We start from the raw sequence: 57,059 nt of genomic DNA on the forward strand, positions 1-57,059 counted from the left end.
AATCGGTGTGGATTTCACCGGAGAGATAAACCTTGAGCATCTGAGCCTCCTCGTTGATCCGACTTAGCCGCGCAGGCTGCCGCCGGTGGCCTTGGTGACCTTTTCGACGATCTTCGCGCTCACCGCCTCGATATCCGCTTCCTTGAGCGTCGCATCGGTGGGTTGCAGGCGCACGGTGATCGCAAGGCTCTTCTTGCCCTCGCCGAGGCTGCCGCCGATGAATTCGTCAAAGACGCGCACATCTTCGATGAGCACCTTGTCCGCCCCGGCCGCCGCGTTGACCAGCGTCAGCGCCTCGACCTCGGCATCCACCACGAAGGCGAAATCGCGTTCCACCGCCTGCAGGTCGCTGACGGTGAGCGCCCCGCGCGTGGCCGAGGCGTTGCGCGGCAGCGGGATCTCTGCGGGCCAGAGGGTAAAGCCCACCACCGGGCCTTTGACGTCGAGCGCCTGAAGCACTTTGGGATGCAGCTCGCCAAAGACGCCAAGCGCCTTTTTCGGGCCGAGGCAAATCCGGCCATGACGGCCCGGGTGCCACCAGCTCTCGCCGCCGCGCAGGATCTGCACCTTGGCGGGCGCACCGATGGCCGAGAGCACCGCCTCGGCATCGGCCTTGGCGTCAAAGAGATCGACCGGCCGGCTCGCGCCATGCACATCCTTGGGACCTGTGCGACCGACGAGGATGCCCGAGACCATCAGATGCTGATCGCCGGGCTCGCCGCCGTGGAACGCATGACCCACCTCAAAGAGCGCCATATCCATCTGACCGCGCGCCTGATTGCGCGCCGCCGCCTGCAACAGCCCGGGCAACAGCGCGGGGCGCAGATGGCTCATATCGGCGCTGATCGGGTTGGCCAGCATCGTGGCATCATCGCCGCCCCCGAAGAGCTCGGCACTGGCGCGGTCGATGAAACTATAGGTGACGCATTCATTATAGCCGAGCGCCGCCGCCGTGCGCCGCGCGATCTGCTCGCGTTTTTGCAGGGGCGACAGGATCTGTTTCGGCACGCCCGATTGGATGCGCGGCAGCGGAATGCCCTTGAGCTTGGTCAGCGAGGCAACACGCGCCACCTCTTCCACCAGATCGGCCTCGCCCTGCACATCGGGGCGCCAGCTCGGCACATGGGCCATGCTGCCTTCCATGCGGAAGCCGAGCGCGGTGAGGGTCTGGCGCTGTTCGCTCTCAGGAATGGCCATACCGACGAGCGATTGCACCCGCTCGGGGTCAAGCTTGTAGGCGCGCGCCACATCCGGCACCTCGCCCGCCACGACCAGCTCGGACGGCTCGCCGCCACAAAGGTCGAGGATCATCTGCGTCGCAAGCTCGATCGCCGGCATGTTGAAGGCCGGATCAATGCCGCGCTCGTTGCGATAGCGCGCATCGGAATTGATCTTGAGCGCGCGGCCCGTCTCGGCGATCTGGACATGGTCCCAGACGGCGGCCTCGAGGAAGACATTGGTCGTCTCCTCGGTGCAGCCGGTGGCCAGCCCGCCCATGATGCCGCCAATGCTCTCGACGCCCTTGTCGTCGGAGATGACGACCTGACCGGCGCTGAACGTGTATTCCTTCTCATCGAGACCGACGAGCGTTTCACCACCCTGCGCACGATGCACGCGCAGATCGCCCGACACCTTGTCAGCGTCGAACACATGCAGCGGGCGGTTGCGGTCGAAGGTGAAGAAATTGGTGATGTCGACCAGCGCCGAAATCGGCCGCAGCCCGATCGCCTTGAGCCGCGCCTGAAGCCACTCCGGGCTCGGCCCGTTCTTGACACCGCGGATCAGCCGCCCGGCAAAGACTTCGCAGCCCTTGGTGCGCGCGTCCTCATCAATGATGACCTTGATCGGGCTCTCGAATGCGCCCTCGATGCTGGCCTCCGGCGCGGGCTTCATCTTGCCCAGACCGCGTGCCGCTAGGTCGAGCGCCACGCCGCGCACACCGCAGGCATCGGGGCGGTTCGGGGTGATGGCAATGTCGATCACCGGGTCGACCTTGGCCGGATCATGCGCCGCAAGCCAATCGATGAACCGTTCGCCCACCTCGCCTGACGGCAGTTCGATGATCCCGTCATGCTCTTCCGAGAGCTCCATTTCGCGCTCGGAACACATCATGCCAAAGCTCTCGACGCCGCGGATCTTGCCGACGCCGATGGTGGTGTCGATGCCGGGGACATAGACGCCGGGCTTGGCCACCACCACGGTGATGCCGGCCCGCGCATTGGGCGCGCCACAGATGATCTGGGTCATGCCCTCGTCGGTCTCGACCTGACAGATGTTGAGTCGGTCCGCATCGGGATGCTTTTCCGCCTCTTTCACCTTGCCGATGGTAAACTCCGACAGCCGGTCCGCCGGGTTGACGATCTCTTCGACCTCGAGCCCCAGATCGGTGAGCGCCTCCGCGATCTCCTCGACCGAAGCGGTGGTTTCCAGATGTTCCTTGAGCCAGGACAGGGTGAATTTCATGTCGCGTCATCCACAGGTGAAATGCAGTCCCGCGCCATGTACCGGATAAGCGGGCCAAGCGAAAGGGCACTTTGCGCCGCGCCCTGCCCTCGTCCGCAACGAAAAACCCCCGCCGGATTGCTCGGGCGGGGGTTTGTCATTTGGCGAGGAACCGCGATCAGGCTTTGGACTTGCCTTTGATCGGGGCCCAGATCCGCTTGTTCGTGAGATAGAGCAGCGCCGACAGCAGAACCAGCAGGATAACCCCGGCCATACCGGCCTGTTTGCGGGCCATCATCTTGGGCTCGGCGGTCCACATCAGGAAGGCCGCGGTATCTTCGGACATGTGATGCAGCGAGTTGTCATGCTCGTCGTCGAAATCCACCATCCCGTCTTCGAGCGGCGGTGCCATGGCGATCCAGCCCCCCGGGAAGGCGCTGTTTTCATAGAGCGTGACGCCCGCTTCTTCCTTGGTCTTGCCGGTATAGCCGGTCAGGATCGCGGTGATGTACTCCGGACCACCCATGCCCTTGAAGAGCTGGTTGATACCGGTGCCCGCGGGGCCGTGAAACCCGGCGCGTGCCTTGGCCATCAGGCTCAGGTCAGGCGCGTTGTCGAGGCTCGAGCCCGGGAAGTGATCCGACGATTTGGCCGTGCGGAAATCATCCAGCTCGGGATCGAAAACTTCAAAGTTCTGGGCGTAGGCGCGCACCTGATCTGCCGAGAAATGCGGACCGCCCTCGTCTGCCAGCGTGCGCAGCGGCACGTAGCGGAGACCGTGACAGGCCGAGCAAACCTCGGTGTAGACCTTGAGACCACGCTGAAGCTGGTTCTGGTCGAATTTGCCGAACGGCCCCTCGAAGGAGAAATCCACGTCGTGAATTTCGCCACCGGCGCCTGCGGCAGATGCCGCACCCGCCGAAAGGGTCAGGGCCGACAGGGCAGCAATGCAGAGAGTCTTGAACATTGTTCCTGATCCTTTCTTATTCTGCCGGGGTGTCGGCAGCTTTGGGGTAATGCGCATTGAAATCCGCCTCGATGGTTTCCGGCTGTGCCTTGGGCTTTTCAATCACCCCAAGCAGCGGCAGGATCACCAGGAAGTAAGCGAACCAATAGGTGGCCCCGATCAGCGAGATGGTCGAATAGGGCGGCTCGGCGGGCATGGCCCCGGCCCACATCAGCACCACAAAGTCGATCGCCAGCAGCGCAAACCACCATTTGAACATCGGACGGTATTTGCCCGACCGCACGCTCGACGTGTCGAGCCACGGTGCCAGCGCCATGACGGCAATCGCACCGAACATCGCGAGCACGCCAAAGAACTTGGCATCGATGATCCCGCCGGTGATCCAGCTTGCGAACATCACGACCCAGACATCGCCGGTGAAGGCACGCAGGATCGCGTAGAACGGCAGGAAGTACCATTCCGGAACAATATGCGCGGGCGTCACGAGGGCGTTCGCCTCGATATAGTTGTCCGGGTGGCCAAGGTAGTTCGGCATGAAGCCGACGATGGCAAAGAAGACAACCAGAATGACCGCCAGAGCAAAGAGGTCCTTGATCACGAAATAGGGCCAGAAGGGCACGGTGTCCTTCTCGGCCTCGGCTTTCGAGGCGCGGCGCACTTCGACCCCGGTGGGGTTGTTGTTGCCGGTGGTGTGGAAGGCCCAGATATGGACCGCCACCAGCGCGGCGATCACGAAGGGCAGCAGGTAATGCAGACTGAAGAAACGGTTCAGCGTGGCATTGTCCACCGCGGGCCCACCGAGAAGCCAGGTCTGGATCGGCTCACCAATGAAGGGGATGGCGCCAAACAGACCGGTGATCACGGTCGCGCCCCAGAAGGACATCTGACCCCAGGGAAGAACATAGCCCATAAAGGCCGTGCCCATCATCAGCAGGTAGATCAGCATGCCGACGATCCAGGTGATTTCACGCGGGGCCTTGTACGACCCGTAGTAAAGACCCCGGAAAATATGGAGATAGACCGCAAAGAAGAACAGCGACGCGCCGTTCATGTGCAGATAACGGATGAAGTGACCGCCGTTCACGTTGCGCATGATGTGCTCGATCGAGGCAAAGGCCAGATCGACATGCGGCGTGTAATGCATCACCAGCACGATGCCGGTAACGATTTGCAGCGCCAGACAGAACGTCAGGACGATGCCCCAGATCCACATCCAGTTGAGGTTCTTGGGCGTCGGGATCATCAGCGTGTCATAGAGAAGACCGACGATGGGAAGACGCGAATGCAGCCATTTCTCGCCGCGGGTCTTCGGTTCGTAGTGATCGTGTGGAATACCAGCCATTCTGCGCGTCCCTTATCCCAATTTGATCGTCGTTGCATCGACGAATTCAGCCGTCGGAACCGGCAGGTTCTCGGGCGCGGGTCCTTTGCGGATCCGGCCGGCCGTATCATAGTGCGAGCCGTGGCAAGGGCAGAACCAACCGCCAAAATCGCCAGCATCGCCCAGCGGAACGCAGCCCAGATGGGTACAAACGCCCATCATCACCAGCCACTCTTCGCTGCCTTCTTCGCCCGGAACGGCCAGCGCCCGGTTGTTGTCCGACGCGGGTGCGGGACCGATATTGGCGTTGCGAGCGTCCTGGTCGGGAAGCTGCGAAAGCTCGACCGCCTTGGCCTCTTCGATTTCTTCCGGGGTGCGGCGGCGAATGAACACCGGCTTGCCCAGCCATTTCACTGTCAGCTGCGTGCCCGGCTCGATGCCAGAGACGTCAACCCGGATCGAGCTGAGCGCCTGCACATCGGCCGAGGGGTTCATCTGATTGACCAGCGGCCAGACAGCAGCCCCCGCGGCAACAGTGCCCGCGCCTGCGGTTGCGTAATAGAGGAAATCCCTCCGGGTTCCTTCGTGATCTTCTGCGTGGGACACGAGGTTTGCTCCATTCTTCCGACCCGCGCGGGCCTCATAGTTCGACGGGTCGCGGAATCCCGCAACCTTTCGGACCCGTGTTTAGCGGCGCTTTCAAGGCCCGTCCAGTAGGCAATGCCGGGGAATTGAAGGGGGCGATCATCTGTCGCGCTTGTGAGCCAGCGCCGCTGCATGTAAGCAAGGGCCAAAGCCACGGACAACCGCAAGGGTATGTGCAGATGAAAACCTCCTTCAAAGCCGCCGGCGTCGCGCTCGTCGCGATGGCCACCCCCGCCGCCGCCGAGATCGAACTGAGCTTCTACCTCGGGGTTCAGAGCGTTCAGGAAAGCACGCTGTCGGGCACGCTCCCCGGTGGAGCCGCTGTCAGCCGCAAGGTCGATTGGGAAGGTAACCCCTTGGAAAACCCGTTTTATTACGGCGGGCGTCTGACCTGGTGGAATGCCAATAACCTCGGCTTCGGCATCGAGGGCACCCATGCCAAGGCCTATGCCTCGAGCGGCGATCTCGCCGCCCTCGGGCTGAGCCGGTTCGAGCTCTCGGACGGGCATAACATCATCACCCTCAACGTGATGAAACGCTTCCCCTCCACCTTCACCAACGAGCGTTTTACCCCCTATGTCGGCGGTGGCGTGGGTGTGGCCATTCCGCATGTCGACGCGCAGGTGATCGGTGCGACGGGTCGGACCTATGATTATGAAACCACCGGCATCGCGCTGCGCGGCATCGCCGGGATGAAATATAGCCTCAACGACAAATGGGCCCTCTTCGGCGAGTATCAGGCGACTTGGTCGGACAATGACATCACCATCAAGGCGGACCCGGCCGTGGTCGGCCAGACCGATGGCAAGTTCGGCACCGAGCTGGTCACCCATGCGATCAACGTCGGCGTCAGCTACAGCTTCTGATTTCAGCCTGATGAAAACAGAAAAGCCCCGGAATTTCCGGGGCTTTTTCGTGTCTTAGGCCAAGATTACTTGGGCGCGGTGGCGACCATGCTGTCACGTTCGCAGAATTTCGAATGCCAGGCCGCGAGGTCGGGGCGGGTGTCGCGCCAGCTGCGGTCGGCATGGCGGAAATCGAGATAGGTGAGCGCGGTGGCCACCGCGATCTGAGCCATGTCGAGCGGGCCGGAGAGATGGCTCATCCAGCGCGCGTCGAGCGCGTTGAGCGAGCGGGTGATCTTGGCCCATTGCGCCTCGATCCAGCCCTCATCGACCTTGTCGGCGGGACGCACGCGATGCTCGTAAACCATCAGCACGGCGGCATCCATCATCGCATCCGCCGTCGCTTCGAGCGTCAGAACCTCCCAAATCCGCGCCTGCGGATAGAGGCCTGCACCGGAAATTTCGTCGAGATATCGGGTGATTACGCGACTGTCATAAAGCGCCGGACCGCTGTCGCGCAAAAGCGCCGGGAGCTTGCCCGCCGGGTTGGCCGAGGCCACTTGCGGATCGGTATTGATCGGGGTGGTGGTGAGTGAAACCACCTCGACCCGGTCGCCCAGACCGGCCTCATGGATGAGAATCCGGCACTTGCGGGCAAAGGGCGAAGCATCGGCGGAAATGAGTTTCATGGCAGGTCTCCCGTAGCGTGTGGCGCAAACGCTAGGCCCCTGCCCCGACCTTGTCCATCGCTGAAATGGCGGGTCGGTGACACGTCGGCAAAACGACAGTATCGCGACAGTGCGGAATTTGGGGTGGCAGCAACGGTTTGAAGATCGGGGCGCAATGGTCGCAATCGGTCATTTAGAAAGAATGGTTTTCAAACGTCGTTTTAAGTACTCAAGCTTGCCCGACAGCGTGCTTGTGGCGGCATGTTGTTTCCAAACGTAGTCCAGCTCTATGGCCTGCAGTTTGCGGTCGACGCGATTGCTCACTTGGTGACCGTGAAGACGGTTTGCAACCAAGGTATCGGATAGGATCCTCGGCGCACCTTGAGCATCCCAAAGTCGCTTGTAAAACTCCACATCCATGAGCCAGATGAGCTTCTCATCAAAACGTTCGGCACAGCGGCTATGAATAGCCATTACCGACGGACTGGATACCGTGTTTTTCCCGAAATGAAGCTTGTCCGTGAGCAACGGGATTATTGCGCGTTCTATCGTCTTCCCATCTCTGACAACGCCTGACCCGCATAGCAACCAATCGCAACCCGTCTCCGCAAAGCCATCATGCACTTGAGTCAGACAGGTTGGATCGCAGAGATAGTCATCCTGGAAGAGGACCTTCAGGATCTCGCCATTCGCGCAATTCAGCGCATGGTTGATATTGGCCGAGGCTTGCCGCGGAGCGTCACGGTTCCAGACATGACACATGTTCAACCTCTCGGACCAGTTACGGCAGAGCTCTTCGATACGGGTATCAGTCGATTGGTCCGAGATAACCACCTCGAAGTCTCGAAAATCCTGCTCCTCAAGCTTTTGTAGCGAAAATTCGAGATAATCGACACCATGGCCCTCCATCTCATAGGCTGGAATACAGACGCTCAGTTTAGGGTTGGGCATTGGACCTCTCCAATTCGGCATGTCATCCGAAAGCAAACATTGAAAATCAGTACCGTAGCTGAAATCACAAAAAATTGAATATGGCATCCCCCTTAACTGACACTAGGCTCGGCGTCACGGGGTAACCTCGCCTCAAACGGGGAGGAAAGGAGCTATGGGTTTCTAGGCCCCCCACAACGCTCATACGGGGCGTTCTGAGCAGGGGACCCTTAGGCAGCGACAGGTGGACGCCCGCCCTACCCTTCCCAGATCGGGCGGCGGGTCATGATACTGGTGAACCGGTCGGAGGCTTTGAAGCGGGTGAGCCAGTCGGAGACTTCGGGCCAAGGCTGCGCGGCGAACCAGTCGGGGTCGACATGGGCGAATTGGCGGAGGAAGGGCAGGATCGCCATGTCGGCGAGGCTTGGGGCTGGGCCCATGAGCCAGCGGCGGCCGGTGAGCTGGTCTTCGAGCGAGAGCGCGAAGCGGGCGGCGGTATCGCGGGCCGCCATCGGATCGCTGTCGGGAAAGCGGGTCTCGTATTTGTAGCGGTCGAGCGCCGGTTTGAACTCGCTCTCGCAGGTCGCGATGAGATCATTCCCCGCCGCGCCCATGTCGAGCCAGTGTTCGGGGTCCGATTGGCGCAGCGCCCAGAGCATGATGTCGAGGCTTTCGTCGATCACGCCCTCGGGCCCGAGATCGAGACAGGGCACCGTGGCCGAGGGCGAGGCCGCGAGAAAGGCGGCGGGTTTGTCGCGCAGGAGGATGTCGCGCATCTCGACCGCGACGCCCGAGACCGCGATGGCGAGCCGCGCCCGCATCGCATAGGGGCAGCGGCGAAAGCTCCACAGCACCGGCAGGCGGTCAGGCGACAAGGCGCTGCCCGGTCTGGCCCGAGATGCGGACATCGACGATCTGGCCCTCGGGCTGATCCGTGGCGAACTCGACCTCGGTGAATTGCTCGGTCCGGCCCATGCGCGGGTTTTCCATGAGCACCCGATGCGCCCGCCCGACCTGTTCGGCCAGATGCGTGGCAACGCGCGCCTCGCCCGCCTGCCGCAGCCGGGCGGCGCGGTCGCGGATCACCCGGCCGTTGACCTGGTTGGGGATGCGCGCGGCGGGCGTGCCTTCGCGGCGCGAATAGGGAAAGACATGCAGCCAGGTGAGGCCGCAATCCTCGACGAGCCGCAACGAGTTTTCGAAATGCGCCTCGGTCTCGGTCGGGAAGCCCGCGATGATATCGGCACCAAAGGTCATTTCGGGGCGCAGGCGGCGGGCCTCTTCGGCGAAACGGATGGCGTCGTCGCGCAGGTGGCGGCGCTTCATCCGCTTGAGAATCATGTCGTCGCCATGCTGCAGCGACAGGTGCAGATGCGGCATCAAGCGGGGTTCGGTGGCGATGGCCTGCATCAGGTTCTCGTCCACCTCGATGGAATCGATCGACGAGATGCGCAGGCGTGGCAGGTCGGGGACGAGCTTCAGGATCCGCATCACCAGATCGCCGAGCCGTGGCGTGGCCGGAAGATCGGCACCCCAGGAGGTCAGATCGACCCCGGTGAGCACCACCTCGTTATAGCCACGATCCACCAGCCGCTTGATCTGATCGACCACGACCCCGGCGGGGACCGAGCGCGAATTGCCCCGGCCATAGGGGATGATACAGAAGGTGCAGCGGTGATCACAGCCGTTTTGCACCTGCACATAGGCGCGGCTTCGGGTGCCAAAGCCGTCGATCAGATGGCCAGCGGTTTCAGTCACCGACATGATGTCATCGACCTGCAGCATCTCCGTCTCGCCGATGAAATCGGCGGCGAGGCCTTTCCAGGTCTCGGGCTGCATCTTCTCGGTGTTGCCGATGACCGCGTCGACCTCTTCCATGGCGGTGAAGGTCTCGGGCTCGGTCTGGGCGGCGCAGCCGGTGACGATGAGCCGGGCGTCGGGGTGTTCGCGGCGCAGACGGCGGATTTCCTGCCGGGCCTTGCGCACCGCCTCTGCGGTCACGGCGCAGGTGTTGACCACCACCGCGCCCGAGAGCCCGGCCTCGGCCGAGAGCTCTTTCATCGCTTCGGTCTCATAGGCGTTGAGCCGACAGCCCAGCGTGGCAAAGATCGGCGCCTCTGCCATCAGAGCGCGCCCAGGAAATCAGGCGTCAGCACCCCGTCGCAGACATGGGCGGTGCGCCCGGTCATCCAAACGCCATCCTCGCGCCAGTCGATCTCGAGCGTGCCGCCATCGAGGGTGATGGTCACGCACCGCCCCGTGAGACCGCGCCGCGCGGCGGCGACGGCGGTGGCGCAGGAGGACGAGCCCGAGGCCAGCGTCGGGCCGACGCCGCGTTCCCAGACCCGCATCCGCAGATGATCAGGCCCGATGAGCGAGGCGACCTGCACATTGGTGCGTTCGGGGAAAAGCGGGTGATGTTCATAGCGCGGGCCAAATTCGGCGAGCGCCACCCGTTCGGCATCCTCGACGAAGAAGGTGCAATGCGGGTTGCCCATGCCGGTGGCGGTGGGGCCGCCTTCGATCGGCAGCTCGAGCGTGTCCATCGCCTCGGCGAGCGGGATCTCGGCCCAGTCGAGCTGCGGCGCGCCCATGTTGACCGACGTGACCCCCTGCCCCATGTCGCGCGCTGCAAGATCGCCACGCGCCGTCGTCAGGTGCAGCGCGTCGCGGCCCAGATCATCCATCAGATGGCGCGCGATACAGCGGGTGGCATTGCCACAGGCCGCCGCCATCGAGCCATCAGCGTTCCAGAAGGTGAGATGCGCGTCGCCCGGCCCCTCGGCGGTGATGAGCGCGAGCTGATCACAGCCGATGCCGCGATGCCGGTCGGCCACCAAACGCGCCAGCGCCGGGGTGATCGCGATATCGCGCGCACGGCCATCGAAAACGACGAAATCGTTTCCCAGCCCATGCATCTTCATAAAGGGCAAACCGGTGTCTGTGGCGTGGCTCATGGGCGGGCATATAAACCCGCCGGAAACATGAATCCAGCGCGGCACGAAAATAAGTTCATTTTTCGGGTTGACCCTACCGCCCGGTCTTTCTAGATACCGCCCCACAGTGGGCCGTTAGCTCAGTTGGTAGAGCAACTGACTTTTAATCAGTGGGTCGCAGGTTCGAATCCTGCACGGCTCACCACTATCTCCAAAAGGGGTCGGCGGATTTTCTGCCGGCCCCTTTGATTTTCTGAGCTTTATAGTCGAAATGAGGCCGTCACGGCCCATAAGAGCGCCCCTGCCTGCACTGCAGCATAGATGCGGCCTTGCGCAGACCTGTGCAGGCCTACTCGGTGTGACGGAATAGTTGGGACGGTAGCGTCAGATCGGGCGGGTGCCCCGGAGCCTAGATCAGCGAGCCGGGGAGCGTGTATTCGCGGCCGTCGATATGGATGGCGGCGGTGACGCGGTGATCGTTCATCGAAGAGCGCAGGCCGAAGGCATAGGCGAGAGCCGCGGTGAGGCTGTCGAATTGCTCGGTGTCATAGTCGTCAGAGGTCTGGACGCGCGCCGAGCCTTGCGGAGAGGTCGTGATTTCGATGATTTTCTTGATCGGTGCCATTGTTCTTGCCTGCGTGGGTGGAAGCCTCAACTGAACCTTATGGTTCATTTGTGGGCAAATCAATTCAACAGAACCAAAAAACATATATAGAAGTTAACAAATCTACCTTAGGTTGTCAAACAGCACCAACACCGGCAAGTGACTTTGTAACCGGTCACAGCGAAGCCCAATAAAACAAGGGCGCAGAGGCTATCCCTCTGCGCCCTCATGATTTTCTCGGGCTCTAAGTGGTGATTCTCTTAGCTGCGCAGGCGCGAGAATGACGGGTCATAGGGCGACGGCGCGATGACTTCGGCGGGCACCAGCGTGCCGCAGATGTCGATCTCGAGCGTGGTGCCCTCGGCGGCCAGATCGGGCTTTAGGAAGGCCATGGCGATGTTCATGCCGAGCCGATGCCCCCAGTCGCCCGAGCTTACCGTGCCGACCACCTTGCCCTCCAGCATGACGGAGGCGCCGCCATGGGCGGGGGCGCGGTCGTGATCGACCCGCAGGCTCGCCAGCTTGACCCTTGGGCCCTCGGCCACGCGTTTTTCGAGCGCCGCTTTGCCGATGAAATCGCCCTTCTCCATGCGCACGAAGCGGTCGAGCCCGGTCTCGAACGGGTCGAATTCGGTCAGCAGATCGGCCTTCCAATGCAGGAAGCCCTTTTCCATCCGCATCGACTCGACCGCGCGCGCCCCAAAGAGCCGCAGACCATGGGCCTCGCCCGCCGCGCGCAGCGCCTGATAGGCGGCATAGAGCGAGGCGTTGGGCACGTGGATTTCATAGGCGAGCTCGCCCGAAAAGCTCACATTCATCACCGTGACCGGGGCGATGCCGACGAAGGCCTCGCGCAGCGACAGCCAAGGCAAGGCCTCGGCCGACCAGTCGCCCCGGGCGCAGGCCGTGAGCACATCGCGCGATTTCGGCCCGGCGAGCAGCAGGATCGTCTGATCATTGGTCAGGCTGCGCAGCTGCACATCCTCGTCGGGGCCAACATGGGCCGAGAGCCAATCCATGTCATGCAGCTCGCTCGCCGCCGCAGAGCCGTACCAGACCCGTTCGGGGCCGCGGTCAGAGGCGGGCAGATTGGCGAGCGTCGCCTCGGCCTTGATCATGCCGTGATGGTTGAGCAGATAGGCCAGCCCGAGCCGCCCGTCGCGTTTCGGCACCGCGCCACAGCACATCCGGTCGAGGAAGGCGTGACGGTCCGCGCCGGTGATCTCGATCCGGTTGAACCCGTTGACCTCGGCGAGGCCGACGCCGGTTTCCACCGTCTTGACCTCGTCGCGGATGATGTCGAAGGCCTCGTCAAAGCCAAAGCCGAGCGTCGGGTGGAACTCTGGCGAGGGCTTGATGTAATCGACCCGTTCCCAGCCGTTGACCACGGTGAACTCGGCGCCTTCGGCGGCGAGGATCGGGGTCAGCGGCGTGGTGCGGGCGTTACGGCCTGCGGGGCGATGTTCGTGCGGGAAGTGGAAGCGGAATTCGTTCTGATAGTCCTCGATGGCCTTGAGCGCGGTCAGTTCCACATTGGTGTGCGGCCCAAAGCGACGCGGGTCGATGACCCAAGTGTCATATTGCGCCTCGCCATGGACGATCTGCTGCGCCAGAAGCCAGCCGTGACCGCCGCCTTCGCCGAGGCCTGCGCGCAGCCCGATGATGCAAAACGCGTTGCGCTTGCCGGGGATCGGGCCGACGAGCGGCGCGCCGTCGATGGTGTAGGTGATCGGACCGTTGACGATACTGCGAATGCCGGTCTCGGCCAGCGCGGGCATCCGTTCGAACGCCCCACCAAGAACATCCATCACCCGGTCGAGATCATCCGGGCAGAGCGCGTTGACGAAATTCGGGTCGATCCCGTCCAGCCCCCAGGTTTTACAGCCCTGCTCATAGAAGCCCACGAGCAGGCCGTTCTTTTCCTGACGGCTGTAGTAATCCGAGATCGGGCAGCGCAGGAGCGGCATGCGGCGGTCGGATTCGACGATGGCGGGGATGTCCTCGGTGAGGAAATACTGATGCTCCATCGAGCTCACCGGGTGGTGAACGCCCATCATCGCGCCGACCTCGTTGACCCGGTAGCCGCAGGCGTTGACCACGATATCGCAGTCGATATTGCCCTTGGTCGTCTCGACGGTCCAGGTATCGTCCTTGTGCTGGGTGAGCGCGGTCACCGGCGTGTTGCGATAGACCTCGGCCCCGGCCTTGCGGGCGTGATAGGCCAGCGCCTGACAGAGCTGGGCCGGGTCGATGTCGCCATCGAGCGGGTCCCAGAGACCGCCGAGCAGGTTGTCGGTGGAAATCAGCGGGTGGCGGCGGGCGCATTCCTCGGCGTCGATCACTTCGAAATGCACATCCATGCCGCGCGCCATGGAGGCGAAATGGCGATAGCCCTCCATCTGCGCCTCGGTATTGGCGAGACGGATGCCACCATCGGCGTGGTGATAGTTGATCGGGTATTCCGGGTCTTCCGAGAGCCGTTTGTAAAGGTTGATCGAATGGGTTTTGAGCCCGACCATGGTCTGGGTCATGCCAAAGTTGGTCACCTGCGCGGCAGAGTGCCATGTGGTGCCGGAGGTGAGCTCGTCCCGCTCGACGAGGACCACATCGGTCCAGCCTTCCTGGGTGAGGTGATAGAGGGTGGAACACCCTGCGATGCCGCCGCCGATAACGACGACCTTGGTTCTGGTTTTCATGATTGCACCTGTCTTCGCGCTGGTCGGCCTCATAGGGGGGCAAAACCGGGCGACGGCATAGGGGGCATGTGGTGTTTTCGAACATCTGGGAATAAGTTATCGACAACGTGAGAGTTATCAAATCGCCGCGCCTCGGGAGAGGTGTGCCACGCTACGCTTTGCTGAGAGTTCAGCGGACCTGAGCGCCAAGACACGCGGGTCCTTTTGTCAGGAGCGGCGGCAGATGACGGATACGAGACCCAAACGCGGCGGGCGGGAAGAACGATTGGCGAAACGGGCGGCCAAGCCGGTGTTCGACCCCTGCCCGCCCGGCCAGCGCGGCGGCGCCTATCGGCCGCTGAGCGAGGCCGAGCTGGCCCGGATTTTCGACACGGCGCTCGATCTGCTGGCGCGGCTCGGCATGGGCGAGGTGCCCGAGAGGCTGAGCCGTGATCTGCTAGCGGCGGGGGCGACGCGTGGCGAGGGCGCGCGCATCTGCCTGCCCCGGACGCTGGTGCAGGAGGCCATCCAAGGGGCGGCCAAGCAATTCACCCTGCATGGCCGTGATCCGGCGCGCAGCATCACCGTGGGCGGCGACCGGGTCTTTTTCGGCACCGGCGGCGCGGCGGTGCAGACGCTCGACATGGACAGCGGGCGCTATCGGCCCTCGACCCTGGTCGATCTGCATGATTTCACCCGGTTGCAGGATGTTCTGGCCAATGTCGCCTGGTTCACCCGCTGCTGTGTGGCGACCGATGTGCCGGATAATTTCGATCTCGATGTGAACACGGTCCATGCGCTGATCAGCCATACGACCAAGCCGGTGGCCACGTCCTTTACCCTTGCCGAGCATGTGGCGCCGATTGTCGACATGCTCGACATCGCGGCGGGCGGGCCGGGGCAGTTTTCCGAGCGCCCCTTTGTGAAGGCGCATATCAGCCCGGTGATCTCGCCCCTGCGCTTTGGCGAGGATGCGGTCGATGTGGTCTATGAATGCATCCGCCACAATATCCCGATGTCCTGCATCACCGCGGCGCAGGCCGGGGCCACCGCGCCCGCCACCATGGCCGGGTTTCTGGCGCAGTCGCTGGCCGAGACGCTGGCGAGCCTGGTGATGGTGCATGCGATTCAGCCGGGCTTTCCCATGGTGTTTTCCAACTGGCCGCTGGTCATCGACCTGCGCACCGGGGCGTTTTCGGGCGGCGGCGGCGAGACGGCGCTGCTCAACGCGGCTTCGGCGCAGCTGTCGAACTGGCTCGGCCTGCCGTCGGGGGTGGCGGCCTCGATGACCGATGCCAAGGCGATCGACGCGCAATATGGTGTGGAAAAGGGCATGACATCGCTGGCGGCGGCGCTGGCGGGGGGCAATCTCATCTATGAAAGCTCTGGCATGACGGCGGCGCTCTTGGGGGTGAGTTTCGAAGGCTTCGTCCTCGATGACGAGATGCATTCGATGAGCTATCGCACGCTGCGCGGCATTGAGGTGAGCGATGAGACGCTCGGCTTTGACGCGATCTGTGGCGCGGTGCTTGGCGAGGGGCATTTCCTTGGCGAGGCACAGACCCATGCGGCGATGGAGCGGGATTATTTCTATCCGCGTCTGGCCGACCGGGTCGAGCCGCGCAGCTGGGCCGAGGCCGGGGCGGCGGATGCCTGGACCCGGGCCAAGACGCGGGCGCGGGAGATCCTCGACAGCCACCATCCCGAGTACCTTAGCGCCGAGCAGCAGGCGGCGATCCGCGCCCGGTTCAACATCCTGATGCCTTAGCTCTCGGTCTCTTCGCTCTCGTCGACCTCTGCCGGATCGGACATCCCGCCCAAGAGGCGGAAACTGTCGGCGAGCCACGGCGCCTTTTCCAGCACCGGCAGGATGGCGTGATCGGCGAGCATCTGACGCAGCTTGGCCTCGATGATGCCGCGCACCGAATTGGCGCAATCAGGCGTCGAGATCAGCGACAGCTCGCGGGCAAAGGCGCGACCCGGGAAGGGCTGCATCTTGAGATGCGAGTGGAATTGACGGGCCCGCGCAAAGAGCAGCGGCGTGGTGATCGTCCAGCCCGCGCCGACCGAGACCATCGCCATAAGGGTTTGATTGTTCCCGCATTCAAAGCGGTTCGGCAGGGTGTATTTCATCCGCTTGAGCTGGGCCTCGATCTGCTGCGCGATGATCTGCCCGGTGGTGAAGCGCAAAAACGGCAGGTCGGTTTCACCGCGCACCAGATCCTCGGGCGCGAGCGTGCTCTGCGCTGGCATCACCATCACGAACGGGTCGCGCAGCACCGGATGACAGCTCAGCCCTTCGGGGCGGTCCTGCGGCGTGGCGACAAGGCCGATGTCGAGCTCGCGCTTGCGCAGCATCTCGACAATCGCGCGGCTGGCGTCGCTGTGATAGGTGAAATCGCATTGCGGCATCCGGCGCGACAGATGCACCGCCAGGCCGGGGATGATGTCGCTGTCGAAATCCTCGATACTGCCGAGCCGCAGATGCCGCGCGGTGGCCGGTTCGCCCGAGGCGGCCTCGGCGGTGGCGGCGCGCAGGGCGATGAGCGCGGGCTCGATATTTCGCAGAAAACTCTGGCCGGTGGCGGTGAGGACCATGGGGCGGCGGGAGTGGTCGAAGAGGGGCACGCCGAGATGGTTTTCGAGCACATGGAGATGGTGCGACATGGTGCTGACCGAGAGGCCCGCCGCGTCCGCCGCCGATTGCAGCGACGGGTGGCGCGCGGAAATCTCGAACATTTCCAGTGACTTGAGGCTCAGATCCTTGCGGGCGGGCATGATGCATTCCGGGTGATAGGGGCACTCCGGGCAGCATGGCACCTGAGGCCCACTGCCCGCAAGCCCCTGTCGCACCACGAAAAATCCCGTATCGGCAACACGTCGGTATTGCGTCGGTAAAGCGACAGTGGCGAAACCGGGGCCTTAGCCCCAGTCCATCACCACCTTGCCCGCCTCGCCCGAGAGCATCGCGGCAAAGCCATCCTCAAAGGCGTCGATGCCGATGCGATGGGTGATCAGCGGCGTCAGGTCGAGGCCCGATTGCACCAGCGCGATCATCTTGTACCAGGTCTCGTACATCTCGCGGCCATAGATGCCTTTGACGTTGAGCATCTTGAAGATGATCTTGTTCCAGTCGACTGCGAACTCGGTCGGCGCGATGCCCAGAAGTGCGATCTTGCCGCCATTGTTCATCTTGTCGATCATGTCGCGCATGGCGGGGGCCGCGCCGGACATCTCGAGCCCGACGTCAAAACCTTCGGTCATGCCGAGCCGCGCCATCACATCCTTGAGGTTTTCCTCCGCCGCGTTGACCACATGCTGCACCCCGAGCTTTTGCGCGAGCGCGATGCGATAGGGCGATATGTCGGTGATCACCACTTTGCGCGCGCCGGCCTTTTGCGCGACGAGCGCCCCCATGATGCCGATCGGACCGGCCCCGGTGACAAGCACATCCTCACCCACCAGATCAAAGCTCAGCGCGGTGTGGACCGCATTGCCGAACGGATCGAAGATCGCCGCGATCTCGTCGGGGATGTCATCGGGGATCGGCACCACATTGCTTTCGGGGATGCAGAGATATTCCGCGAAAGAGCCGGGCCGGTTGACCCCCACGCCGAGCGTGTTGCGGCACAGATGCCCCCGCCCCGCGCGACAGTTGCGGCAGGTGCCACAGACCACATGGCCCTCGCCCGCGACGCGCTGGCCGATCTTGTATTTGATCGCGGCGCGGCCCGTGTCGACGATCTCGCCACAGAACTCATGGCCGACGACCATCGGCACCGGCACGGTCTTGGCCGACCATTCATCCCATTTCCAGATATGCACATCGGTGCCGCAGATGGCGGATTTGCGCACCTTGATGAGCACTTCGTCATCGCCCGGTTCCGGCACCGGGACATGTTCCATCCAGAGGCCCGGCTCGGGGCGGGATTTCACGAGGGCCTTCATCTGATTCTGCATGGCGGTCTCCTTTTGACCCTGCATCTATACGCAGGCCTCCGGGCGCGTCCAATCAACTCGGAGGTGAGGGTGGCGGCAGGCCCCGGTGAGGGCCTGCCCTGAGGGATGGGCGCGGGACTAGCCGCGCATCTTGGCCCCGTCGGGATCGTAGAGCGGTGCGCCCTGCACCTCGGCGCGGTGCATCTCGCCGAGGATCTCGACCTCGAGCGCGGTGCCCGGCGCGGCATGTTCAGCCGCGACATAGGCCATCGCCATCGAGCGGCCGACATGATGGGCATAGCCGCCGGAGGTGATATAGCCCACCGCCGCACCGTCCTTGAGCACCGCCTCATCGAGCGTCACGTCGATCTCGGTGTCGATGGTCAGCGTCACCAGCTTGCGCGCGACGCCCGCCGCCTTGGCGGCCTCGGTCGCAGCCTTGCCGACGAAGTCCTTCTTCCAGTTGATGAACACATCCATACCGCTCTCTACCGCGTTGAAATCGGGACGGAATTCGAGGCCCCAAGCCCCCCAGCCCTTTTCCAGCCGCATCGACATCAGCGCCCGGTTGCCATACCAGCGATAGCCGAGATCGGCGCCCGCCTCTTCGATCGCCTCGGAAAGACGAATGAGATATTGCGGGCGGCAGTAGATTTCATAGCCCAGCTCGCCCGAGAAGCTGATCCGGTTGAGGATCACCGGCACGCCGCCAACATAGGTCTGACGGCAGTCGCGGAATTTGAACGCCTCGGCAGAGACATCGTCACGGGTGATCCGCGCCAGAAGCTCGCGGGCGTTGGGCCCGGCGATGCCGATCCCGTGCCAGTCGCCGGTCTGGTTTTCATGGCGCACGCCCTCGGGCAGGGTGCGGGCGAAGAAGCGCGAATGCGCGTCCTGCATCGTGCCCGAGCCAAACAGCATGAAGTGATCCTCGGCGAGGCAGGCGACGGTGAGATCGCCATAGAGCCGCCCCTTGTCGGTGAGCATCGGGGTGAGCGTGATGCGGCCCGGTTTCGGGATATAGCCCGCCATGGTCCGATCAAGCCAGTCGCGCGCGCCGGGGCCGCGGATCTCGTGCTTGGCAAAGTTCGCGAGCTCGATGCCGCCGACCGCGTGGCGCACCGCGCCCACCTCGCCCGCGACATAATCGTGGCTGCGGTTGCGTTCGAACGTGGGGTCTTCCCAGGCGTCCTCGGGGCCGTCGGCGAACCACAGCACATGTTCGAGACCAAAGGCCTGCCCCATCCGCGCGCCCTTGGCGACGAGACGGTCATAGAGCGCGGTGGTCTGTTGCTTGCGGCCCTTGGGCAGGGTCTCGTTCGGGAAGGTCATCACGAAGCGGCGTTCGTAGTTTTCGGTCGATTTGACCGTGCCCCAATCGGGGCTCGCCCAATTGCCGAAGCGCGCCACGTCCATCGCCCAGACGTCGATGGAGGGTTCGCCATCCATCATCCATTCGGCCATGGTGAGGCCGACGCCGCCGCCCTGACAGAAGCCCGCCATGACGCCCACGGCGCACCAATAGTTGGTCATCCCCGGCACCGGCCCGATCATCGGGTTGCCATCGGGACCAAAGGTGAAGGGGCCGTTGATCGCCTGCCGGATGCCGGTTTCCGCCAGCGCCGGGATCCGTTCGAAGGCAAACTCGAGCCGGTCGGCGATCTGGTCGAGATTGGGCTGCAGCAGCTCATGGCCGAAGTCCCAGGGCGTGCCGCCCACTTTCCACGGCGTGCCGCGCTGTTCATAGGTGCCGAGCAACAGCCCCTTGCGTTCCTGACGGAAATAGATGTTGGCCTCGTAATCGATGCCGCAGGGCAGACGGTCCTTGGCGGCGGCGATTTCGGGGATGTCCTCGGTCAGCAGGTAGTGATGTTCCATCGGCTGCACGGGGATGTTGATCCCCTGCATATGGCCCACTTCGCGCGCCCAGAGCCCGCCGCAGTTGACGATGATTTCGGCGTTGATATTGCCCTTGGGCGTGGTCACGTCCCAGGAGCCGTCGGATTTCTGGGTGGTGGCGGTCACCGGCGTATGGGTGAAATATTGCGCACCATGGACGCGGGCCGATTTGGCGAAGGCATAGGTCGCGCCCGAGGGGTCGAGATCGCCGTCCTGATCGTCCCAGAGCGCCGCGAGGTAATGTTTCGGGTCGATGAGCGGGTGCCGCTCGGCCACTTCCTTGGGCGAGATGAACTCTTGGTGCAGGCCCATGTAGCGCGCCTTGGAGCGTTCCCGCTTGAGGTAATCATACCAGGTCTTGTTGGAGGCGAGGTAGAAGCCGCCGGTCATGTGGAGGCCGACCGATTGGCCGGAGGTTTCCTCGATCTCCTTGTAGAGATCGATCGTATAGCCCTGCAGGCGGCTGATGTTCGGATCGGAGCTGATGGTGTGGATCTGACCGGCGGCGTGCCAGCTCGACCCGCTGGTGAGCTCGTCACGTTCCAAGAGCACCACGTCTTTCCAGCCAAACTTGGCGAGGTGAAAGAGGATCGAGCAGCCGACGACGCCGCCGCCGATGATGACGACCTTGGCGTGCGACGGCAGTTGCTTGCCCGTCGGGGGCGTGTCTTCCTTGAGAATTTCGGGCATGTTTTATCCTTTCGAAAGGGTCCGGCCGGTCAGTACCAGGCGTCGGGGAGGTCGGATTTGCGGCGGGCCACATGATCGGCCAGCGCGTCGCGCAGGGCCGGATCGATGGGCGGGGCTTCATATTGGTTGAGCATCTCGGTCCAGCGGGCATGGGCGCGGGCCCGCATGTCGAGCGAGCCGCCCTCCTCCCAGCTCTCGACATTTTCGCTGTCGCTGAGGCGGGGCTCATAGAAGGCGGTCTGATAGTTGCGCATCGTATGGGCCGAGCCGAGGAAATGGCCGCCCGGCGCGACCTCGGCATAGGCGTCACGGGCGAGCGCGTCCTCGTCATCGACATGGCCGAGGCCCACGAGTTTCTGATAGGCGCCGAGCCGGTCGGCATCCATCACCAGTTTCTCGAACCCGGTGGCGAGCCCGCCCTCGAGCCAGCCGGCGGCATGGAGTGTGAAGTTCGAGCCCGCGAGCACGGTGGAGTGCATGGAATCGGCGCTCTCATAGGCGGATTGCGCGTCCTCGATCTTGGACGCGGTGAGCGAGCCGCCACAGCGTAGGGGCAGGCCGAGACGGCGGGCGAGCTGACCGATGATGTAATTCGACAGCACCGGTTCCGGCATCCCGAAGGTGGGCGCGCCGGATTTGAGCGACATCGACGACAGGAAATTGCCCATCACGAAAGGCGCGCCGGGGCGGACGAGCTGAGCATAGGCGCAGCAGATCATCGCCTCGGCCACGGCTTGGGCCACGCTGGCGGTGGTGCTCACCGGGCCCATCGCGCCGGTGAGGATGAAGGGGGTGACGACGATGGCCTGACCACGGCCGCAATAGACCTGGATCGCCTCGGTCACCACCTTGTCAACCAGGAGCGGCGAGTTGGTGTTCACATTGGCCATGATGCAGGTCTCGCGGTCGAGCCGCTCGGCGCCAAAGACGATCTCAGCCATGTCGACGCTGTCCTGGGCGCGGCTTTTCTCGGTGATCGCGCCGAGATGCGGTTTGTCCGAGAGCGTCATATGGGCAAAGAGCATGTCGAGATGGCGTTTCGACACCGGCACATCGGTGGGCTCGCAGATCACGAAAGAGCCGTGATGGAGGTTGGGATGCATATAGGTGAGCTTCACCAGCTTTTCGAAATCCGCCATATTGCCATAGCGCCGGCCGCCTTCGAGATCGCGCACGAAGGGCGCGCCATAGATCGGCGCAAAGACCTGATTATTGCCGCCGATGACGACCGAGCGTTCGGGGTTGCGGGCGTGCTGGGTAAATTCGCGCGGGGCCTTGGCACAGAGGCTGCGGATCCATTGCGCATCGGCCTTGATCAGATCGCCATGCTCGCCGCCCGGCACCACCCCGGCCCGGCGCCAGACATCGAGCGCTGCGGGATCGTCGCGAAAGGCGATGCCGACATTTTCCAAGAGCCAATCCACCTGACCCTCGAGCCGGGTGAGTTGATCCTCGGAGAGCACGTCAAACACCGGCAGGCTGCGCCGGATATAGGGCGAAGCGGGGGCGACGGGGGCCGTCGTGTCGCTGCGGCGGGCGGTGCGGGCGCGTCTGGCCATGGGGGCCTCCTTTGTCAAAACCTGGCGGTGTCAGAACCTGGCCGCTTTCTAGCCGTCGCCCCCCCTGCTGTGATCCTTGAAAATCCATATGGTTTGGATAGACTGTAGCTATGGCAAGACTGTCTCATCTCCTGCAATCGCCGCGCGCGCTCATCATCTTTGAGGCGGCGGCACGGCTGCGGTCCTTCACCCGGGCGGGGGAGGAATTGCATATGCAGCAACCCTCGGTCAGCGCCGCGATCAAGGGGCTCGAGGCCGGGCTCGGGGTGCAGCTCTTTTTGCGGGGGCATCGTCAGGTCGATCTCACGGCGGCGGGGGCGCGGCTCTATTCCGATGTGACAAAGGCCCTGCATGACATGGAAAATTCCATCAGCGCGGTGCGTCAGATGGGGCAGCAGAGCCATGTCACGATCTCCACCTCCTCGGCCTTTTCCTATTACTGGATGATGCCGAGATTGCATCTTTTGCGCGCCCGCCACCCTGAGATCGACCTGCGGATGCAAAATAGCGACAGAGAGCCGGAGCTGGCCTCGGAGAACCTCAGCCTTGGCATACGTCTGGGCGATGGCAACTACCCCGGTTACGAGACCGCGAAGATCGCCGATGAGATCATCTATCCGGTGGCGAGCCCGCGGGTCATGGCCGCTGCCAAGAACCTGCGGTCGATCCCCACCTTGATGAGCGAGCGGCTCATCCATCTCGAAGAGCCGATCCGCCAGCGGCCCAATTGGTCGGATTGGTTCGCCCATCATGGCATCCGCGACCGGGATGTGAGCGCCGGGCTGCGGCTCAATGATTACGCGCTGGTGCTGCAGGCGGCGGTATCGGGCGAAGGGTTTGCCTTTGGCTGGGAGCATATCGTGCGCAACCTGCTCGACCGGGGGATGCTAGCGGCGCGGCGGGAATGGTCATGGCGCACGGGACAGGGGATTTACCTGCTCTGGTCGTCGCATGCGCCGCTGTCGGATCATGCCATCGCGGTGCGCGACTGGATCATCGACGTGGCGCGGGAGGGCCCCGAGGCGGAGGCGGCGCAGGCATCTGCGCCGGACCTGACACGCTAGCGGATGTGCCGGGTCGGCAGGGTGTCGGTATCGCGGTGGTATAACGACAGTAGGGGTGAGAGGGGCGCGCCCGGCCGCGGGGGGGCATCACTGAGGGTCGTGGGGCGCGGTTTATGGTGGGGCTTCGGCGTGAGGGGTGTGGACAAGAGTGACCTTGCTAAAGCGCCCGACAGGATGAGCCCTTGGGGGGCGGTCGGGCGCTGCCCGGCGCGGCGGGGCCCCGTATGCCGGGCGGAGGGCTAACTCTTTTCTGAGAAGATAAAGCTTAGACAGAGACAGGCAGTCCGAGGGCGGTGCCCGACCGCGGGTGGGCGTCACTGCGGGTCGTGTGGCGCGATTTATCGGTGGGCTTCGGCGTGTGGGCTGTGGACAAGAGCAGTGTTGCTAAAGCGCCCGCCCGGGGGGCGGTCGGGCGCTGCCCGGCGCGGCAGAGCCGCGATTGCCGGGCGGGGGTGGTCAAGGTCTCAAACGTCCTGCCCGGCGCGGCGGGGCCGCGTAGGCTGGGCGGAGGGTTATCTCTTTCTTGAGACAATGGAACTTAGACAGAGACAGGCAGCCCGAGGGCGGTGCCCGACCGCGGGTGGGCGTCGAGACGGTCACTTGGCTCGGTTTATCGGTGGGCTTCGGCGTGAGGGGTGTGGAAATAAATGACGTAGCAGAAGCGCCCGCCCGGGGGGCGGTCGGGCGCTGCCCGGCGCGGCAGAGCCGCGAAAGCCGGGCGGTTTACCCCCGGCCCCATCAACACCCTTGCCAAACCCGTTCGGATGGCATTATGTCCAGACATAACATTTCACACCAACGGAGGCCGGTATGTCCGTAATTTGGGCCGAACACGCGTTAACCCCTGAGGGCTGGGCACGGGATGTGCGGCTCGAGATTGACGCGGAGGGGCGCATTGCCACGCTCACGACAGGCGCGGCCCCCGAGGGCCAGCGCGTCGGCACCTTGCTGCCCGCGCCGGCCAACAGCCACAGCCACGCGTTTCAGCGCGCCATGGCCGGGCTCAGCGAGCGGCGCGGGCCCGATCCGCGCGACAGTTTCTGGACCTGGCGCAAGCTCATGTACAAATTCCTCGACCAGATCACCCCGGATCAGGTCGAAGCCATCGCGGCGCTGGTGCAGATGGAGATGCTCGAGGCGGGATTCGCCACCAATATCGAGTTCCATTACCTGCATCACCGGCCCGATGGGCAGCCCTATGACAAGCTGTCGGAAATGGCCGACCGGATCGCGGCGGCGCAGGGGCAGACGGGCATCGGCCTGACGCTGCTCCCCGTGCAATATCAGTTCGGCGGTTGTGACCAGCGGCCTCTGGGCGCCGGGCAATGCCGCTTTGGCAACACGCCAGACCAGTATCGCCGCCTTCTCGAAGAGGCGGGCAAGACCTTGGAATCACTGCCAAAAGACAGCTGCCTCGGGGTCGCGCCGCATTCGCTTCGGGCGGTGGCGCAGGAGGATCTGCGGGCGGCGGCGCGCCTTCTGCCCGGCGGGCCGGTGCATATGCATCTGGCCGAGCAGATCCCCGAGGTCGAAGAGGTCGAGGCCTCCTGGGGCGCGCGGCCGGTCGAATGGGCGCTCGACAATCTCGAGATGAGCGACCGCTGGTGCCTCATTCACCTGACGCAGATGACCCCGGAGGAGACCGCACGGCTGGCCAGAACCGGCGCGGTGGCGGGGCTCTGTCCGATCACCGAGGCCTCGCTCGGGGATGGGATTTTCGACGGGGTGCGCTGGCTTGAAAACGGCGGCGCGATCTCGGTCGGATCGGACAGCAACATCTTGATTTCACTGCATGAAGAGCTGCGCTCGCTCGACACGTCGCAGCGGCTGCGCGATCACAGCCGGGCGGCGCTGGCGACGGCGGATCTGTCCACCGGGCGGCGGCTCTTTGAGGGCATGGCCAAGGGCGGGGCGCAGGCGGCGGGGCGCGATGCCGGGCGGCTTGAAGCCGGGGCCTGGGCTGACCTTCTGGCGCTCGACATGAGCCATATCGACCTCGAAGGGATCGAGGGCGATTTGATCCTTGATACCTTCGCCTTTGCAGGCCGTGACAACATGGTGTCGGACGTCTGGGCGGCGGGGCGACATATGGTGCGCGAGGGGCGGCATATCCACCGCGAGCGGATCATCGAGGGCTATCGCAAGGCGGTCAAAGGGCTGCGCGGCAACCTCTGACACAGCTCAAAACGCCGGGTCGGTAACCTGTCGGTATTACGACGGTAACGCGACAGTGGCCGATCCGGCGGCTTTTTCGACCATTTCAGTAGCGCGTGGTCATCCGGTGGCCGCGCTGATGGGCGAGGCGCACGAAGGTGATGGCGCGGCCTTCCCACCAGGTCGCGCGTTCCACCAGAAACAGCGCGTCGCCGGTCGCACAGCCCATGCGGCGGGCGAGCTGATCATCGGCGGCAATCGCCGAAAAGCTGATCTCGGCATCGGAAAACGGCACTTCGCGAACCAGCCATTCATTGGGACCGGTGGCGGTGAAATCGCCGTCGCGGGCCTGTGGCAGGGCGGCGAGGCTGATCCAGCGTTCTTCGTGCTGATAGGGCTGGCCATCGGCATGGTGCAGACAGGTGAGATGCAGCACCAGATCGCCGGGGGCGAGCGCCATGCGCGCGGCGAGCCAATCGGGCGGCGCGATCTCGTCGCGGCTGATCAGCGCATAGCGGTAGGCGGCACCGCGCGCCTCGATCTCTTCGCGGACGATGGGAATGTCGAACCGGGCGGCGCGGCGCGGCGAGAGCCGGACACGGGTGCCGGCCTTGCGCTTGCGCTCGATGAGCCCGGCCTCGGCCAGTTCGCGCATGGCGCGGTTGACGGTGGCGCGGGCACAGCCGAATTCGGCGGCGAGATCGACCTCATTGGGAACCAGATCGCCGGGCGCCCAGACCCCTTGCAGGATGCGCTGGCGCAACTCCTCCCGAACCTCGCGAAAATCGCTCTTCATCTACCTGCCCTGTCACGCTGCGCCGGGTCTTGCCACGGCCTCTTGGGTCAATTTGTACGCACATAGAGCGATTAAATCAAACATGACGATCCGGGCGCGCGCGAGAAGGATTTTGCCGAGGCAATGCCAAGACATTGCCCACCGGGAAAAAAACCGGCAGTTTGACGCCGAGTGCCACGAAACAGCCCCTTTCGCCGCCAGTGGCGCCGCTCTATAACACTCGCGGCCTTCGGCGAAAGAGTCGCGGGCCTTTTTGATATTTCTTTCGACAGGAAACCCCCGCCTCATGTCGCTATTGCACCGCATTCCCGGCCTCTTCACCTCGGATATGGCCATCGACCTTGGGACCGCCAATACATTGGTCTATGTCAAGGGGCGCGGCGTCATCCTGTCAGAGCCGTCGGTGGTGGCCTATCACGTCAAGGACGGCGTCAAGAAAGTGCTGGCCGTGGGCGAGGATGCCAAGCTCATGCTGGGCCGCACGCCCGGCTCGATCGAGGCGATCCGGCCGATGCGCGAAGGCGTCATCGCCGATTTCGACACCGCCGAGGCGATGATCAAGCATTTCATCCGCAAGGTGCACAAGCGCTCGACCTTCTCCAAGCCGAAGATCATCGTCTGTGTGCCCCATGGCGCGACGCCGGTGGAAAAACGCGCCATTCGCCAATCGGTTCTCTCGGCGGGCGCGCGGCGCGCCGGTCTGATTGCAGAGCCCATCGCAGCGGCCATCGGCGCCGGCATGCCGATCACCGATCCGACCGGCAACATGGTCGTCGACATCGGCGGCGGCACCACCGAGGTCGCGGTTCTGAGCCTTGGCGACATCGTTTATGCGCGTTCGGTCCGGGTCGGGGGCGACCGGATGGACGAGGCGATCATCAACTATCTGCGCCGTCAGCAGAACCTGCTGGTGGGCGACGCCACCGCCGAGCGTATCAAGACCTCGATCGGCACCGCCCGGATGCCCGATGACGGGCGCGGCGCGTCGATGCGGGTGCGCGGCCGGGACCTTCTCAACGGGGTGCCGAAGGAAACCGAGATCAGCCAGGCGCAGGTCGCCGAGGCGCTGGCCGAACCGGTGCAGCAAATCTGCGAGGCGGTGATGACCGCGCTGGAAGCCACGCCGCCCGATCTCGCCGCCGATATCGTCGACCGGGGCGTGATGCTCACCGGGGGTGGTGCGCTCTTGGGGGATCTCGATCTGGCGCTGCGCGAGCAGACCGGTCTCGCGGTGTCGATTGCCGACGAATCGCTCAACTGTGTGGCGCTGGGCACCGGCAAGGCGCTCGAGTTTGAAAAGCAACTGCGTCACGCCATCGATTACGACAGCTGATCCCCGCCGCCACCGCCCGGAGGCCGCATATCCTTCGGCTTTGCATGGCGCGGCAGGGATCGTCTATGGTTTTGGCATAGTCATGCAGATCAAGGGGGTATGGCTTGGCCCGCGACAAATCGCAAAGTGACGAATACCGGGGCCCGCTCCGGCGGCTCTTGATCGGTGTGCTGGTGGTGTGCCTGCTGGGTCTGTTCCTGCTGTGGCGCATCGACAGCCCGCGCGTCGAGCGGTTCCGCGCCCGTGTCGTCGACCGGGTGGTGCCGAGCTTTGACTGGGCGATGGCTCCGGTGACCGGCGTGGTCAACATCGCCCGCGATTTCCAGAGCTATCAGCGGCTGCATCAGCAGAACCAGGAGCTGCGCCGCGAATTGCAGCAGATGAAGGCTTGGAAAGAGGCGGCGCTGCAGCTCGAACAGGAGAACGCGCGGCTTCTCGATCTCAACAATGTGCGGCTCGATCCGCGGCTCACCTATGTGACCGGCGTGGTGCTGGCCGACAGCGGCTCGCCCTTCCGGCAGTCGGTGATCCTCAACATCGGGGCGCGCGACGGCATCGTCGATGGCTGGGCCGCGATGGATGGGCTGGGCCTTGTCGGGCGGATTTCCGGGGTGGGCGAGAACACCAGCCGGGTGGTGCTGCTCACCGATACCTCGTCGCGCATTCCGGTGATCATTCAGCCCTCGGGGCAGCGGGCGCTGATCGTGGGCGACAACACCTCTGCGCCGCCCATCGATTTCCTTGAGGACAAGGCGCAGGTGCGCCCCGGTGATCGCATCGTGACCTCGGGCGATGGCGGGGTGTTTCCGCCGGGTCTTTTGGCGGGTCAGGTGGCGCTCGATCCCGGTGGGCGGCTGCGCATTCGGCTGGCGGCGGATTACGAGCGGCTCGAGTTTCTGCGGGTGCTGCGCGATTATGGCCGGGTCGGCATCGACACGCCCGGCCAGCTGATCGCGCCGCCGGGTAGCTATGGGCCGCAACTGCCGGAGGCGGGTGCGGAGACCGGAGCCGCCGCCCCAGCGACGGGGGGTGGCAATGGCTGAGCGCAACACGGTTCGGCTCTGGCTCATGCGGGGCATCTTTGCGGCGATCTGTGGCGCGCTCATCTTCTGGCGTCTGCTGCCGCTCGACATGTTGCCGGCGCGGATTGCCGGACCGGATATCATCGTCGCGCTGAGCTTTGCCTGGGTGCTGCGGCGGCCCGAATATGCGCCGCCCCTGTTTATCGCCACGATCCTGCTGATGTCTGACCTGTTGTTTCAGCGGCCTCCGGGTCTCTGGGCGGCGCTGGTGCTGATCGCCTGTGAGACGCTCAAGCAGCGGGCGAGCGGGCTGCGCGATATGGGGTTCTTGCCCGAATGGCTCAGCGTGGCGGGGATGGCGCTGGCGCTCTGGCTCGCTTACCGCGTTGTTCTGGCGGTGTTTTTCGTGCCGCAAGCGCCGCTGAGCCTGACCTTGATGCAGCTTGTCGCGACCATCGCCGTCTATCCGATCGTGGTCTTTGTCAGCACCACGCTGCTCGGGGTGCGGCGGGTGCGGCCCGGCGATGCCGAAAGCCTGGGGATGCGCGCATGAAACGGGTGAGCCGCGACAATGCCGAAAGCAACCGGTTGCTCAACCGCCGGGCCTTGATCCTCGGCGCGGCGCAGGCCGGGATGCTCGGGGTGCTGGGCCTCCGGATGCGGTATCTGCAGGTCGATCAGGCGGATCAGTTCCGTCTTTTGGCCGATGAGAACCGGATCAAGATTCGGCTCATCCCGCCGGCGCGGGGGCAGATCTATGACCGCAATGGCCGGGTGATCGCGGAGAATGTGCCCTCGTATCGGATCATGCTCGATGCCGAAGAGGCGGGCGATGTGGAGGATGTCATTGCGCGGCTTGGCCGTCTGGTGGCGCTCGACCCGGCGGAACTGGCCAAGGCGCGCGAGGAAATGCGCCGTTCGCGTATCCATCCGGTGACGATTGCCGACAGGGTGAGCTGGGACGAGCTGAGCCGGGTGGCGGTCAACGCCCCTGCCCTGCCCGGTGTGCGGCCCGAGGTCGGCCTGTCGCGGCGCTATCCGCAGGCCGAGGATTATTCGCATATGGTGGGCTATGTCGGCCCGGTGAGCGACCGCGATCTCGAACGGATCAAGGCGCCCGATCAGCTCTTGCGCATTCCGCGATTCCAGATCGGCAAGGTGGGGCTCGAGGTGCGCCAGGAAGATCTGTTGCGCGGTAAGGCGGGCACGCGGCGCATCGAGCAGAACGCCTCGGGCCGGGTGATCCGCGAGTTGGACCGCCGCGAGGGGGAGCCGGGCAAGAACATCCAGCTCACCACCGACAGCAACCTGCAGGCCTATATCAAGGACCGGCTGCACAATGAGAGCGCCGCCGCCGTGGTGATCGACGTGCAAACCGGCGATATTCTCGCCTCTGGCTCGACCCCGGCCTTTGATCCCAACCTCTTTGTGCGCGGCATTTCGGTGGCCGATTACAAGGCGCTGTTGGAAAACAAATACCGGCCGCTGCCCAACAAGGCGGTGCAAGGCGTCTATCCGCCCGGCTCGACCTTCAAGATGGTGACGGCGCTGGCGGCGCTCGAGAGCGGGCAGATGACGCCCAATGACACGGTCTATTGCCCCGGTCACCTCGAGGTCAGTTCGCGCCGTTTCCACTGCTGGAAGCGGGTGGGCCATGGCAATGTCGATCTCAACCGGTCGCTGCGCGAGAGCTGTGACGTCTATTATTATGAGATGGCGCTGCGCACCGGGATCGAGAAAATCTCGGAAATGGCGCTGCGGCTCGGGCTCGGTCAGGATTACGACCTGCCGATGACCAGCGTGTCAGAGGGGCTCATCCCCACCAAGGAATGGAAGCGCAAGGCGCGGGGCGAGGACTGGGTGATCGGGGATTCGATCAACGCCTCGATCGGTCAGGGCTTTGTCCTCACCTCGCCGCTGCATCTGGCGGTGATGACCGCGCGCATCGCCACCGGGCGCAGCGTGATGCCACGGCTGATCAAATCCATCGACGGGGTCGAGACGCCCAGTGGCGCGGGCGAGGATCTCGGGCTCAACCCGAACCATCTGCGCGAAATCCGCCGCGCCATGTTTGCCGTGTCGAACAACAAACGCGGCACCGCCTATCGCAGCCGCATCGAGGAAGACGCCTATCGCATGGCGGGCAAGACCGGCACCAGCCAGGTCCGCAACATCACCGCCGCCGAACGCGCGCGCGGGGTGACCAGCAACAAGGACCTGCCCTGGGAGCGGCGCGACCACGCGCTGTTCGTCAACTATGCCCCGGCGGACAATCCGCGCATCGCGGTGGCGGTGGTGATCGAACATGGTGGCGGCGGCTCGACCGCGGCGGCGCCGGTGGCGCGCGACATCACCTTGCAGGCGCTCTATGGCGACACGCCGCCGCTGGCCGCCTATCCGCAATCCGACCGCAGCCGCATCAAGGCACAGCAGGAACGTCTCCAACGCGAACGCGAGGCGCGCGACGCCAGCGTGAAAGACCGCGCATGAGGCCCGGACGATGAGCTATCTCGAATATACCGTCAAACATGTGCCCTCGGGGCTCAGCAAGCTGTTCTATCTGAACTGGGCGCTAATCCTGTTGGTGACGGCGGTGGCGAGCATCGGCTTCTTGATGCTCTATTCGGTGGCGGGCGGCTCGTTCGATCCGTGGTCGATGGCGCAGATCAAGCGCTTTGCCCTTGGCTTCACCCTGATGATCTTTGTCGCCATGGTGCCGATCTGGTATTGGCGCTCGGTCTCGATCGCGGCCTATCTGCTGGGTCTCGCGCTGCTCATCGCGGTGGAATATGTCGGCTCCGTCGGCATGGGGGCGCAGCGCTGGATCGACCTTGGCTTCATGCGATTGCAGCCCTCGGAGCTGATGAAGATCGCGCTGGTGATGGCGCTGGCAGCCTATTACGACTGGCTTCCCGTCAAGCTCAAATCGCGGCCTTTGTGGGTGCTGTTGCCGGTGCTTCTGATCATGCTGCCGGTCTATCTCGTGCTGACCCAGCCCGATCTCGGCACCGCGATCCTTCTGGTGACGGTGGGCGGGCTCATCATGTTTCTGGCGGGGGTCCATTGGGCCTATTTCGCGGTGGTGGTTACCGCCGGGGTGGGGCTTGTCACTGCCGTTCTCAAATCGCGCGGCACGCCCTGGCAGCTCTTGGAAGATTACCAATATCGCCGCATCGACACGTTTATTGATCCGAGCAGCGACCCTCTGGGCGCAGGCTATCACATCACCCAATCCAAGATCGCGCTCGGCTCGGGCGGCTGGACCGGGCGGGGGTTCATGCAGGGCACGCAGTCGCAGCTCAACTTCCTGCCGGAAAAGCACACCGACTTTATCTTTACCACGCTGGCCGAAGAGCTGGGCTTTCTCGGGGCGGCGTCGCTGCTGGCGCTCTATGCCTTGATAATACTCTTTTGCATCATTTCTGCGCTGCAACAGCGCGATCGCTTCTCTTCCTTGCTAACCCTCGGGTTGGCCAGCAATTTCTTCCTTTACTTCGCGGTCAACATGTCCATGGTCATGGGGCTTGCGCCGGTGGTCGGGGTGCCGCTGCCCTTGGTGAGCTATGGCGGCTCGGCCATGCTGGTGCTGATGATCGGCTTTGGCCTTGTCCAGAGCGCCCACGTCCACAGACCAAGGTAAATTCATGTCCGTCAATATTCTCTTCGCAGGCCATTCCGACCGGTGGCCCGAGTATCAGCCGCATTTGCAAGAGGCGCTCGATGCGGCCGGAATCGCGTCCAACCTCGCCTGCGACATCGCCTCTGACGAGGTCGATTACGTCATCTATGCGCCGAACGGCCCGATCGAGGATTTCAGCCCCTTCACCCGCGCCAAGGCGGTGCTCAACCTCTGGGCCGGGGTGGAACGGATCATCAGCAACGAGACGCTGACCCAGCCGCTCACCCGGATGGTCGATGCCGGGCTGCGCGAGGGGATGCGCGAATGGGTGACGGGCCATGTGCTGCGCCATCATCTCGGCATGGATGCCCATATCGTGAACCCCGAGCGGGAGTGGCACCATGTGCCCGCGCCGCTGGCCCGCCGCCGTCCGGTGACCATTCTGGGTCTGGGCGAGCTGGGTCAGGCCTGTGCCGAGCCGCTGGTGAGCCTCGGCTTTCCGGTGACCGGCTGGAGCCGCAGCCAGAAGGAAGCGCCGGGCGTGCGCTGTCTGGCGGGCGACGAAGGACTGACCGAGGCGCTCACCGGGGCCGAGATCGTCGTGCTTTTGCTGCCGCAGACCCCGGCCACGGAAAATATCCTCGATGCCGAGCGGCTGGCGCTCCTGGCCCCCGGCGCGGTGGTGATCAACCCCGGCCGTGGCCCGCTCATCGATGATGAGGCGCTGTTGGCGGCGCTCGACAGCGGTCATCTGGGTCATGCCACGCTCGATGTGTTCCGGGTCGAGCCGCTGCCCGAGGATCACCCGTTCTGGTCGCATCCCAAGGTCACCGTGACGCCGCATATCGCGTCCGAGACCCGCGCCGATACCGCCGCCGAAGTCATCGTCGAGAACATCCGGCGCGGCGAGGCGGGCGAACCGTTCCTGCATCTGGTGGATCGCAAGACCGGCTACTGAGCCTAGCGCAGGCGCGGCGGGCGGTCGGGATCACTGCCCGGCGCCGGGCGGGCGGCGGGATCGCGCGCCGCCGGCGGCTCGGGCAGATCGAACCGCAGCCCGTGCCGCGCCAGCGCCGCCGCCATCGCATCCGAGGCGCGAAAGAACCCGACCTCGAGCGCCGCCGCCTCGAGCCCGGAAAAGACCAGCGCCTCGCGCACCGCTTGTGCGAGCGCCTCTTCCGCCCCCGGCAGCGCATCGACAAAGCCCAGAAGATGCCCGCGCGCGCCGCCTTCAAAGGCCACCCCCACCAGATAGGCCGAGGGCGCGAGCCCCGCCGCCGAGGCCAGCCGCGCGTCGAGCGCCGGCAGCAGCGCTTCGGGCAGTCCGGCGGGCGGCATGAGCTCCTCGATCCGCGCCTCATGGGCCTCGGGCCCGCCGGCGAGCATCTCGGCCAGCCAGCCCATCGCCTGCGCATCGAGCAGCATGGCCGACGGCGCCACATCGGGGTTGAGCGCGAGGCCAAGCCCCTGCCCCGCCAGCATCGCGGCCAGCGCCCTGCCGCTCAGCCCCACATAGGGCACCTCGCGCCCGGCGAATTCCGCCAGCCGCGCCTCGCGGTCAAAGCCCAGCACATAAGAGTGGCCCTCGACCTCGAAGACCTCGGGCGTCACCGCATCGCCCGCCTCGGCCTCGGCCCCGAGCATGAGAAACAGCTCGGTCGCGGCCAGCACCCGGTAAAACGCCATGGCGGCGGTCTCGTCCTCGGGCGCGGCCTGCATCAGCCCATGGGCGCGGTCCAGTTCCGTCTCGCTCATTCCTGCTCTCCTTCGCGCGGGCCCAGCACCTGCGCCACCCGGTCGCGCAGCACCGGCAGCAGCTCGGTCTCGAACCACGGGTTCCGTTTGAGCCACGCGGTATTGCGCCAGCTCGGATGGGGCAAGGGAAAAACCTCTGGCGCATGGGCGCGCCAGCCGGCCACGGTGTCGGTCACATTGCTCCGGACCCCCAGATGATGGCGCTGCGCATAGCCGCCGACCAGCACGGTCAGCGCCACATCGCCCAAATGCGCAAAGACCCGATCATGCCAGGTCGCGGCACAGATCGGCGGCGGCGGCAGGTCAGAGCCCTTGGCGTCATAGCCCGGAAAGCAAAACGCCATGGGGATGATGGCGATGCGGTCGCGGTCATAGAATGTCGCGCGGTCGAGCCCCAGCCAGTCACGCAGCCGGTCGCCCGAGCGGTCGTCGAAGGGCAGCCCGCTGTCATGCACCCGCGCGCCCGGGGCCTGCCCGGCAATCACGATCCGCGCGCCGGGGCGAAACCACGCCACCGGGCGCGGGCGATGGCCGGTCGCCGTGGCGGCAAAGCGGTCGGCGCAGATCCGGCAGGCGCGGATGTCAGTCACAAGCGGGTCCATGGTCCCGGCATATAGCGCAGCCGGGCGGCAATCACAGCCCGGCGCGCTTCTTCTGGCCGCAAATATCCTCGGCCGCAGGCCGAAATCATTTCGATACTTCTACATCTCTCGAAATAACGCTTGCCCGACTCGCTTCATTTCGATAATTCTAGAATCATGAAACAAACTAACCCCCTCTCCCCCGACCTTGCCCGCGCCGCATCGACCTTTGCCGCGCTGGGCAGCGAACAGCGGCTGGCGGTGCTGGGCACGCTGGTGCGGGCCGGGCCCGACGGGCTCGCCATTGGCGAGCTTGGCGCGCGCAGCGGCATCACCGGCTCGACCCTCACCCATCATATGAAAATCCTGGCCCAGGCCGGGCTGGTGAGCCAGCAAAAGCAGGGCCGTTCGATCATCTGCGCCGCCGTCGCCTATGACGAGCTGCGCGAGCTGTCGCAATTTCTGCTGCGCAATTGCTGCGCCGACCGCGAGAGCTGCGCCCATGCGGGCGCAGAGACTGACAGTGACCCACTTAGTGACCCGCAAGGACATTCCCATGGCTGAGACCACCGCCTCCCCCGCCCCTGGCAGCTGGCTCAGACGCGTTGACCGCGTCTGGCTCGCCATTGCCGCGATCCTCGCGCTGGTTGCGTTGTTGGATCCGCCGCAGCTCGTCCCGACGGTCAGTTTCACCGCCAGCTCGCTCGCCCATACCGGGATCTTCATCACCTTCGCGGTGCTGGCGGTGGCCTGGCTCAAGGCGACCGGGGCCGAGAGCCTCATCGCCCGCGCCTTTGAAGGGCGGCAGGTGCGGATGATCTTTCTCGCCGCCGTGCTGGGCGGGCTCTCGCCCTTTTGTTCCTGCGAAGTGATCCCCTTCATTGCCGCAATGCTGGCGGTCGGCGCGCCTTTGGGGGCGGTCATGGCCTTCTGGCTCGCCTCGCCGCTGATGGACCCGGCGATGTTCCTGATCACCTCGGGCACGCTCGGCTTTGATTTCGCGCTGGCCAAGACGCTGGCGGCGGTCTCCATCGGTCTCATGGGCGGCTTTGCCACCATGCTCGCCACCCGCACCGCGCTGTTTGCCGATCCGCTGCGCAAGGCACCGCAGACGGGCTGTGGCGGCTGTTGCTCGGGCAGTGCCAAACCGTTCCAGACCAAGCCGCAATGGCGGTTCTGGCAGGAGGCCCCGCGCCGCGAGACCTTTCGCCGGACGGTGGTCGAGAATGCGCTTTTCTTGCTGAAATGGCTGGCGCTGGCCTATGTGCTGCAATCCCTGATGCTCGAATACCTGCCGGCGGAATGGATCGCCACGGCGCTCGGCGGCACGGGTCTCGGCCCGATCCTGATGGGCGCGCTGGTGGGCGCACCGGCCTATCTCAACGGCTATGCCGCGGTGCCTCTGGTCGATGCGCTCTTGTCGCAAGGGATGAGCAACGGCGCGGCCATGTCCTTTGTCATCGCCGGTGGCGTGAGCTGTATCCCCGCCGCCATCGCGGTCTGGGCGCTGGTCAAGCCGCGCGTTTTCGCGGCCTACCTCGGCTTTGCCCTCATCGGTGCAATTCTCGCGGGCATCGGCTGGCAGCTCGTCGCCTGATCCCCGCGCAATTGCCGCAAATTTGCACAGCAGAATGGCCGCCATTGCGCGGCCATTCGGTTGCTCCCCGCCCGCAAATCGCATAATCCAGAGGGAACGCGAAATAAGGGACGAGAAGGGGAGCGCATGTATCGAGTTTGGAATTTCCTGGCCGATTATTCATTGCTGTTGATCTTTGGTGCGGTGACCGCGCTGATCTGGGCAAATGTCGATGGCCACAGTTACCACGCCTTTGTGGATTTTGTGATCTGGGACCATGCGCCAATCGGCCATCTTCATGATGGTCACCGCACGCTCACCCTGCATTATCTTGTCAATGATGTGCTGATGGCGCTGTTCTTTGCCATTGCCGCCAAAGAGGTCTGGGAGGCCGTGATCCTCGAGAACGGCAGCCTGCGCGGCAAGAAGGCGGCGACGCCGCTTTTCGCCACGGCGGGCGGCATGTTCGGCCCCATCGGCGTCTATCTCGGTCTGGCCATGATCATGGGCTCGGACACCTATAACGCAGTGGCCAACGGCTGGGCCATTCCCACCGCCACCGACATCGCCTTTAGCTATCTCGTGGGTCGGATCGTCTTTGGTGCGGGCCACCCGGCGGTGCGGTTCCTGCTGCTGCTGGCGATTGCCGATGACGCGGCGGGGCTGATCATTCTGGCGATCTTCTACCCCTCGGGCGATCTCGCGCCGGAATGGCTCTTGCTGTCCTTTGGCGCGGCGCTGGCGGTATTTGTCCTCTTCAACTGGCTGCCGCGCCGGATGGACCGTGGCCGCCCCGAGCGGCCGCATTCGACCCGGGTGCGCAAGGCGCTCGGCGGTCTGCCCTATGTGATCGCCGGCTGCATCAGCTGGTACGGCTTCATGCAATCGGGTCTGCACCCGGCGCTCGGCCTGCTGCCGGTGGTGCCGGCCATCCCCCATGCCGACCGCGCTTTTGGCATCTTTGCCGAGGCCGAAGAGCATCTGCATGACCTGCTCAACGTGCTGGAACATGCGCTCAAACATCCGGTCGAGATCGTGCTGTTCTTCTTTGGCCTGCTCAATGCCGGGGTGGAATTCTCGTCGATGGGCGATGCCACATGGCTCGTTCTGGCCGGTCTCATCATCGGCAAGCCGGTGGGCATCCTGTTCTTTGGCTGGCTGGCGGCGAGACCGCTCAAGCTTGGCATACCGGAGGGCATGCGGATCATCGACCTCGTGGTGATCGGCTTTGTCGCGGCCATCGGCTTTACCGTGTCGCTCTTTGTGGCCTCGGTGGCCTTTGACGCGGGCCCGGTGCAGGATGCGGCGAAAATGGGGGCGCTGTTCAGCTTTGCAGCGGCGATCCTGTCCATCGTCGCGGGCAAAGTCTTGCGCGTTCAGAAGATGGACGGCTGAGACCGCAGCCCCACAGTGATCAAAAACCGGCGCTGCGGCGCCGGTTTTCCTTTGCGTTACGGCATAATTTCGCCTTGGTTCTTTGTATATGATAGGATCAGCCCAGCCGGGCCCTGCCTTGGCATGGCGACAGTTGGTTAATAAAACCCCGTTAAAGAGGGTGAGTAGAGCAGTTACCGGAGCCTCTGATGCTCGAGTTTGACAATGTGAGTAAATCCTTTTGGACAGGCACCCAGCGTAAGGTGATCCTGGAAAAGGTGTCGTTCCGTGTCGAGCTTGGCCGCTCGATCGGTATTCTCGCGCCCAATGGCACCGGCAAGACCACCCTGATCAACATGATGGCCGGGCTCGAAAAACCCGATGAGGGCGAAATTCGCCGCAGCTGCCGGGTGAGCTTTCCGCTGGGCTTCATGGGGGGCGTGGTGAACCGGATTTCGGCCATGGAAAACAGCCGCTATATCGCCCGGCTCTATGGGCTCGACCCCGATTATGTCGAGGCGTTCTGCCGCTGGATGTGCAATCTCGGTGAATATTTCGACCAGCCGCTCGGCACCTATTCCTCGGGGATGCGGGCGCGGTTCACCTTTTCCTTGCTGCTGGCGCTCGATTTCGACATCTACCTGATTGACGAAGGTATGCCCAACTCGACCGATGTCGAGTTCAACCAGAAGGCCGGCGAAATTCTCAAGGAACGGCTGCGCACGACGACGGTGATCATCGTCTCGCACCAGCCCGCGACGCTTGAGAAATTCGCCACCACCGCGGCCGTCCTGATGGATGGCCAGCTTCATATGTTCGACACCTTGGAAGAGGCAAAGCAGCTCTATGACTACGAAACCCAAGGCTAGAAAATTCCGCATCCGCCGCACCGCCCAAGGCGCCCCCAGCCTGCGCGATCCGGCGGGGCAAAGCGCTGCGCCCGAGGCCGGGACCGTGCCGCCACGCGCCGAGGCCTCCCGCAGCGGCGGGCTCGGCCAGGCGGCGGGCGCGCCGGGGGCCGGGGCCAATGCGGCCACCGATCCGGCGGCCCGGGCGGAGCCGGGCGCGGCCCGCGCCGGAGAGGTCAATTCCGCGCAAGAGATGCGCGCCGCCACCACCATCGACGAGATCCGCCAAGAGGGGCTCACCGGTCGCCAATTGCGCATGGCGCGGCGGCTGGCGCAGAAACACGGGCTTGCGCCCACATCCGATTTCGACGCCGTGCGTCTCTTGCGTCAGCGCGGCATCGATCCGTTTTCGCGCGGCACCATTCTCGAACTGGTGAGCAATGACGAGGGCAAGGTCGAGAATGCGGGTCACGGCCCGGTCTCGGACGAGGCCAAGGTGCAGCTGCCGCAGACCATGCCGATGAGCAAGCCGAACCTGCCCTCCACCGATCTCAGCCCGGCCGAGCGCCGCGCCGAGGAGATCGGCCGCATTCAAAAGGACATCGCCCGCCGCCGCCGCCGCAAGCTGGCGCTGCTCTTCTCGCGGCTCGCGGCCTTCGTGTTCTTGCCGACCCTGCTGGCGGGCTATTACTATTATGCGGTCGCCACGCCGATGTATACGACCAAGTCGGCCTTCCTCATCCTCTCCGCCGATGGCGGCAGTGGCGGTGGCGGGCTCGGCGGTCTGCTGCCAAGCCAGTTTGCCACCTCGCAGGATGCCATCGCGACGCAGGATTACCTGCAATCCAAGGATGCGATGCTGCGCCTCGATGAGGATGCCGGGTTCCGCGATGTGTTCTCGGCCGAGTATATCGACCCCATTCAGCGGCTCGACCCCGAGGCCACGACCGAGAGCGCCTATTCGATCTACAAGAAATACGTCAAGCTCGGCTATGACCCGACCGAGGGCGTGATGCGGATGGAAGTGTCGGCCCCCGATCCCAATATCGCCGCGCAGTTTTCCCGCCGCCTTATCGATTATGCCGAGGAACGGGTCGACCATCTCAGCGCCGAAAAGCGTCAGGATGCGCTCAAGACCGCCAAGCAGAGCCTTGCCGACGCCAAGGAAGAACGCCGCGAGGCGCAGCGCCGTCTGGTGGCGCTGCAAGAGGGCACGCTGCTCGACCCGACGGGGCAGATTGCGGCGATCCGCAACCTGATCGCCAATGTCGAATTGCAATTGCAGGACAAGCAGCTCGCGCTCAACACGATGCTCGCCAACACAAGGCCCAACGCGGCCCGGCTGGCGGCGCTGCGCAGCGAGATCACCGTGCTGGAGGCCGAGCTCGCCAAGCAGAACGCCCGGCTCAACGATGCCACCGATGGCGGCGACTCGCTCGCCTCGCAGACCGCCGAGATTAAGATGGCCGAGGCCGATCTTCTGACCACCGACATGGTGCTGCAGGCGGCGCTCGAAACCATGCGGCAGAGCGATATCGAGGCCAACAAACAGGTGCGCTACCTCACCGTGTCGGTCAATCCCGTGCCCTCGCAAGAGGCGTCCTATCCGCGCTCTTTTGAAAACACGATCCTCGCTTTCCTGGTGTTCTCAGGGATCTATCTTCTGATCTCGCTCACCGCTTCCGTCCTCAGAGAACAGGTATCCGCCTAATATGAAAACCATCTCCTTCGCCGGGCTCGACATCGGCAATGACCGGCCGCTCACCGTGATTGCCGGCCCTTGCCAGCTTGAAAGCGCCGACCATGCCCAGATGATCGCCGGTCGCATGAAAGAGGCCTGCGCCGCGGCGGGCGCGCAATATGTCTTTAAGGCGAGCTTTGACAAGGCGAACCGCACCTCGGTGAGCGGCAAGCGCGGGCTTGGCATCGACGCCGGTCTCAAGGTGCTGAGCGATCTGGGCCGGGCGCTCGATGTGCCGGTGCTCACCGATGTGCATACCGAGGCGCAATGCGCCCCTGCCGCCGAGGCGGTGGACATCCTGCAAATCCCGGCTTTCCTCTGCCGTCAGACCGATCTTCTTTTGGCGGCGGGCAACACCGGCGCGGTGGTCAATGTCAAAAAGGGGCAGTTTCTCGCGCCCTGGGACATGGAGAATGTGATCACCAAGATCGAAAGCACCGGCAATAAAAAGATCCTGCTCACCGAGCGCGGCACCTCCTTTGGCTATAACACGCTGGTGGCCGACATGCGCGCCCTGCCCCAGATGGCGCGGTCGGGCTATCCGGTGGTGATGGATGCGACCCATTCCGTGCAACAGCCCGGCGGTCAGGGCGGCAGCAGCGGCGGCCAGCGCGAATTTGCGCCGGTCATGGCCCGCGCCGCCGTGAGCCTTGGCGTGGCGGCGGTGTTCATCGAGACCCATGAAGACCCCGATCGCGCGCCCTCGGACGGGCCGAACATGATCCCGCTCGACCAGATGCCCGCGCTTGTCGCCTCGCTCATGCGGTTTGACGCGCTGGCGAAATCCGATCCGATCCACCTTTGAAAACGAGTATATTACAGTGACCAAACCCCTTGCCGAAGTCACCCCGAACAGCTGGTCCTTTCTGCGCGATGCGATGATCGCGCCGACGGGGTTCCGTGAATATGACGCGCGCTGGAAATATCCAGAGGCGATCAACCTGCCGGGGGTGACGGCGCTCGGCCTCGGGCTTGGCACCCAGATGCGTCAGCGCGGCATCGACCCGGTGATCGCGGTGGGCAATGACTATCGCGACTATTCCCTGTCGATCAAGAACGCGCTGATCCTCGGGCTGATGCAGGCCGGGATCACCGTCAAGGACATCGGCCCGGCGCTGTCGCCGATGGCCTATTTCTCGCAGTTTCACCTCGATGTGCCGGCGGTGGCGATGGTCACCGCCTCGCATAATCCGAACGGCTGGACCGGGGTCAAGATGGGCTTTGACCGGCCCCTGACCCATGGCCCGGACGAGATGGCCGAGCTGCGCGATATCGTGCTCGAAGGGCGCGGTCAGCCGCATCCCGGCGGCGCCTATGAATTCGTCGATGGGGTGTTTGATGCCTATCTCGACGATCTGGTCGGCGATTTCCGCCTGACCCGGCCGCTCAAGGTGGTCTGCGCCACCGGCAATGGCACGGCCTCGGCCTTTGCGCCCAAGCTCTTTGAGCGGATCGGGGCCGAGGTGGTGCCGCTGCATTGCGCGCTCGACTACACCTTCCCGAATTACAATCCGAACCCCGAAGCCATGGAAATGCTGCATGACATGTCGGCGGCGGTCAAAGCCTCGGGCGCCGATCTGGCGCTTGGCTTTGACGGCGATGGCGACCGCTGTGGCGTGGTCGATGACGAGGGCGAAGAGATCTTTGCCGACAAGGTCGGCGTCATCATGGCCCGCGACCTGAGCAAGCTCTATCCCAACGCCACCTTTGTGGCGGATGTGAAATCCACCGGGCTTTTTGCCAGCGATCCAGAGCTGCAGAAAAACGGTGCCAAGGCCGATTACTGGAAGACCGGGCACAGCCATATGAAACGGCGTGTCAAAGAGCTCGGCGCGCTGGCGGGGTTCGAGAAATCGGGTCACTATTTCCTCGCCGAGCCGGTGGGCCGGGGCTATGACTGCGGGCTGCGCGTGGCGGTGGAAATCTGCAAGCTGATGGACCGCAACCCCGACAAATCCATGTCGGACCTGCGCCGCGCCCTGCCCCGCACCTGGGCCACGCCGACCATGTCGCCCTATGCCGCCGACACCGAGAAATACGACATTCTCGACCGGCTGGTGGCCAAGCTGGTGGCCAAGCATGAGGCGGGCGAGAGCCTCGCCGGGCGGCCGATCAAAGAGGTCGTCACCGTCAATGGCGCGCGGGTCATTCTCGACAATGGCAGCTGGGGTCTGGTGCGGGCGAGCTCGAACACACCGAACCTCGTGGTGGTCTGCGAAAGCAGCGAGAGCGAGGCCGAGATGCGCGCCATCTTTGCCGATATCGATGCGGTCATCCGCACCGAGCCGGGCGTTGGCGAGTACGATCAGACGATCTGAGTGAGATAAGGGCTGCGGCGCGGTCGCGCCGCGCCCTGCCCTTGGCTTAGCGCCGTTGCAGCACTTGGAAGGCGGCCGAGGCGGCCCAGCCGGCAAAGATTGCGATGGCCAGCGACATCAGCCCGTACCACAGCGGGTTTTCCCGCGACAGCGTATAGAGCCAGCGTTCCATCCCGACCTTGCGCACCGCGATTTCCGTTTCATAGCGCGACACGACCTTGCCGCCCCGGGTGAGGAAGATGCGCGTCTTGTATTCGCCCTCGGTGAGGTTCGACGGCAGCCGCACCGAGGTCCGGAAGAGCGTCTGCTCATCCACCGCCACCCGGCCTTCGCGGAGCTGATAGGCATTGTTGTTGCTGCGAATGCGGATCAGCGCATCGGCGAATGTCGCGGTGTCCTTGAGCCCGTGCAGCGCCCCCGCCGAGCGGATGACGCGCGGGATCGAAATCTGATAGCGCAGGTCTTCGCCGGGGCTCAGCACCTCTTCCAGCGGGCCAGAGGTGGCCACCGCGTAAAAGCTCGGCGCGCCATCAATCTCGAGACTGTCAGTGTTGACCCAGATGCCCGCCACCCGGTCCTTGCGGCGGATGGTCACCGGCACGTTCGGCCCCGAGACCGTCACCAGCACTTCGAGAGGATCGCCCGAGGGGATCGGCACTTCGCGTTTGACCGCGCCAAAGACGAGGATGTCCGAACCCTCGAACGTGGCGGTGATCGCCACCTTGTCCTTGCTCAGGCCAAGCACCACCTCTTCGGCGGCCGCAGGTCCCGCGACCAACAGGAGGAGAGAGAACAGCAAAGACCGCATCAGTGCCCCCCGCCTGTACCAATGGAATAGAGCTCGGACGGTTCAATCAGCAGATCGAGCGCCAGTTTGAAACAGACCGCCAGCACCATCATCGCCAGCAGGATGCGAAGCTGTTCGGCCTTGAGCTTGGTGCCGATGCGGGTGCCGATCTGGGCGCCGATGACGCCGCCCACCAGCAACAGAACCGCCAGCGCGATATCGACCGTATAGTTGGTCGTCGCGTGCAAGAGCGTGGTGAAGGCGGTGACGAAAATGATCTGAAAGAGCGAGGTGCCCACAACCACCTTGGTCGGCATGCCGAGCAGGTAGATCATCGCCGGCACCATGATGAAACCGCCGCCAACGCCCATGATCGCCGCGAGGATACCGACGCAGACGCCCACGATCAGCGGTGGGATCACGCTGATATAGAGGCCCGAGGTGCGGAACCGCATCTTGAACGGCATCTTGTGGATGAACGTGTGTTTCTTGCGCTTGGGCGGCGGCCCGCCCGCCCGCGATTTGCGGATGGCGCGCAGGCTCTCAAAGAACATCATCCCGCCGATGATGCCGAGGAAGACCACATAGCAGAGCTTGACCAGAAGATCGACCTGACCCATGGATTTCAAGTAGTTAAAGAGCACCACGCCGACCGCCGCGCCGCAGAGGCCGCCGACGAGAAGGACGGTGCCCATCCTGAGATCGACGGTCTTTCGCCGGAAATGCGCCAAGACGCCGGAAAAGGACGAGGCCACGATCTGGTTGGCTTCGGTCGCCACCGCCACCGCTGGCGGAATGCCGATGAAAAACAGCAGGGGTGTCATCAGGAACCCGCCGCCGACACCGAACATGCCCGACAGGATCCCCACGATCCCTCCCAGCCCCAAAAGCAGGAAGGCATTGACCGAAACTTCGGCTATGGGAAGGTAGATCTGCATGGGTTCTCGTAGCGCCCTGCCGGATTTCTTGCAAGGGAAGAGGCCCGCCCAAATCATTCAGGCCTCATCATTTTCCGGCAACTGGACTTAAACGGGCCGGGGGTTGGCCCTATGACGTCTCATTAATTTCAGAGGTGGCCAGCCGATAGGCCGCAAACAAGAAAAATGTGCCGAGCCCTGCCTCGATCCAGCCCCGCGCCCGGCCATAGGCGCGCCGAATCGGACCGGCCGACAGCAACAGCGCCCAAGCGCCGTGACAGGCAAAGCTGATGGCAAAGGCGCCGAGGACAAACAGCGCCACGATCCCCACGCCGCCGCCCGCCGTCGCCCCCACCGAGGCAATGGCGAGCCAGAACACCACCGCCTTGGGGTTGGTGACCTGCAACAGGAACCCGGCGAGGAAATGCCGCCCCAGACTGCGCGGCGCGACCTCGGCCGCGTTGATCCGTGGCGGGCTGAGCGCTTTGCGCCACGCGCCCCAGGCCAGATAGGCGAGATAACCCGCCCCGAGCCAGCGCAGGATTGTCATCGCCCAGGCCGCCTCGGCCAAGAGCAGCCCGACGCCGATGAGCGTGCCGAGGTTGAGCATCACACTGCCGCAGGCGATGCCGGTCGCCGCCACCAGGGCGGGCGCGCGGCCCTGCTCCGTGGCAATGCCCAAGAGCATCGCCACCGCAGGCCCGGGCGACGAGGCCGCGACCAAAAGGATCGCATAGGCTGCGGCAAAGCCCGGTAAAAAGCTTGGTAAATCGCTCATATCTCGAGATCCAGCGCCAGAACCAGCGCATCCACCGCGCCGCCCGCGCGCGGGTAATAGCCCTTGCGGCGGCCACAATCTGCGAACCCCGCCGCACGGTAGAGCGCGAGAGCCGCGTCATTGTCCTCGGCCACCTCGAGAAACACCCGCCCGATCCCGGTCTCGCGCAGCCGCGCCAGACCCTCGGCCAGCGCCCGCGCCGCCAGCCCCTGCCGCCGCGCCGCCGGATCGGTGGCCAGCGTCAAAAGCTCGGCCTCGCCCGCCGCCTCGCGAAAGAGCGCAAAGCCCCGCTCCTCGCCCGCGAGGATGATCCCCGGCTCGGCCAGAAGCGCCGTGAACTCGGCCTCGGACCAGCCCCGGCCGGTGCCCTCAAAGGCGCGGGCGTGACAGGCGGCCAGCGCCTCAGCCGAGATCATCGACGATCTCGGGCGGCGCATCCCGTGGCGGGGCCGCATCGGCGGGTTTGACATAGAGCGGCACGGGCGCGGGCGCGGCCTCGGTGCGCGTGGCGACCCGCGCGATATGGCGGGCCATCTCTTGCGGCTCGGGCAGGCCGCTGGCCCCCGGCAGATCCTCTGCCGCGCAAAAGACCGGCGCGCCGTCGCGCCATGTATAGGCTTGCCCTTGCGGTGCAGGAATGGCGGGGATGGCGTCGGGGCCCTCGGCCTCGGCGATGATCTCGAACCCACTGACCCCGATGGCCGGAATGTCGAGCGCCAGCGCCAGACCGCGCGCCGCCGAGACGCCAATCCGGATGCCGGTGAAATTGCCGGGCCCGACGCCGACGCCGATCCGCGCCAGATCGCCCCAGACATGACCGGCCTCGGCCAGCACCTCTTCGAGCAGCGGCATCAGCCGTTCCGCCTGCCCCCGCGCCATCGGCTCGGCCCGCATGGCCAGAACCCGGTCGCCCAGCAGCAAAGCGGCCGCGCAATGCGCGGCCGATGTATCAAATCCCAGAACCAGAGGCTCAGACGGCAACGGGGCGCACCTCGGTCACTTCGGGGATGTAATGGCGCAGCAGGTTCTCGATGCCCATCTTGAGCGTGATGGTCGAGGACGGGCAGCCCGCGCAGGCGCCCTGCATATGCAGATAGACGACGCCGCGATCAAAGCCGTGGAAGGTGATGTCACCACCATCCTGCGCCACGGCAGGCCGCACGCGGGTGTCGAGCAACTCCTTGATCTGGTTGACGATCTCGCCATCCTCGCCGGTATGTTCGGCATGGCCCGACTGGGGATCGCCCCCCGCGTCGAGCATCACCGGCTTGCCGGATTGGAAATGCTCCATGATCGCGCCGAGAATGGCCGGTTTGACATGGTCCCACTCGGTGCCCTCATCCTTGGTCACGGTCACGAAATCATGGCCAAAGAAAACGCCGGTCACGCCCGCGATCTTGAAGATGCGTTCGGCCAGCGGCGATTTGCCCGCGGCCTCGGCGCTCGGGAAATCCGCGGTGCCCGCGTCGAGCACGGTCTGCCCCGGCAGGAATTTGAGCGTGGCGGGGTTCGGTGTGGATTCGGTCTGAATGAACATGGGCGCGGTCCTCTGGTGGCTGATCCAGATATGCGCCCGGACCCGGCCAGTGTCAAGATTTGGAACGATTCTAAAAACCCTGCGAGTGCGGGACGGCTGCGGGATCAGGTGATCGCCTCGAGCCGCTCCTTGCTCAGATCGCCCGGCACGATGGTGATCGGAATGGGCAGCGAACCCGAGCTGCGCGACAGCTGTGTCACCAGAGGCCCCGGCCCCTTGCGATCCGTGCCCGCGCCCAGCACCAGCACGCCGACTTCGGGGTCGTCCTGCACCTGTTGGATGATCTCGGTCACCGGCTCGCCCTCGCGGATCACCAGCTCGGGGTCGATGCCCTGCTTGTCGCGCATCCATTTGGCATAGACCTCGAAATGCGCCTCGATCCGCTCGCGCGCCTCCTGCCGCATGATGTCGCCAACGCCGATCCAGTGATTGAACTCTTCGGGCGGGATCACCGCCAAAATTTCCACCCCGGCCTGCGTATGGGCCGCGCGCATCGCGGCGAACCGCATGGCGTTCAGGCATTCGCGGCTGTCATCCAGCACCACCAGAAATTTACGCATATATCCTCATCCCTTTAGACCGGCCAATCATGGCGCATGGGCCGGGGCGGCGCAACTGAAACGATCAGCTCGCGCGCCCTGGCCCGCCCGATCAGGCCGCCAGGCCGCGCCCCTTGAGCAGCGCCTCAACCCCCGGCAGCCGCCCGCGGAACGCGGTATAGAGCGTTTCGGCCTCTTCCGAGCCGCCGCGCGACAGGATGTTCTCTTCGAGCGCGCGGGCGGTGGCGGGATCAAAGGCGCTGCCGGCCTCCTCAAAGGCGGCAAAGGCATCGGCATCCATCACCTCTGACCACATGTAGCTATAATAGCCGCTGGAATAGCCGTCGCCGGCAAAGACATGGGCAAATTGCGGCGTGGCGTGGCGCATGGTGATCGCCTGCGGCATGCCCAGCTCGGCCAGAACCTCGGCCTGTTTCGCCATCGGATCGGCGGGCGGCGTGCCCTCGTGAAAGGCGAGATCGACCAGCGCCGAGGCGACATATTCCACCGTTTGGAACCCCATGTCGAAATTCGCGGCCTTGAGCACCTTGTCGAGCATCTCTTTCGGCATCGGCGCGCCGGTCTCGACATGGGTCGCAAATTCGCCGAGCACCTCCGGCACTTCGAGCCAATGCTCATAGAGCTGGCTCGGCAATTCGACGAAATCGCGTGCCACATTGGTGCCAGACAGCCGCTCATAGCGCACATCCGACAGCATCTGATGCAGCGCATGGCCGAATTCATGGAAGAGCGTGCGCGCGTCATCATAGCTGAGCAGCGCCGGGTCCGATTTGGCGAAATTGCAGACATTGATCACCACCGGCCCCTGCACCTGCGGCACCTTGGCCTGACCGCGCATCGCGCTGCACCACGCGCCCGAGCGTTTCGAGCCACGGGCAAAGTAATCACCGATGAACACCGCCACATGCTGCCCGCCGCGCGTCACTTCCCAGGCCCGGCAATCGGCATGGTAGAGCGGCACGTCGAGAGGCGAAAATTCTAGCCCGAACAAGCGGTTGGCACAGGCAAAGGCCGCCTCGATCATTCGGTCGAGCTGCAGATAGGGCTTGAGCGCCGCATCGTCGAGATCATGCTCGGCGCGGCGGCGTTTCTCGGCATAGTAGCGCCAGTCCCAGGGCGCCAGCGCCCCGTTGATCCCGTCCTCCAGCATCATCGCCGTGAGACGCGCGGCATCCGCCTCGGCCTGGGCCTTGGCGGGCTCCCAGACCTGCATCAGGAGATCGCGCACCGCCGCCGGTTCCCCGGCCATCTCGGTTTCGAGCTTGAAGGCGGCAAAGCTCTCGTACCCCAACAGTTTCGCCCGCTCCTCGCGCAGCGCCAGCGTCTCGGCGGCAATCGCGCGGTTGTCGGTCTCGCCCCCATTGGCGCCACGGGCCTCCCAGGCGCGAAACGCCTTTTCACGCAGATCGCGGCGCGGGCTATATTGCAAGAACGGCACGATGAGCGACCGCGACAGGGTGATCACCGGGCCATCCGCGCCCTTTTCCGCGCCGGCCGCCCGCGCCGCTTTGACGACGAAATCCGGCAGTCCCTCGAGATCCTCTTCGCCGAGCTCCATATGCCAGCCCGCCTCATCGGCGAGCAGGTTCTGGGTAAAGCTGGTGCCCAGCTCGGCCAGCCGCTGCATGATCTCCTTCATGCGCTGCGCCTCGGCCCCGGTGAGCGCCGCGCCCGCCCGGATAAAGCCGCGCCGGGTGAGATACAACAGCCGCGCCTGTTGCGGATCGAGCCCGAGCGCCTCGCGCCCTCGCCAGAGCGCCTCGACCCGGCCAAAAAGCGCCGCGTTGGAATAGATCTCGCTCGAATAGGCGGCGAGCTTCGGGCTGAACTCGCGTTGCAGCGCCTGCCGTGTCGCGTTGCTATCGGCCCCGGCCACGGTGAAAAACACCGACAATACCTTGTCGAGCGCCCCGCCCGCCTGCTCCAGCGCCTCGATCGTGTTGGCGAATGTCGCGGGCTCCGGGTTGTCGGCGATGGCCGCGATCTCGGCCCGGGCCTCGGCCAGCGCGGTCTCGAACCCGGGCGCGAAATGCGCGTCCTCGATCCGGTCGAACGGCGCGATCTCATGGGCTGTGTCCCAGCTCTCAAGCAGCGGATTGGTCATCTTTGTCTCCTGTTGTGCCGCCGCAGACCGGGCAATCATCCCGGCGCGACAGGCTGAATTTCCGGCTCTCGCCATAGAGCGCGTCATAGATCAGCATCTCGCCGCGCAGGGGCGTCCCGGCCCCGGTGATATGTTTCACCGCCTCGCCCGCCATCATCGCGCCGATCACCCCCGGCAGCGGCCCGATCACCCCGGCCTCGGCACAGGAGGGCGCAAGCCCCTCGGCCGGCGCCTCGGGAAAGATACATTCATAGCAGGGCCCGCCGGCGCCGGGATCAAACAGGCTGAGCTGTCCTTCCCATTGCGCAATCGCGCCTGAAATCAACGGCTTGCCCGCCGCCACAGCGGCCCGGTTGACCATATAGCGGGTGGCGAAATTGTCGGTCCCATCGAGGATCAGATCATAGTCGGCAAAGAGATCGGCGGCGAAATCCTCTTCGAGCCGCCGCTGATAGGGCCGCACCTCGACATAGGGGTTGAGCGCGCGCATCGCCTCGGCGGCGGCCTCGACCTTGGGCCGGCCAATATCCGCATCGCGAAAGATCACCTGCCGCTGCAGGTTGGAATTCGACACCTCGTCATGGTCGATGACGCCGATCCGCCCGACCCCCGCCGCCGCCAGATAGGTCAGCACCGGCGCGCCGAGCCCGCCCGCGCCGACCACCAGCACCCGCGCCGATTTGAGCCGCTTCTGCCCCGGCCCGCCCAGCTCGCGCAGCACGATATGGCGCGCGTAGCGGTCAAGCTCGGCCTCGCTGAACGTGGGCTTCGCGGCTTGGTCTTTCGAGGTCTGGTCTTCCGGCCCCTGCGCCGTGCGCCGCTTGAGCGCCCGGAGGATCGCGGCATAGCCCGCCACCAAGAGCGCCAGCCCCGCCAGAATGACCCAAGGTGCCGCCGTCTCGCCGGTGGCCTGCCGCAGCCCGCTCGTCGCAGGCAGGGTCAGATGCAGCAGCACCACCACCGCCCAGATCAGCGCCACCAGACCCCAGCGCAAGCCCGCAGGCCAGCCGAGCCAACGCCCCGCGCCCCAGACAATCCCCATCAGGATCAGAACCGACAGCATCAGCCGACCCCGGTCGAGCCAAACCCGCCCGCGCCGCGCGCCGTCTCGTCGAGACGCTCGACAAGGGTCAGCCGCGCCTGCACCACCGGGGCCAGGATCATCTGTGCGATCCGGTCGCCATGACCCACATGAAACGGCGCGTCGCCCGCATTCATCACGATGACGCCCAGCGGCCCGCGATAATCGCTGTCGATCGTGCCGGGGCTGTTGGGCAGGGTGATCCCATGTTTGAGCGCCAGCCCCGAGCGCGGCCGCAGTTGCACTTCATAGCCCACCGGCACCGCCAGCCGCAGCCCCGTCGGGATGAGCGCCCGCGCCCCCGGCGCGATCTCGACCCCGTCGCGCGCACCGGGGGCAAAATTGGCCCGCAGATCCGCCCCCGCCGCGCCCGGCGTTTCATAGCCCGGCAGGCCAAGCGCCCGATCCGCGCCCTCGTCCCACATCACCTCAAGTGCCACGGCCTCGCTCACGCGCCTCTCCTCACCGGGTGAGATACATCCTCTACCCTTTTGAATTTCATGTCTTATCCGCGCCAATCGCCTCGGCGATCCGCTCTGCCAGACGCGCCGCGACCTGGGCCTTGCCCATGCGCGGCCAGTCCTCGGACCCCTCGGCATGGATGAGCGTCACGGCGTTCTCCGACCCGCCCATGATGCCGGTCGCATGGCTCACATCATTGGCCACGATCCAGTCACAGCCCTTGCGCGCCCGTTTGGCGGTGGCATTGGCGATCACGTCATCGGTCTCGGCGGCAAAGCCCACCACCAGCCCGGGCCGCCCCTCGCGGAGCGCGCTCACCTCGGCGAGAATATCCGGGTTCTCGGCAAATTCGAGCTGCGGCAGACCGGTCTTGGTCTTCTTCATCTTGCTGTCGCTGGCGCTGGTCACGCGCCAATCGGCCACGGCGGCGGCAAAGATCGCGGCCGCCACCGGCAGCGCCGCCAGCGCCGCATCGCGCATCTCGCGCGCGGTCTCGACCCGCTGGACCGTGACCCCCGGCGGCGGCGGCACGCTGGCCGGGCCGGTGACAAACACCACCTCGGCCCCGAGATCGCGCAAGGCGGCGGCAATCGCCGTGCCCTGCGCCCCGGAGGACCGGTTGGCGATATAGCGCACGGGATCAATCGGCTCATGGGTCGGGCCAGAGGTGACCAGCACCCGCCGCCCCGCCAGAGGCCCGCCTGCCAGCGCCGCCTCGACGGCGGCCACGATCTCGAGCGGCTCGGACATCCGGCCCGGGCCATATTCGCCACAGGCCATGTCGCCCGCATTCGGCCCCACGACCCGCACCCCATCGCCTTGCAATATGGCGAGGTTTCGCTGGGTCGCCGGATGCTCCCACATCCGCACATTCATTGCCGGCGCCACCAAGACCGGCGTGTCGGTGGCCAAGAGCAGCGTCGAGGCCAGATCATCGGCATGGCCCTGCGCCATCTTCGCCATAAGATCCGCCGTCGCCGGGGCCACCACGATAAGATCGGCCGAGCGCGACAGCTCGATATGGCCCATCTCGGCCTCATCCGTCAGGTCAAAGAGATCGGTGAACACCTTCTCGCCCGCCAGCGCCGAGACCGACAGCGGCGTGACGAATTCCTGCGCCGCACGGGTCAGCACCGGCGTGACCGAGGCCCCCCGCTCGCGCAGCCGCCGGATCAGGTCGAGCGATTTGAACGCAGCGATACCGCCGCCCAAGATCAACAGGATACGCTTTTGCGAAAGCATCAAAGGCTCCTCATGGCAATTGCCCTGAACCTATGGCGCGCCCCGTCTGGACACAAGAGCCAGAGCACGCGGGCCCCGCCTAGCGAAACGCGGCGCAAGGATCGTCGCGCTCGGCCGCCGGGCTCATGCGCAGCGCATCGAACGCCCCTTCGGGCGGCGCGGGTTGCCCCTCTTCGAGCTGCCCCAGCGCAAAGAGAGTGACCTCCGGCATCCGCGCCCGCAGATAGGGCCAGAGCCCCCAGTCGCGCCGCGCATGGCCATTGCCGGTGATCACCGCCACCGGCGCGCCCCGCTCCGCGAGCGCCTCTGCCGTGGCCCGCGCCAGCGCCGCGTCGCGCAACCGCTGCATCTCGACCATCGCGGGCAGCATCTCGGGCGGCAGGGCGTTGCAATGGGCCTCTTGCTGCATCGCCTCGCGGGCCTGCTGCTCTGCCGCGTCCAAAGGCTGATCGAGCCCATAGCGCGCGGCCTCAGTGCCAAACACCGCTGCCGCGCCCTCTGTCATCGCCGCCCGCGCCGCGTCACGCGGCACATGGGCGCCATAGATCGCGGCCTCCGGTGCGGCGGCAATGATCAGATAATACATGGAAAAATCGGGCCAGCCGCTCGCGTCCCAATCCAGAACCTCGCGCAGACGCGCCTCATCGCCGCGCAGTTCGGTCGTGATCCGCGCCGCCTGCTCGGCGCTCAGCATTTCGAACACGATCGCGCGCGGGGCCAGATCGGCCACCCGCCGCGCCTGTTCCGCGTGGTGATGGGGATTGTCATGCAGCTCGCCCAAAACGACCACATCCTGCGCCCGCATCGCAGGCGCAGTCAGGGTCAGGACAAGGCTGGAGAGGGCAAGCGCCCGGGCGGCAAATGTGAGAACCTTCATGCGAGAAGGTTCTGCACCTCCGCGCCTTCGCGTTCAAGCCGTTTGCGCATTTTCACCAGCGCCGCCGCCTCGAGCTGACGCACACGTTCCTTGCTGAGGCCAAGCTCTTCGCCAAGGCTCTCTAACGTGCGCACCTCTTCGCTGAGCTTGCGATGGCGCAGGATGAACCGCTCGCGGTCATTGAGCGCCGCCAGCGCGTCGCGCAGCCAGAGCCGCAGCACCCGCTGATCATGATCCTCTTCGACCATCTCTTCGGCGCGCGGCCCGTCATCCTCGAGCGCGTCAATCCATTCGCGCCCCTCATCCTCGGTGGATTGCGTGGCGTTGAGCGACAGATCGCTGCCCGAAAGCCGCCCCTCCATCATCTCCACATCGCGCAGCGGCACACCCACTTCGGTGGCGATCATCTCGCGCAGCTGATGCCCGTCGAGCCGCGTCCCCGACGCTTCGGCCTCGCGTTCGATCTGGGCGCGCACCCGGCGCATGTTGAAGAAAAGCGCCTTTTGGCTGCTGGTCGATCCGGTGCGCACCATGGACCAGTTGCGCATCACGTAATCCTGAATGCCCGCCTTGATCCACCACACCGCATAGGTCGAGAAGCGCACGCCGCGATCCGGGTCGAACTTGTCGGCGGCTTTCATCAGGCCGAGCCCCGCCTCCTGGATAAGATCGTTGAGCGGCGCGCCATAGCGGCGATATTTACTCGCCATCGAGATCGCGAGCCGCATATAGGCATTGATAAGACGGTGCAGCGCCTCTTCATCGCGTTGGTCGCGCCACGCATAGGCCAGCGCCAGCTCGGTCTCTGCGTCGAGCAACTCGGCGCGCATTGCCCGGCGTGACATCGAGGCGGTTTCCGAAATATCCAAAGCCATGACTTTCCCTCTCTGCGGCGGGTGCTTGATCGACACCCTTTTTCAGGTAATGCAGTCAGAACGCATTCGGTTCCCGCCCGAGGAGGAGAAATATCATGTCAGCACAGCTTCCCGGTGTCTCGCTGGTCCTTGGCGGCGCCGCCTCGGGCAAGACCGCCTTTGCCGAAACCCTGGTCACCGGCACCGGGCGCGAACGCGTCTATATCGCCAGCGCCGAGGCCCATGATGACGAGATGCGCGCCAAGATCGACGCCCATCGCGAGGCGCGCGGCCCGGGCTGGCACACGGTCGAGGCGCCGCTTGACGCGGGCCGCACCTTGGCGGCCATCGCGGGCGACCGGGCGGTGCTCTTCGACTGCGCCACCATGTGGCTCAGCAACCATATGCTGGCGGGCACCCCGCTTGACGAGGCCGAGGCCGAATTGATGGCCGGTCTCGCGCTCTGCGCCGCGCCGGTGGTGATTGTCTCCAACGAACTGGGCCATTCCGTCGTGCCGGAAAACCCGCTCGCCCGCCGGTTTCAGATCGCCCAGGGCAAGCTCAACCAGCGCCTCGCCGCCCGCGCCGATCTGGTGGTCCATGTGGTCGCGGGCCTGCCGCAGCTGCTCAAGGGTGAGTTGCCGTGAGCCGGCTCTTTCTCGTGCGCCATGGCCCGACCCATGCGCGCGGCTTTGTCGGCTGGTCCGACCTGCCCGCCGATCTGAGCGACCACGCCGCCCTCACCCGGCTTGCCGATCACCTGCCCCGCGACGCGCTCATCATCTCCTCCGATCTGGGCCGGGCCAGCGCTACCGCCGACGCCATCGCCCGTGACCGTCTGCGCCTGCCCCATGACCCCGCCCTGCGCGAGATCAATTTCGGCGATTGGGAGCTTCGCGCCCATGACGAGATCGAGGACCAGGACGCGCTCCGCGCCTATTGGGACCAGCCCGGCGACACCGCCCCCCCCGGCGGCGAGAGCTGGAACGCCGTCTCGACCCGGGTGAGCGGCGCGGTCGATGCGCTGATTGCGGCCCACCCCGGGCGCGACATCGTGGCAGTGGCCCATTTTGGCGTCATCCTGACCCAGCTGCAACGCGCCCTGCGGATCAGCGCCTATGACACATTCGCCCATCGCATCGACAATCTCTCGGTGACCGAGCTGCATGTCGCCACACCACGCTGGCAGGCAACGGCGATCAATCACCTGCCGTGATCATCGCCCGCACAAACCTTCGCTATGCGCCGCGCTAAACCGGCGCTAAGCTCCTGACATGACATATGATCTCTTCATCGGGGACCGCAGCTTTAGCAGCTGGTCCCTGCGCGGCTGGCTCATGCTCGAGAAATTCGGCCTGCCCCATCGCATTCACATGGTCGGGCTCTATTCGGGCACCATGGCCGAGGACCTCAGCGATCTCGCGCCGGCGCGTTTCGTGCCGGTGCTGCGCGACGAGGCGGGCATCGTCATCGGCGACAGCCTCGCCATGGCCGAAACCCTCGCCGAGCGCCACCCCGAGGCCGGTCTCTGGCCCAAGGACCCCGCCGCCCGCGCCCTCGCCCGCTGGCTGGTGGCCGAGATGCATTCCGGCTTTACCGCGCTGCGCGGCGATTGCCCGATGCAGCTCTTGCATCAATGGCAGGGGTTCGAGCCGAGCGATCTGGTGCGCGCCGATCTCGACCGGATCGACGGGCTCTGGTCGCTCGCCCGGGCGCGCCATGGCGCTGGCGGCCCGTGGCTCTTTGGGGACTATTCGCTGGCCGATGTCTTTTACGCGCCGGTCGCCGCTCGCATCGCGGGCTATGACCTGCCGGTGAGCGATCTCGCCCGCGACTATGTCAAAACCGCGCTGGCCGATGCGGCCTTCCGCCACTGGCGCGCCGAGGGGCTCAAGGTCCGCTATGACCCGATGCCCTACGCCCGCGACCTGCCCTTCACCGACTGGCCGCAGGCCGCGTAACCGCCCAGAGCACTGCCTAACGCGACGCCCGGCCTAACCCGCCGGGCGCACCGCCACCAGCGTGGTATGGGCGCTGCTCCCCTGACCGAGCCGCGAGGTGCCGATATCACGGGTGAGCACATTGGGATTGCCGGTGCGGCTCACCGCCCCCGGCGCCCCGTCGAGCCACGCCCCGGTGGGCAGCGACACCACCCCGGGGCGGATATCCTCGCTCACCTCGGCCCGCGCGAGGCAGGCCCCCCGCGCATTCACCATCTCGACGATCTGCCCATCGGCAATGCCCCGCGCCGCCGCGTCCCGAGGATGGATGAGCACCCGCTCGGGCCGTGCGCCCTCGACATCCTGCAATGCGGCTTCCAACTGGCTGTGCAGCTTGTCACCCGGCTGCGGCGACACCAGATGCAGCATCTCGCCCCGCGTCTCGGAGCCGAGCCATTCCTCCGGCGGCAGCCATGTCGGATGGCCCGGGCAATCCTCATAGTTAAACCCGGCTATCCGCTCCGAGAATATCTCGACCTTGCCCGAGGGCGTCTTGAGCGGCGCGGCGGCGGGATCGGCCCGGAACGCCTCGAAGGGCGAAATCGCATGTTCGTCCCCGACGATCGGCAGCTTGACCCAGTTCTCTTCGCGCAGCCGGTCATAGTCGGGCATCTCGATCCCGTCCTCGCGCGACATCTCGACGAACTCGGCATAGAGATGACGCAGCCAGCCCTCGACATCGCGCCCCTCGGTAAAGGCCTCGCCCTGCCCCAGCCGCGCGGCGAGACCTGCGAAAATATCGTAATCATTGCGCGCCTCGCCCAGCGGCGGAATGAGCTGCGGCATCGCAAAGAGATACTCATCCATATTGGCCCGCGCGATATCCTCGCGCTCATAGGGCGTGGTCGAGGGGAACACGATATCGGCCCGTTTCGCGGTGGGCGTCCACCACGGCTCATGCACGATGATCGTCTCCGGCGCGGCCCAGGCCCGGTCGAGCCGGTTAAGATCCTGATGATGGTGGAACGGGTTGCCGCCACACCAATAGACGAGCTTGATGTCGGGATAGGTCCGATCCTCGCCATTGAACTGATAGGGCGCGCCGGGGTTGAGCAGCATATCCGCAATCCGCGCCACCGGGATCACCTCCGCCACCGGGTTCTCGCCCTGCGGCAGCGCCAGACCGCGGAGCCGCTTGGCCGCCACGCCGACCCCGCCAATCGCGCCATAGCCATAGCCGACGCCGCCCCCCGGCAGACCGATCTGCCCGAGCATCGCCGCCAGCACCGCCGCCATCCAATAGGGCTGTTCGCCGAACCGCTGCCGCTGCAAGGACCACGACACGGTGATGAGCGTCCGCGTCCCCGCCATCCGTCGCGCCAGCGCCCGGATCTCGTCCGCCGCGATGCCACAGATCGGCGCCGCCCAATCGGGCGTCTTGGCGACCCCGTCGCTCTCGCCCAGAAGATAGGGTTTGAACCGCTCATAGCCGCTGGCACAGCGCGCGAGGAAATCGTGATCCGCCAGCCCCTCGGTCTCGAGCACATAGGCCAGCGCCAGCATGAGCGCGGTATCCGTCCCCGGCACCACCGGCATCCAGTCGCTGCCCTCGGGCCCAT

At 65.0% G+C, this 57,059-nt stretch carries 53 protein-coding genes and 1 tRNA gene (2 of these 54 running past the window's edge); 21 read left to right on the forward strand and 33 right to left on the reverse strand.

What is annotated here, in order from left to right; translation table 11 throughout:
* From ISM_RS02610 to petA, 5 genes are all read right to left on the reverse strand, one after another.
* Positions 1–40, reverse strand: partial view of a YtoQ family protein gene (locus ISM_RS02610; protein WP_009812554.1) — the 5' portion only. It extends 407 nt beyond the left edge of the window; the window shows 40 of its 447 coding nt (coding positions 1–40); it begins with the start codon at positions 38–40; the stop codon falls past the left edge of the window.
* A gap of 23 nt (positions 41–63) precedes the next feature.
* Complete coding sequence (gene pheT / locus ISM_RS02615) at positions 64–2,463, reverse strand: phenylalanine--tRNA ligase subunit beta (RefSeq protein WP_009812555.1); 2,400 nt, start codon at positions 2,461–2,463, stop codon at positions 64–66.
* 157 nt (positions 2,464–2,620) lie between these two features.
* Positions 2,621–3,409, reverse strand: a complete 789-nt coding sequence (locus ISM_RS02620; RefSeq protein ID WP_009812556.1) for a cytochrome c1 — start codon at positions 3,407–3,409, stop codon at positions 2,621–2,623.
* A gap of 16 nt (positions 3,410–3,425) precedes the next feature.
* A complete protein-coding gene (gene petB / locus ISM_RS02625; RefSeq protein ID WP_009812557.1) occupies positions 3,426–4,751 on the reverse strand; it encodes a cytochrome b in 1,326 nt (441 codons plus the stop codon).
* 12 nt (positions 4,752–4,763) lie between these two features.
* On the reverse strand, positions 4,764–5,336 hold the full coding sequence (petA, locus tag ISM_RS02630; RefSeq protein WP_040617788.1) for a ubiquinol-cytochrome c reductase iron-sulfur subunit: 573 nt from the start codon (positions 5,334–5,336) through the stop codon (positions 4,764–4,766).
* A gap of 218 nt (positions 5,337–5,554) precedes the next feature.
* Between petA and ISM_RS02635 the strand changes: the two genes are divergently transcribed.
* Entirely contained in the window at positions 5,555–6,241 is a 687-nt protein-coding gene (locus ISM_RS02635) for an outer membrane protein (protein WP_009812559.1), read from the forward strand.
* A gap of 65 nt (positions 6,242–6,306) precedes the next feature.
* Here ISM_RS02635 and ISM_RS02640 read toward each other — a convergent pair whose 3' ends face one another.
* The 5 genes from ISM_RS02640 to dapF form a co-directional block, all read right to left on the reverse strand.
* Entirely contained in the window at positions 6,307–6,909 is a 603-nt protein-coding gene (locus ISM_RS02640) for a glutathione S-transferase (RefSeq protein ID WP_009812560.1), read from the reverse strand.
* Positions 6,910–7,077: 168 nt separating this feature from the next.
* Positions 7,078–7,839 (reverse strand): glycosyltransferase family 2 protein, encoded by a 762-nt coding sequence (locus tag ISM_RS02645; protein ID WP_009812561.1) that lies wholly within the window; start codon positions 7,837–7,839, stop codon positions 7,078–7,080.
* Positions 7,840–8,075: 236 nt separating this feature from the next.
* Positions 8,076–8,693 carry a glutathione S-transferase gene (locus ISM_RS02650; RefSeq protein ID WP_009812562.1) on the reverse strand — a complete coding sequence of 206 codons (618 nt, stop codon included), beginning with the start codon at positions 8,691–8,693 and terminating at the stop codon, positions 8,076–8,078.
* Positions 8,683–9,942, reverse strand: coding sequence for a tRNA (N(6)-L-threonylcarbamoyladenosine(37)-C(2))-methylthiotransferase MtaB (gene mtaB, locus ISM_RS02655; RefSeq protein WP_009812563.1), 1,260 nt, complete (start codon positions 9,940–9,942; stop codon positions 8,683–8,685). The genes ISM_RS02650 and mtaB overlap by 11 nt, the downstream gene beginning before the upstream one ends.
* Positions 9,942–10,775 carry a diaminopimelate epimerase gene (gene dapF, locus ISM_RS02660; protein WP_009812564.1) on the reverse strand — a complete coding sequence of 278 codons (834 nt, stop codon included), beginning with the start codon at positions 10,773–10,775 and terminating at the stop codon, positions 9,942–9,944. The genes mtaB and dapF overlap by 1 nt, the downstream gene beginning before the upstream one ends.
* A gap of 108 nt (positions 10,776–10,883) precedes the next feature.
* On the opposite strand from dapF, the gene ISM_RS02665 reads away from it, so the two are divergent.
* A tRNA-Lys gene (locus ISM_RS02665) sits at positions 10,884–10,959 on the forward strand.
* A 204-nt stretch (positions 10,960–11,163) separates the two neighbouring features.
* Here ISM_RS02665 and ISM_RS02670 read toward each other — a convergent pair.
* The gene (locus ISM_RS02670; RefSeq protein WP_009812565.1) at positions 11,164–11,379 is read right to left on the reverse strand and encodes a hypothetical protein; all 216 of its coding nucleotides are present in this window, start codon (positions 11,377–11,379) and stop codon (positions 11,164–11,166) included.
* Positions 11,380–11,618: 239 nt separating this feature from the next.
* The gene (locus ISM_RS02675; protein WP_009812566.1) at positions 11,619–14,054 is read right to left on the reverse strand and encodes a GcvT family protein; all 2,436 of its coding nucleotides are present in this window, start codon (positions 14,052–14,054) and stop codon (positions 11,619–11,621) included.
* Positions 14,055–14,277: 223 nt separating this feature from the next.
* Here ISM_RS02675 and ISM_RS02680 point away from each other — a divergent pair, with 223 nt between their 5' ends.
* Positions 14,278–15,801 carry a trimethylamine methyltransferase family protein gene (locus ISM_RS02680; protein ID WP_009812567.1) on the forward strand — a complete coding sequence of 508 codons (1,524 nt, stop codon included), beginning with the start codon at positions 14,278–14,280 and terminating at the stop codon, positions 15,799–15,801.
* On the opposite strand, the gene ISM_RS02685 is transcribed toward ISM_RS02680, so the two are convergent.
* The 4 genes from ISM_RS02685 to ISM_RS02700 all read right to left on the reverse strand — a co-directional run bounded on the left by ISM_RS02685 (position 15,798) and on the right by ISM_RS02700 (position 22,120).
* Positions 15,798–16,811 (reverse strand): LysR family transcriptional regulator, encoded by a 1,014-nt coding sequence (locus tag ISM_RS02685; RefSeq protein WP_009812568.1) that lies wholly within the window; start codon positions 16,809–16,811, stop codon positions 15,798–15,800. The two genes, ISM_RS02680 and ISM_RS02685, sit on opposite strands and share 4 nt — an antisense overlap.
* 144 nt (positions 16,812–16,955) lie before the next feature.
* Complete coding sequence (gene tdh / locus ISM_RS02690) at positions 16,956–17,981, reverse strand: L-threonine 3-dehydrogenase (RefSeq protein WP_009812569.1); 1,026 nt, start codon at positions 17,979–17,981, stop codon at positions 16,956–16,958.
* Between the two features lie 129 nt (positions 17,982–18,110).
* Complete coding sequence (locus ISM_RS02695) at positions 18,111–20,561, reverse strand: GcvT family protein (protein WP_009812570.1); 2,451 nt, start codon at positions 20,559–20,561, stop codon at positions 18,111–18,113.
* A 29-nt stretch (positions 20,562–20,590) separates the two neighbouring features.
* Positions 20,591–22,120, reverse strand: a complete 1,530-nt coding sequence (locus ISM_RS02700) for a trimethylamine methyltransferase family protein (protein ID WP_009812571.1) — start codon at positions 22,118–22,120, stop codon at positions 20,591–20,593.
* 110 nt (positions 22,121–22,230) lie between these two features.
* Between ISM_RS02700 and ISM_RS02705 the strand changes: the two genes are divergently transcribed.
* On the forward strand, positions 22,231–23,184 hold the full coding sequence (locus ISM_RS02705) for a LysR substrate-binding domain-containing protein (RefSeq protein WP_009812572.1): 954 nt from the start codon (positions 22,231–22,233) through the stop codon (positions 23,182–23,184).
* Between the two features lie 810 nt (positions 23,185–23,994).
* Entirely contained in the window at positions 23,995–25,359 is a 1,365-nt protein-coding gene (locus ISM_RS02710) for a formimidoylglutamate deiminase (protein WP_040617789.1), read from the forward strand.
* Between the two features lie 85 nt (positions 25,360–25,444).
* Here the strand turns inward: ISM_RS02710 and ISM_RS02715 are convergent, their stop codons facing one another.
* Positions 25,445–26,134, reverse strand: a complete 690-nt coding sequence (locus ISM_RS02715; protein ID WP_009812574.1) for a GntR family transcriptional regulator — start codon at positions 26,132–26,134, stop codon at positions 25,445–25,447.
* 286 nt (positions 26,135–26,420) lie between these two features.
* Between ISM_RS02715 and ISM_RS02720 the strand changes: the two genes are divergently transcribed.
* The 6 genes from ISM_RS02720 (at position 26,421) to ISM_RS02745 (ending at position 33,066) form a co-directional block, all read left to right on the forward strand.
* The gene (locus ISM_RS02720; protein ID WP_009812575.1) at positions 26,421–27,467 is read left to right on the forward strand and encodes a rod shape-determining protein; all 1,047 of its coding nucleotides are present in this window, start codon (positions 26,421–26,423) and stop codon (positions 27,465–27,467) included.
* 104 nt (positions 27,468–27,571) lie between these two features.
* Positions 27,572–28,510 carry a rod shape-determining protein MreC gene (mreC, locus tag ISM_RS02725; RefSeq protein WP_009812576.1) on the forward strand — a complete coding sequence of 313 codons (939 nt, stop codon included), beginning with the start codon at positions 27,572–27,574 and terminating at the stop codon, positions 28,508–28,510.
* Positions 28,503–29,042, forward strand: coding sequence for a hypothetical protein (locus ISM_RS02730; RefSeq protein ID WP_009812577.1), 540 nt, complete (start codon positions 28,503–28,505; stop codon positions 29,040–29,042). The genes mreC and ISM_RS02730 overlap by 8 nt, the downstream gene beginning before the upstream one ends.
* Positions 29,039–30,979, forward strand: a complete 1,941-nt coding sequence (mrdA, locus tag ISM_RS02735) for a penicillin-binding protein 2 (protein ID WP_009812578.1) — start codon at positions 29,039–29,041, stop codon at positions 30,977–30,979. Before ISM_RS02730 ends, mrdA begins: the two co-directional genes overlap by 4 nt.
* Positions 30,980–30,989: 10 nt before the next feature.
* Complete coding sequence (rodA, locus tag ISM_RS02740) at positions 30,990–32,129, forward strand: rod shape-determining protein RodA (protein WP_009812579.1); 1,140 nt, start codon at positions 30,990–30,992, stop codon at positions 32,127–32,129.
* A gap of 4 nt (positions 32,130–32,133) precedes the next feature.
* A complete protein-coding gene (locus ISM_RS02745) occupies positions 32,134–33,066 on the forward strand; it encodes a 2-hydroxyacid dehydrogenase (RefSeq protein ID WP_009812580.1) in 933 nt (310 codons plus the stop codon).
* 2 nt (positions 33,067–33,068) lie between these two features.
* Here the strand turns inward: ISM_RS02745 and ISM_RS02750 are convergent, their stop codons facing one another.
* Both ISM_RS02750 and ISM_RS02755 read right to left on the reverse strand, forming a co-directional pair.
* A complete protein-coding gene (locus tag ISM_RS02750; RefSeq protein ID WP_009812581.1) occupies positions 33,069–33,863 on the reverse strand; it encodes an SseB family protein in 795 nt (264 codons plus the stop codon).
* Complete coding sequence (locus ISM_RS02755; RefSeq protein ID WP_009812582.1) at positions 33,860–34,465, reverse strand: uracil-DNA glycosylase family protein; 606 nt, start codon at positions 34,463–34,465, stop codon at positions 33,860–33,862. The genes ISM_RS02750 and ISM_RS02755 overlap by 4 nt, the downstream gene beginning before the upstream one ends.
* A gap of 156 nt (positions 34,466–34,621) precedes the next feature.
* Here ISM_RS02755 and ISM_RS02760 point away from each other — a divergent pair, with 156 nt between their 5' ends.
* The 7 genes from ISM_RS02760 to ISM_RS02790 all read left to right on the forward strand — a co-directional run bounded on the left by ISM_RS02760 (position 34,622) and on the right by ISM_RS02790 (position 42,301).
* Positions 34,622–35,008 (forward strand): ArsR/SmtB family transcription factor, encoded by a 387-nt coding sequence (locus ISM_RS02760; RefSeq protein WP_009812583.1) that lies wholly within the window; start codon positions 34,622–34,624, stop codon positions 35,006–35,008.
* Positions 35,001–36,041: a permease gene (locus tag ISM_RS02765; protein WP_009812584.1), complete on the forward strand. Its 1,041-nt coding sequence runs from the start codon at positions 35,001–35,003 to the stop codon at positions 36,039–36,041. Before ISM_RS02760 ends, ISM_RS02765 begins: the two co-directional genes overlap by 8 nt.
* A gap of 126 nt (positions 36,042–36,167) precedes the next feature.
* The gene (locus ISM_RS02770; protein WP_040617790.1) at positions 36,168–37,415 is read left to right on the forward strand and encodes a Na+/H+ antiporter NhaA; all 1,248 of its coding nucleotides are present in this window, start codon (positions 36,168–36,170) and stop codon (positions 37,413–37,415) included.
* Positions 37,416–37,603: 188 nt separating this feature from the next.
* Positions 37,604–38,263 (forward strand): ABC transporter ATP-binding protein, encoded by a 660-nt coding sequence (locus tag ISM_RS02775; protein WP_009812586.1) that lies wholly within the window; start codon positions 37,604–37,606, stop codon positions 38,261–38,263.
* Positions 38,241–39,953 (forward strand): KpsE/RkpR family capsule polysaccharide export protein, encoded by a 1,713-nt coding sequence (locus tag ISM_RS02780; RefSeq protein WP_009812587.1) that lies wholly within the window; start codon positions 38,241–38,243, stop codon positions 39,951–39,953. Before ISM_RS02775 ends, ISM_RS02780 begins: the two co-directional genes overlap by 23 nt.
* A 1-nt stretch (position 39,954) precedes the next feature.
* Positions 39,955–40,788: a 3-deoxy-8-phosphooctulonate synthase gene (kdsA, locus tag ISM_RS02785; protein WP_009812588.1), complete on the forward strand. Its 834-nt coding sequence runs from the start codon at positions 39,955–39,957 to the stop codon at positions 40,786–40,788.
* 16 nt (positions 40,789–40,804) lie between these two features.
* Positions 40,805–42,301 carry a phosphomannomutase/phosphoglucomutase gene (locus ISM_RS02790; RefSeq protein WP_009812589.1) on the forward strand — a complete coding sequence of 499 codons (1,497 nt, stop codon included), beginning with the start codon at positions 40,805–40,807 and terminating at the stop codon, positions 42,299–42,301.
* A 46-nt stretch (positions 42,302–42,347) separates the two neighbouring features.
* Here ISM_RS02790 and ISM_RS02795 read toward each other — a convergent pair whose 3' ends face one another.
* The 13 genes from ISM_RS02795 to ISM_RS02855 form a co-directional block, all read right to left on the reverse strand.
* Positions 42,348–43,109 (reverse strand): TIGR02186 family protein, encoded by a 762-nt coding sequence (locus ISM_RS02795; RefSeq protein WP_009812590.1) that lies wholly within the window; start codon positions 43,107–43,109, stop codon positions 42,348–42,350.
* Positions 43,109–44,026, reverse strand: a complete 918-nt coding sequence (locus ISM_RS02800; protein WP_009812591.1) for a sulfite exporter TauE/SafE family protein — start codon at positions 44,024–44,026, stop codon at positions 43,109–43,111. The genes ISM_RS02795 and ISM_RS02800 overlap by 1 nt, the downstream gene beginning before the upstream one ends.
* Positions 44,027–44,135: 109 nt before the next feature.
* Positions 44,136–44,783, reverse strand: a complete 648-nt coding sequence (locus ISM_RS02805) for a LysE family translocator (RefSeq protein WP_040617791.1) — start codon at positions 44,781–44,783, stop codon at positions 44,136–44,138.
* Positions 44,780–45,220, reverse strand: coding sequence for a GNAT family N-acetyltransferase (locus tag ISM_RS02810; RefSeq protein WP_050754096.1), 441 nt, complete (start codon positions 45,218–45,220; stop codon positions 44,780–44,782). Before ISM_RS02810 ends, ISM_RS02805 begins: the two co-directional genes overlap by 4 nt.
* On the reverse strand, positions 45,186–45,764 hold the full coding sequence (gene tsaB, locus ISM_RS02815; RefSeq protein ID WP_040617792.1) for a tRNA (adenosine(37)-N6)-threonylcarbamoyltransferase complex dimerization subunit type 1 TsaB: 579 nt from the start codon (positions 45,762–45,764) through the stop codon (positions 45,186–45,188). The genes ISM_RS02810 and tsaB overlap by 35 nt, the downstream gene beginning before the upstream one ends.
* Positions 45,754–46,320 carry a NifU family protein gene (locus ISM_RS02820; RefSeq protein WP_009812595.1) on the reverse strand — a complete coding sequence of 189 codons (567 nt, stop codon included), beginning with the start codon at positions 46,318–46,320 and terminating at the stop codon, positions 45,754–45,756. Before ISM_RS02820 ends, tsaB begins: the two co-directional genes overlap by 11 nt.
* 104 nt (positions 46,321–46,424) lie before the next feature.
* Positions 46,425–46,880: a universal stress protein gene (locus ISM_RS02825; protein WP_009812596.1), complete on the reverse strand. Its 456-nt coding sequence runs from the start codon at positions 46,878–46,880 to the stop codon at positions 46,425–46,427.
* Positions 46,881–46,971: 91 nt separating this feature from the next.
* Positions 46,972–48,984: a M3 family metallopeptidase gene (locus ISM_RS02830; protein ID WP_009812597.1), complete on the reverse strand. Its 2,013-nt coding sequence runs from the start codon at positions 48,982–48,984 to the stop codon at positions 46,972–46,974.
* On the reverse strand, positions 48,965–50,047 hold the full coding sequence (locus ISM_RS02835; RefSeq protein WP_009812598.1) for a HesA/MoeB/ThiF family protein: 1,083 nt from the start codon (positions 50,045–50,047) through the stop codon (positions 48,965–48,967). Before ISM_RS02835 ends, ISM_RS02830 begins: the two co-directional genes overlap by 20 nt.
* Positions 50,047–50,517: a dUTP diphosphatase gene (gene dut, locus ISM_RS02840; RefSeq protein ID WP_009812599.1), complete on the reverse strand. Its 471-nt coding sequence runs from the start codon at positions 50,515–50,517 to the stop codon at positions 50,047–50,049. The genes ISM_RS02835 and dut overlap by 1 nt, the downstream gene beginning before the upstream one ends.
* Positions 50,518–50,563: 46 nt before the next feature.
* Positions 50,564–51,769: a bifunctional phosphopantothenoylcysteine decarboxylase/phosphopantothenate--cysteine ligase CoaBC gene (gene coaBC / locus ISM_RS02845; protein WP_009812600.1), complete on the reverse strand. Its 1,206-nt coding sequence runs from the start codon at positions 51,767–51,769 to the stop codon at positions 50,564–50,566.
* Between the two features lie 79 nt (positions 51,770–51,848).
* Entirely contained in the window at positions 51,849–52,646 is a 798-nt protein-coding gene (locus ISM_RS02850; RefSeq protein WP_009812601.1) for a ChaN family lipoprotein, read from the reverse strand.
* Positions 52,643–53,521 (reverse strand): RNA polymerase factor sigma-32, encoded by an 879-nt coding sequence (locus ISM_RS02855; RefSeq protein WP_083780884.1) that lies wholly within the window; start codon positions 53,519–53,521, stop codon positions 52,643–52,645. The genes ISM_RS02850 and ISM_RS02855 overlap by 4 nt, the downstream gene beginning before the upstream one ends.
* A gap of 95 nt (positions 53,522–53,616) precedes the next feature.
* Here ISM_RS02855 and cobU point away from each other — a divergent pair, with 95 nt between their 5' ends.
* From cobU to ISM_RS02870, 3 genes are read left to right on the forward strand one after another with little or no spacing between them, the layout of a single operon-like run.
* Complete coding sequence (cobU, locus tag ISM_RS02860) at positions 53,617–54,147, forward strand: bifunctional adenosylcobinamide kinase/adenosylcobinamide-phosphate guanylyltransferase (protein WP_009812603.1); 531 nt, start codon at positions 53,617–53,619, stop codon at positions 54,145–54,147.
* Positions 54,144–54,716 (forward strand): histidine phosphatase family protein, encoded by a 573-nt coding sequence (locus ISM_RS02865; RefSeq protein WP_009812604.1) that lies wholly within the window; start codon positions 54,144–54,146, stop codon positions 54,714–54,716. The genes cobU and ISM_RS02865 overlap by 4 nt, the downstream gene beginning before the upstream one ends.
* Before the next feature lie 58 nt (positions 54,717–54,774).
* On the forward strand, positions 54,775–55,461 hold the full coding sequence (locus ISM_RS02870) for a glutathione S-transferase (protein ID WP_009812605.1): 687 nt from the start codon (positions 54,775–54,777) through the stop codon (positions 55,459–55,461).
* Positions 55,462–55,494: 33 nt separating this feature from the next.
* Here ISM_RS02870 and ISM_RS02875 read toward each other — a convergent pair whose 3' ends face one another.
* Positions 55,495–57,059 carry the 3' portion of a molybdopterin-dependent oxidoreductase gene (locus ISM_RS02875; RefSeq protein WP_009812606.1) on the reverse strand. Its footprint extends 676 nt past the window's final position, so only the last 1,565 of its 2,241 coding nucleotides appear in the window; its start codon lies beyond the right edge, outside the window; it ends in the stop codon at positions 55,495–55,497.

Source organism: Roseovarius nubinhibens ISM (assembly GCF_000152625.1).
Classification (GTDB): domain Bacteria; phylum Pseudomonadota; class Alphaproteobacteria; order Rhodobacterales; family Rhodobacteraceae; genus Roseovarius; species Roseovarius nubinhibens.

Coding starts and splice junctions, on each gene's coding strand:
- pheT (WP_009812555.1), bottom strand. CDS start 2,463: ATGAAATTCACCCTGTCCTGGCTCAAGGAACATCTGGAAACCACCGCT.
- ISM_RS02620 (WP_009812556.1), bottom strand. CDS start 3,409: ATGTTCAAGACTCTCTGCATTGCTGCCCTGTCGGCCCTGACCCTTTCG.
- petB (WP_009812557.1), bottom strand. CDS start 4,751: ATGGCTGGTATTCCACACGATCACTACGAACCGAAGACCCGCGGCGAG.
- ISM_RS02635 (WP_009812559.1), top strand. CDS start 5,555: ATGAAAACCTCCTTCAAAGCCGCCGGCGTCGCGCTCGTCGCGATGGCC.
- ISM_RS02640 (WP_009812560.1), bottom strand. CDS start 6,909: ATGAAACTCATTTCCGCCGATGCTTCGCCCTTTGCCCGCAAGTGCCGG.
- ISM_RS02645 (WP_009812561.1), bottom strand. CDS start 7,839: ATGCCCAACCCTAAACTGAGCGTCTGTATTCCAGCCTATGAGATGGAG.
- mtaB (WP_009812563.1), bottom strand. CDS start 9,942: ATGGCAGAGGCGCCGATCTTTGCCACGCTGGGCTGTCGGCTCAACGCC.
- dapF (WP_009812564.1), bottom strand. CDS start 10,775: ATGAGCCACGCCACAGACACCGGTTTGCCCTTTATGAAGATGCATGGG.
- ISM_RS02670 (WP_009812565.1), bottom strand. CDS start 11,379: ATGGCACCGATCAAGAAAATCATCGAAATCACGACCTCTCCGCAAGGC.
- ISM_RS02675 (WP_009812566.1), bottom strand. CDS start 14,054: ATGAAAACCAGAACCAAGGTCGTCGTTATCGGCGGCGGCATCGCAGGG.
- ISM_RS02680 (WP_009812567.1), top strand. CDS start 14,278: ATGACGGATACGAGACCCAAACGCGGCGGGCGGGAAGAACGATTGGCG.
- ISM_RS02685 (WP_009812568.1), bottom strand. CDS start 16,811: ATGCCCGCCCGCAAGGATCTGAGCCTCAAGTCACTGGAAATGTTCGAG.
- tdh (WP_009812569.1), bottom strand. CDS start 17,981: ATGAAGGCCCTCGTGAAATCCCGCCCCGAGCCGGGCCTCTGGATGGAA.
- ISM_RS02695 (WP_009812570.1), bottom strand. CDS start 20,561: ATGCCCGAAATTCTCAAGGAAGACACGCCCCCGACGGGCAAGCAACTG.
- ISM_RS02700 (WP_009812571.1), bottom strand. CDS start 22,120: ATGGCCAGACGCGCCCGCACCGCCCGCCGCAGCGACACGACGGCCCCC.
- ISM_RS02705 (WP_009812572.1), top strand. CDS start 22,231: ATGGCAAGACTGTCTCATCTCCTGCAATCGCCGCGCGCGCTCATCATC.
- ISM_RS02710 (WP_040617789.1), top strand. CDS start 23,995: ATGTCCGTAATTTGGGCCGAACACGCGTTAACCCCTGAGGGCTGGGCA.
- ISM_RS02715 (WP_009812574.1), bottom strand. CDS start 26,134: ATGAAGAGCGATTTTCGCGAGGTTCGGGAGGAGTTGCGCCAGCGCATC.
- ISM_RS02720 (WP_009812575.1), top strand. CDS start 26,421: ATGTCGCTATTGCACCGCATTCCCGGCCTCTTCACCTCGGATATGGCC.
- ISM_RS02730 (WP_009812577.1), top strand. CDS start 28,503: ATGGCTGAGCGCAACACGGTTCGGCTCTGGCTCATGCGGGGCATCTTT.
- mrdA (WP_009812578.1), top strand. CDS start 29,039: ATGAAACGGGTGAGCCGCGACAATGCCGAAAGCAACCGGTTGCTCAAC.
- rodA (WP_009812579.1), top strand. CDS start 30,990: ATGAGCTATCTCGAATATACCGTCAAACATGTGCCCTCGGGGCTCAGC.
- ISM_RS02745 (WP_009812580.1), top strand. CDS start 32,134: ATGTCCGTCAATATTCTCTTCGCAGGCCATTCCGACCGGTGGCCCGAG.
- ISM_RS02750 (WP_009812581.1), bottom strand. CDS start 33,863: ATGAGCGAGACGGAACTGGACCGCGCCCATGGGCTGATGCAGGCCGCG.
- ISM_RS02755 (WP_009812582.1), bottom strand. CDS start 34,465: ATGGACCCGCTTGTGACTGACATCCGCGCCTGCCGGATCTGCGCCGAC.
- ISM_RS02760 (WP_009812583.1), top strand. CDS start 34,622: ATGAAACAAACTAACCCCCTCTCCCCCGACCTTGCCCGCGCCGCATCG.
- ISM_RS02765 (WP_009812584.1), top strand. CDS start 35,001: ATGGCTGAGACCACCGCCTCCCCCGCCCCTGGCAGCTGGCTCAGACGC.
- ISM_RS02770 (WP_040617790.1), top strand. CDS start 36,168: ATGTATCGAGTTTGGAATTTCCTGGCCGATTATTCATTGCTGTTGATC.
- ISM_RS02775 (WP_009812586.1), top strand. CDS start 37,604: ATGCTCGAGTTTGACAATGTGAGTAAATCCTTTTGGACAGGCACCCAG.
- ISM_RS02780 (WP_009812587.1), top strand. CDS start 38,241: ATGACTACGAAACCCAAGGCTAGAAAATTCCGCATCCGCCGCACCGCC.
- kdsA (WP_009812588.1), top strand. CDS start 39,955: ATGAAAACCATCTCCTTCGCCGGGCTCGACATCGGCAATGACCGGCCG.
- ISM_RS02795 (WP_009812590.1), bottom strand. CDS start 43,109: ATGCGGTCTTTGCTGTTCTCTCTCCTCCTGTTGGTCGCGGGACCTGCG.
- ISM_RS02800 (WP_009812591.1), bottom strand. CDS start 44,026: ATGCAGATCTACCTTCCCATAGCCGAAGTTTCGGTCAATGCCTTCCTG.
- ISM_RS02805 (WP_040617791.1), bottom strand. CDS start 44,783: ATGAGCGATTTACCAAGCTTTTTACCGGGCTTTGCCGCAGCCTATGCG.
- ISM_RS02810 (WP_050754096.1), bottom strand. CDS start 45,220: ATGCGCCGCCCGAGATCGTCGATGATCTCGGCTGAGGCGCTGGCCGCC.
- ISM_RS02820 (WP_009812595.1), bottom strand. CDS start 46,320: ATGTTCATTCAGACCGAATCCACACCGAACCCCGCCACGCTCAAATTC.
- ISM_RS02825 (WP_009812596.1), bottom strand. CDS start 46,880: ATGCGTAAATTTCTGGTGGTGCTGGATGACAGCCGCGAATGCCTGAAC.
- ISM_RS02830 (WP_009812597.1), bottom strand. CDS start 48,984: ATGACCAATCCGCTGCTTGAGAGCTGGGACACAGCCCATGAGATCGCG.
- ISM_RS02835 (WP_009812598.1), bottom strand. CDS start 50,047: ATGCTGTCGGTTCTGATCCTGATGGGGATTGTCTGGGGCGCGGGGCGT.
- coaBC (WP_009812600.1), bottom strand. CDS start 51,769: ATGCTTTCGCAAAAGCGTATCCTGTTGATCTTGGGCGGCGGTATCGCT.
- ISM_RS02850 (WP_009812601.1), bottom strand. CDS start 52,646: ATGAAGGTTCTCACATTTGCCGCCCGGGCGCTTGCCCTCTCCAGCCTT.
- ISM_RS02855 (WP_083780884.1), bottom strand. CDS start 53,521: ATGGCTTTGGATATTTCGGAAACCGCCTCGATGTCACGCCGGGCAATG.
- cobU (WP_009812603.1), top strand. CDS start 53,617: ATGTCAGCACAGCTTCCCGGTGTCTCGCTGGTCCTTGGCGGCGCCGCC.
- ISM_RS02870 (WP_009812605.1), top strand. CDS start 54,775: ATGACATATGATCTCTTCATCGGGGACCGCAGCTTTAGCAGCTGGTCC.